This window comes from Lysobacter sp., from assembly GCA_013141175.1.
Classification (GTDB): Bacteria; Pseudomonadota; Gammaproteobacteria; order Xanthomonadales; family Xanthomonadaceae; genus Lysobacter_I.
In genome coordinates, this window is the sequence record JABFRN010000001.1 from 115,343 (window position 1) to 170,827 (window position 55,485).

Sequence of the window (55,485 nt, forward strand, 5' to 3'; positions counted from 1 at the left end):
ACGCCGTGTTGTTCGGATAGCTGAAGGTGATCTTGTAATGCACGCCGGCACGTTTCGCCTGTTCCAACGCCGTCCAATCGGTCGCGACGACCTTGAGCTCGAACAGATAGGAGTGGGTGGCGGTACGCACCATCATGTTGGTGTCGACGTCGACATTCTTCGGCTTCAGATAGAAGACATTCTCGCGCCGGTTCAACTCCCAGCCCGAATTGAAACCGGTGCTGTAGTCGAGAATCTCTTCGCTCTGACTGAGCTCGATCTGGGTGGTGATGCCCAGACCCGTCCGCACCTCGTAGATCCGGTCCGGTTCGTATTCGTATTCGACGATGACCTGTGCGAATGCCGGCGTCGCCAGCGTCATCGACGCCAGGACACAGAGCAATACCGCATAGCAAGAGCGATGCAAGCGACTCATCTGTTGCCTACTCCATTGACTTGATTGGGGGCCTGCACGGCCGGAGCCTGCGGCTGACCTGCCGGCGGATATGTGCCTGCAGGAACGGCTGGATTCTGCGGCTGCGGCTGCGCTGTGGGAACGCCGCCTTCGCCGAAATCAGGAGCGGCCGGATAGCCTTGGACCGGCTGACCTTGCACGGGTTGGCCCTGGGCCGGATAGGCCTGGGCGGGTTGGCCGGGATAGGGCTGTGCGCCGGGCTGCGCCGGGTAGGCGGCCACGGGCTGCTGCTGCGCCGTAACGGGGACCTCGGCGGGCGGAGATGGCGCGAAATCGTTGTCCACCGTGTATTCGGTGACCTGGAAACCCAGTGGATTGACGTAGCGCTGCTTCTCGTCCATCTCCAGGTTCGCTTTGTAAGTGAACTCGAGCCGGGCGATCTTGCTGTCGAGCGGCTCGGTCGCACCGTTCTTCTTGTTGTAGATCGAACGCTGGTAGCGGACGGTCGCGCTCTTGCGGGCATTCTCGCCCTGCCCTCTCTGATCCAACTGGATGCTGAGGATCTTCACCCGGATCGAGCGGTCCTTTCCGTAGACCTTGTATGGGCTTTCCAGATTGTCGGCCGCGTGGATGGCCGCGTAACCGGCACGCACGTTCGACGAAGACATGCTGTTGATCAGCGTCCAATCGCGCAATGCCATCATCGCGGAGTCGAACGATTCGCGTCCGATGATGTACTGCGCGACGTTGCTGCGATTCAGCGCTTCGCTCTGGGTGATGCTCTTCGGGCTGCTGAAGTCGCCGCGCAGGGTCGCCACCGTGGCTTGTCCGGTGAAGGCATCGGCCATGATCAGATAAGGCACTTCTTTTTTCAGCGGGAGGATGTAGATGAAACCTCCCAACATGATCAGGACCATGAAGATCGCGACCCACGCGATCATCCAGGCGCGCTTTTCGCTGCGCTTTGCGATATCGGCAATACTGACCTCGAAATTGATGCTTTTCGCGGTGGCGTTATCGATCTGTGGCGTGTTTTTTTGCTTGCCGAACATTCTGAAGCCTGTGACCGGATATGTGAGAGGGAACGAGCGCGCGTCGAGACCGTTCGGCAGTCGGCGGCCGGCATGAAGCCGGAACGCCGCGACCGGTCAGGGCGCGGGTGCCCCGCTGGCGTCGCCGGACGAAATACGTACGACGATTTCGCCACCGCTCACGGCGACGGAAACCTGTTGCGACGCGTAAGCGGCGTTGAGCTGCGAAACCGCTTCCTGCAGGCTCGGCGTGCGGATGTCGGCAACCGCGGCATACAGGGTGTAGTCCATCGGATGACGATAGGTGAGCACCATGTCGGAGTCGTGAGCCCAGCGCTCCAGCATCTTTTTCAGCGTGCCGTCCATCGGAGAGGCATAGAACAGATAGGCGTCCTGGAGCGGGATCGCCTGCGTTTCTTCGGAGAAGCGATTGACGGTCTTCCAACGGCCGCCGAAATCGGGCGCCGGGCGCGAGGCGCAACTGGACAGAACCATGGCGAGCGCCGCAGCGAGCAGGAACTTGGACAGCATCGAATTGGAGAGCTTCGAGATTGAATGTTTCACACGCCACCCGGAGAAAGATCGAGAAAATTGAGTGAATCGAACGCCGCCCCGCGACCGTGACCGGGCGGAACGAACACATGTTCTGGACGGATGCAGCCCAATAGACTGCCGGAACCGCCATGCGCCCCCGACATGGACTCTACAAGAAAAAGACACCAGACACGGCGCGGCCGTATGCGGTTGGACGGAATCCTTATTGTCACGACAGATCAGGCCCCCTCCTCGCACCGATCATCGTCGCAGCGGCTCGTTCAACAACGAATCTCTGCGACGTCCTTCCAGCTGTTCATCCTGTGTGCTTCCCGACACCGTTCCCGCCATTGACCGATTGGTTGGCGGGACCGACAGCCTGGAACGCATCCTTTATGGCTGCGTGTGGGGAACATATCCCGATCTTGTATGAATGGTCAAGAAATCCTCGACGGAAAATCCAGCAAAAACGCGATCGATGCACGATTCGGCCATTCTGTGACGGTTGCAAGCATTGCCGACGGGCAGGCTGAACAGGCGGCACCTCGCTTGCCCGGAGCACTGCGACGGCCCAGGAACAGGTCGAACGCTCATCGCAGCGGACGCAAGCGCCCGTCGTGAAGCTCCAGCACCCGATCGAGCCTGCGCGCCAGCGCGTGATCGTGGGTGACCAGCACCAGGCTGGTGCCATGGTCGCGATTGAGGGCCAACATCAGGTCGAAGACGGTCGCGGCGGTCTTTTCGTCGAGATTGCCCGTGGGTTCGTCGCCGAGCACGCAGGCCGGGCGGTTGACCAGTGCCCGCGCCACTGCGGCACGCTGGCGCTCGCCTCCCGACAGTTCGCCGGGCTTGTGCTCCAGGCGGTGCCCCAGTCCGACCGATACCAGCAGCGCGCGGGCACGATCGGAGGCCTCGGCCACCGGCGATCCGTTCAGCAGGACCGGCAGCATCACGTTTTCCAGGGCAGTGAATTCCGGCAGCAGGTGGTGGAACTGATAGACGAAGCCCAATGCGCGATTGCGCAACCGGCCACGGTCTGCGTCGGAAAGCGCGCTCATCTTCTGGCCGGCGACATACACCTCTCCGGCCGTCGGCATGTCCAATCCGCCGAGCAAATGCAGCAACGTGCTCTTCCCGGAGCCCGAGACGCCGACGATGGCGACCGTTTCACCGGGATGGACGAGCAGGTCCAGCGCCTCGAAGACATGCGTGCGCAGCGTGCCTTCGGCATAGGTCTTGGCCAGGCCTTCGCAGCGGATCACCGCATCTGCGGGCAAAGTACCCGCGACTGATTTCATCTCCTCGCGATCACTCATAGCGCAGCGCCTCCGCGGGTGCGGTCCGGGCCGCGCGCCATGCGGGGTAAAGCGTGGCAAGGAAGGCCATCGCCAGCGCCACCAGCGCGATCACGGTCACATCGAAGCCCTTCAGTTCGGTCGGCAGGCCCGTGATGTAGTAGACGTCCTCGGGCATCAGGACGACGTTGAAGACACGCTCGATCAGTTTCAGGAGATGTTCGAGGTTGAGGGTCAACAGGATCCCGCCAAGCACACCCGCGACAGTGCCGATGGTGCCGATCATGGAGCCCTGCACCATGAACACCTGCATGACCCCGCGCGGGGTCAGGCCGAGCGTGCGCAGTATCGCGATATCGGCTTGCTTGTCGGTCACCAGCATCACCTGCGAATTCACCAGCGTGAACGCGCCCATCAGGATGATGAGCGACAGCAGGATCGCCATCATGGTTTTTTCGAGCTTCAGCGCGCGGAACATGTTGGCGTTCTCGCTGGTCCAGTCGCTGACCCGATACGCGCCGCGCAAGCGCAGGGCGAGGTCGCGCGCGACCTGCCAGGCCAGATCCATGTCGTGCAGTTTCAAGCGCACGCCGGTCACGCCCTCGCCCATGCGCAGCAGGCGCTGGGCGTCGGAGATGTGGATCACCGCGAGATTGCGGTCGAATTCCTGATGACCCGCCTCGAACAGGCCGCTCACCGTGAATCGCTTCATCTGCGGCACCGCACCGAGCGGCGTGCTCTGGAATTCCGGGGTATAGACGATCACGGTGTCGCCGACGGCCACCCCCAGCCACAGCGCGAGCTCACGTCCGAGAACGATATTGAACTCACCCGGCACCAGGGACTTCAACGAAGTGCCCTCGACCATCTTGTCGGCGATCACCGAAACACTGCCCTCGCGCGCCGGGTCGATCCCGCGCAGCAAGGCGCCTTCCTCGCGCGGCCCCTGCAGCATCACCGGCCGCTCGATATAGGGTGCGGCCCCGGCGACACGGGGATCCTTGCGCGCCTCGTCGATGGCATGCGGCCAGTCGTACAACGGCTCGCCATCGGCGCTGACCGTGGCATGCGCCGCCATCTGCAGCATGCGGTCGCGGATTTCGCGCTGGAAGCCGCTCATCACCGCAAGCGTGGTGATCAGCGCAGCCACGCCCAGCGCGATGCCCAGCATCGACGCCAGCGAAATGAAGGAGATGAAGCCATTGCGGCGCTTGGCGCGCAGATAGCGCAGGCCGATGGCGACAGGTATGGGTTTGAACATGGCAGCCCAGGCAGCGAGTGTCGGCTATGGTGCCATCGATGGCGGCGACTGCCCATTGCCGCCCGGGCGGAGGGCCAGCCGCAGTTCACGGCGTTGCGCGGGACTGAGGGTGTCGGGCCACAGGCTGCGGCGCACGAATCGCCCCTCTGCACTGCGCCAGGTCACGAATGCGAGCGGGCCGCGCCAATCCACTTGCAGCATCTGGACGGCCTGCCCATCGATGGTGGCCGCACCTTCACTGTCGATCACGACCGGCAAGACCGGCTGTTTCGCTTCGCGCCAGGCGAGATACGCACCGCAAGCGGCGGCGCATGCCGCCAACGGCCATGCCGCCCAACGCGGCATCTCCGAGGCCAGAACCGCGAACGGCGCGAGAACGGCCATCGACAGCATCGCGCCGATCAGCCAGCGCGACGGCCTCAGTTCAAACCGGCAGGGCGCGGATGCGTTCGACGAGCGCATGCAGACCGGGATCCTCAGCGATTTCGTAACCGAGGAACCAGCGCCAGAGCCGGTCGTCCTCGCAGGCGAGCAGCCGCTCGAAGGTCGCACGATCGTCGGCCGACGCGGCGAGCCAGGCACGATCGAGATAACGGGTGAACAGTTGATCCAGCTCGCGCATGCCGCGCCGGCAGCGCCAGCGCAATCGCTGCAGCTCGGCGGAGGCCGCAGCGTCGCTCATCCGGCGATCAAGCCATAACCAAGCACGCACCACAGCGCCAGCAACACGAACACGCTGAGCGCATAGGCGCGGAAACGATGCATGACCTTGTTGTAGCCGCAGTGGATCGCGCTGTGCAGCACACGCGCGGCCACGTAAGCCCATGCGAGCCCGAGCACCAGCGAAGAGACCTGAGCGGTCAGCGCCGCGACCACCAGCGCCAGATAGAACAGCACCGGCATTTCGAACAGATTGCGGAAGTTGTCGGCGGGCGCGACGTCGGTGTAGAGCGCTGCCGCCTGCTGCGATGTCGCCACTTTCTGCGGGTGGATGCGGTCGCGCTTCATCTGCGCGACGCGGCGGCTGAACATCACCGCCAACACGATGAACGTCAGCGCCACCATGGCGAGCGCGGGGAGGAAGATCGCATGACTCGACACGGTTCACCTCTTGGGGCGGGCTCAAGCCCGCCATTGCGGCATTGACAGGACCAACATCGGAATCGAAGCGACGTTGCTTGGCGCTGCGACACATCACCAACGCAACGTCGGGCCAGGGCCCGACCTACACCTGCCGCGCCAGCATCATCTTCTTGATTTCGCCGATCGCCTGCGCCGGGTTCAATCCCTTCGGGCAGGTCCGCGCGCAATTCATGATGGTGTGGCAACGATAGAGCTTGAACGGGTCTTCGAGATCGTCCAGGCGCGCGCCGGTGTCTTCGTCACGGCTGTCGATCAGCCAGCGGTAGGCTTGCAACAGGATCGCCGGACCGAGGTAGCGGTCGCCGTTCCACCAGTAGCTGGGGCAGCTGGTGCTGCAGCACGCGCAGAGAATGCACTCGTACAGACCGTCGAGCTTGGCGCGATCTTCCTTCGACTGCAGCCGCTCCTTGTCCGGTGGCGGCGGGGTCTGGCTGCGGATCCACGGCTTGATCGACGCGTACTGCGCGTAGAAGTGGGTCAGGTCCGGCACCAGATCCTTGATCACCGACATGTGCGGCAACGGATAGATCGGCACTTCCTTGTTGTCGCAGTCGTCGATCGCCTTGGTGCAGGCCAGCGTGTTGGTGCCGTCGATGTTCATCGCGCACGATCCGCAGATGCCTTCACGACAGGAACGACGGAATGTCAGCGTCGGATCGACCTCGTTCTTGATCTTGATCAGCGCGTCCAGGACCATCGGGCCGCAGGTATCCAGATCGACTTCGTAGGTGTCCGTGCGCGGGTTCTCGCCGTCGTCCGGGTTCCAGCGGTAGATCTTGAATTCGCGCGTACGCTTGGCGCCGGCCGGCGCGGAAAAGCGCTTGCCCTTGTGGATCTTGGAATTCTTCGGAAGAGTGAACTCGGCCATCGTACGTTTCCTGCTACCTCACCGGCATTCCGGCGTTTGTAGGAGCGGCTTCCGCCGCGAATGTGTTGGATTGAACGGCAATCGCGACTGCAGTCGCTCCTACGGGGATCAATAGACGCGCGGCTTGGGCGGAACGACTTCGACATCGTCGCTCAGCGTGTACATGTGCACCGGGCGGTAGTCGATGCGGGTATTGCCGGCATCGTCCACCCAGCACAAGGTGTGCTTGTGCCACTGCTGGTCGTCGCGGTCCGGGAAGTCCTCGCGCGCGTGGGCGCCGCGGGATTCCTTGCGGTTTTCAGCGGAAACAATCGTGGTCAAGGCCTGGCCGAGCAGGTTCTGCAGCTCGAAGGTTTCGACCAGATCCGAGTTCCAGACCAGCGAACGGTCGCTGACCTTCACATCGGCGAACAGGGCATTGATCTCGCGGATCTTGCGCACGCCATCCGACAGCGTTTCGCCGGTACGGAACACAGCGGCGTCGTTCTGCATCGTGCGCTGCATCTTGTCGCGGATCACCGCCGTCGGCGTGCCGCCGCTGGCATTGCGCAACTTGTCGAGGTTCGCCAGCGACTTGTCGCAGGCATCGCCGGCAAGCGTCTTGTGCGTCGCGCCCGGCTTGATCGTTTCGGCGCAGCGATTGGCGACCGCGCGTCCGAACACGACCAGGTCGAGCAGCGAGTTCGAGCCCAGACGGTTCGCACCATGCACCGACACGCAGGCGGCTTCGCCGATGGCGTACAGGCCCGGCACCACCTCATCGGGATTGCCGTTCTTCAACTGCACGACTTCGCCGTGGTAGTTGGTCGGAATGCCGCCCATGTTGTAGTGCACGGTCGGAATGACCGGGATCGGCTGCTTTTCCACATCGACACCGGCGAAGATCCGCGCGCTTTCGGCGATGCCGGGCAGCTTTTCGTGGATGTCTTTCGGGTCGAGATGGGTGAGATCGAGGTGGATGTGATCGGCATCCGCGCCGACGCCGCGACCTTCGCGGATTTCGATGGTCATCGAGCGCGAAACCACGTCGCGCGACGCCAGATCCTTCGCATTCGGCGCGTAGCGCTCCATGAAACGCTCGCCCTTGCTGTTGCGCAGGATGCCGCCTTCGCCGCGCACGCCTTCGGTGATCAGGCAACCGGCACCGTAGATGCCGGTGGGGTGGAACTGCACGAACTCCATGTCCTGCAGGCCAAGGCCGGCGCGCAGGGCCATGCCGCCGCCATCGCCGGTGCAGGTGTGCGCGGAAGTCGCCGAGAAATATGCGCGACCATAACCGCCGGTCGCCAGTACCACGCCCTGCGAACGGAACAGGTGCAACGTGCCTTCGGCCATGTCGAGCGCGAGCACGCCGCGGCAGGCGCCCTCCTCGTCCATGATCAGATCGAGCGCGAAGTATTCGATCATGAAGCGCGCATCGTGGGCGAGCGACTGCTGGTAGAGGGTATGCAGGATCGCGTGACCGGTGCGGTCGGCGGCGGCGCAGGTGCGTTGCGCGGTGCCCTTGCCGTAGTGCGTGGTCATGCCGCCGAACGGACGCTGGTAGATCTTGCCGTCTTCGGTGCGCGAGAACGGCACGCCCTGGTGTTCGAGTTCGATGATCGCCGGAATGGCTTCACGACACATGTATTCGATGGCGTCCTGGTCGCCCAGCCAGTCCGAACCCTTGATGGTGTCGTAGAAATGGAAGCGCCAGTCGTCTTCGCCCATGTTGCCGAGCGCGGCGGAGATCCCGCCCTGCGCCGCGACCGTGTGCGAGCGGGTCGGGAATACCTTGGTGATGCACGCGGTCTGCAGGCCTTTCTGGGCGAGTCCGAAGGTGGCGCGCAACCCGGCGCCACCGGCGCCGACCACGATCATGTCGTATTTGTGTTCGGTGATCTTGTATGCAGAGGTCATGGCTGCCTTGTTGAGAGCCGTCAGGCCAGAAGGGCGATACGGCCGATCGCGTAGAGAGAAGCGAGCGCGCCCAGCGCGCAGGCGAACGTGATCAGCAACTGCAGGAAGATCTCGGTCGGACGATGGTGGAAATAATCCTCGATCACCACCTGCAGCCCGAGCCGCGCGTGCCAGAACAGGCTGATCGCGAACAGCGCCAGGGCGATGGCGTTCATCGGCTTCGCCAGCGCGGCCTGCACCTGGGTGTGGTCGGCGCCGACCAGCGCGACGATCATGCCGAGGATCCACGGCGCGAGCAGCGCCAGAAACACGGCGGTGACGCGCTGCCACCAGAAATGAGCGGTGCCGGACTTCGCCGAACCCAGGCCATGGGCACGGCCGACCGGCGTACGGAAATCGGGTGAAGGGGACTTGCTCATGCGCCACCCCGCATCGCGAAGAACCAGATCGCGGCGGTGGACACCACGGTCAGCGCCGCAACGGTGTAGCCGGATTTGTAGACCTGCGGAATCTGGAAACCCCAGCCCGCATCCCACAGCAGGTGACGGATCCCGTTGAGCAGGTGGTACATCAGCGCCAGCGAGAACCCGAACAGCGCCAGCTTGCCGAACGGCGAAGCGAGGCATGCTGCGGCGCGATCGTAGGCATCACCGCCCTGTGCCACCGCCAGCAACCACCACGCCAGCACGAACGCACCGAAGGAAAGGACGATGCCGCTGATGCGATGCAGGATCGACATCACGGTGGTGATCTGCTTCCGGTAAATCTGCAGATGCGGCGACAAAGGACGTGCGCGGTTGCTCATTCGTGTGGCACCCAGATCGGGGAAGGGGTTGCACTTCAAAACGGTTTTCAGAAATCGATGCAGCGGCCGTTCTTTTCCCAGTCGCCGAAACGCGTCGGGTCGGGGCCATCGCGGCCCCCGATCTCCTTGGCACCGATGCACTGCTCCGGCACGGATGGCTCGGTCGGCACCGCATCGGGACGGGGTTCGGGAATGGGAACGGTTTCGCCTATCATGCGCTGATTCCTGAACTCGGTAGTTTAAGTCCCGCCCCCATGCCGAACAACCCGCAAACGCTGTCGACGTCGTGGTTCGCCTTGCCCGACCATCGTCTAATGGCGCTGAACGGCCGTGATGCGGTCGCGTTCGCCCAAGCGCAAACCATGAACGATGTCGCTGCACTGCGCGACGGCGAGTGGCATTGGAACGGCTGGCTGACGCCAAAAGGGCGTGTGATCGCCCTGTTCGCGCTGATCCGGCTCGACGCCGATACGTTGTGGATGCTGCTGCCGGATGCGGACGCCGACGCAATGGCCACGCAACTGCGCCGTTTCGTGTTCCGCAGCAAGGTCGCGATCGCGGTTCGCGGAGATCTGCATGTCGCCGGCAGGCTCAGCGCGTCAGATCTGGCCTCAGGCAACCATTGGGCCGGTGATGCCACCGATCTGATCGAACTGGACTGCAGCGGCGATCTTGGCAACGGACACCCGGGCAGGAGCCTGCGGATCACGACCGCGGCGGCAGCGTCCGAGGATGCCGCAGGCATCGCGGCTTGGCACCGCGCCGACCTCGAACACGGTTGGCCGCGTCTGGAAGCCGGTCAATCCGGGCTGTGGACACCGCAGCAGCTCTCTCTGGAGCGGTTGCGCGCCTACAGCGTCAAGAAGGGCTGCTACCCCGGCCAGGAAATCGTCGCGCGTACCCACTTCCTGGGGCAGGCCAAGCGCGGACTGGCGCTGATCCGTACGGCGATGCCGCTGTCGCCCGGGGCCGAACTTTCTTCGGGCGGTGTCGTGGTGGGGACAGTGATCAGCACCCGCAACGACACGGCGCTGGCGGTATTGCCGTTCGACCTCCACCCGCAAGCCATTGATCTCCAAGCCCTTGATGCCCAGGCCATCGCTTCGCTCGCGCCGCAGAAAGGCGAAAGCCCCGCGCTTGGCGGGGCTTTCTGGAAGATCGAGCCGCTGCGCCCCGGTCTGGCGCGCTGAGCGGCCGGAACGCCATGCAACGTCAGATCAGCGAGCGTGTACCCATGCTCTGCCGGTCCTGTTCCTGCGTCATCTGATAGGACTGCTGGCGCTCCTGCGACTGCGTCTGCTGCTGGCGCTGCTCGTTCATGCGGTTGATTTCCTGCAGATTCTGCTCGGCCGACTGGGTCAATTCCTGGGTCGGCACCGCATGGGTGCGTACGGTCGGGCTGTTCGGATCGCCTTGATAGAGGATCGCGTACTTGCCGTCGACGTCGCTGTTGCGGTCGTTCGCGCGACTGAGGACAACGCCATCGATGCCGGACTTCGGGTCCAGCGACGAATTTTCGCGCGCCAGTTCTGCCTTGAAAGACCGCAGCGCCGCCGAAGTGGCATTGTGATTGAGGTTGGGGCCGTCGATGCCGTTCTCGCCGTGCATCTTCTCGAAGTTGCTCCTGAGCGACATGTACTGGTCGTAGTCGGGATGCCCGGGTTGGTGCGCGTATTGGGGTTCGTGGCTCATCGCTGTCTCCTTGGCTGGCAGCTTGGCGGCCCCGACGAACGGGGCGGCGCCCATGGAACGGTCCGATACTACACCGGGCCGGCGCCGGTGGTCACGACACCGGCATCCGGGTCGCTGCCGTTCAGCCGGCCAGGGCGTCAGCCGCCGCGACGATGTCCCCGTCCGACGGAATCACCAGGAAGGCCGCCCCCGCCAGCGGGGTGAAGGTATCGGCGCCGACCACCCGACGCAGCGGCGTCTCGCCATGCTCGCCGCATAGCAGCCCACCCTCGACCAGCGCGGTGATCACGCCCTCGCCCACGCCAGCGCTGCGGCGGCCCTCGTCCACCACGATGATCCGCTTCGCCCCCGTGGCCTGCGCCTGGATGAAGGCATCGTTGAGCGGCACCAGCCAACGCAGATCGACCACCCGGGTCTTCCAACCGTGCCTGGCCTCGATCGCGCGCGCGGCACGCAGGCTCATCGGCACGCCGTTGCCGAAACTGAAGATCACCAGATCGTCGCCATCGCCATATGTCCTGCCCTCGCCGAGGGTCATCGCCTGATCCGGCGATGGGTATTCGGTCAACCACAGGCCGTCGCCCGCGTCGTACAGGTCCTTGGCCATGTACAGCGCGATCGGTTCGAGGAACGCGCAGACGCGGCCATCGACCTTCGCCAGCGCCATCATCGTGCGCAGCATCGTCGCGGCATCGTCGCCGCGCGAGGGGCAGCCGACCACGAGACCGGGGATGTCGCGCAACGCAGTGATCGAATTGTCGTTGTGGAAGTGGCCACCGAAACCGCGCTGATAGCCGAGCGAGGCGATCCGCACCACCATCGGGTTGCGGTACTGGCCGTTGCTGAAGAACTGCAGGCTCGCCGCTTCGCCGCGGATCTGGTCGCAGGCGTTGTGGAAATACGCGAGGTACTGGATCTCGGGCATCGGCAGCATGCCCATGTTCGCGTAACCCTGGGCGAGGCCGAGAATGATGGTTTCGTCGAGCAGCGTATTGAACACGCGCTTGTTGCCGAAGGCTTTGTGCAAACCCTTGGTGACGGTGTAGACGCCGCCCTTCTGCGCCACATCCTCGCCGAACAGCAAGGTCTCGGGATACTTGCAGAACAGATCGTGCAAGGCCTGGTTGATCTGGACCGCGAGATGTTTCGCCGGCTGCTTTTCCGGCAGTTTCGACTCGCCACCGAATGCATCGATACGTTTTTCGGCATGGTCGAAGCGCGCCGCTTCGGCCTTGACCTTGTCCGGCGTGTACGGCGCCAGCGGACGCATCACATCCTCCAGCGTGGTGATGCGCGGGCGACGGTCGGCGTCTTCGGCGGCTGCGAAACATTTCTTCCGCGTCTCTTCGTAGAGCGCGAGAATGTCGTCCTTCGACATCAGGCCGGATTCGAGCGCGATGCCGGCACTGCGCAACAGCGGATCGCTCGCTTCGACCGCGCACAATTCTTCGATATTCCGCCATTCGATCTCGAAGTCGGTGCCCGCATGGCCCATGATCCGCGTGGTGCGCAGATGCAGGAAGGTGGGGCGGCGCGTGCCGCGGCAGTGTTCGACCGCCGCCTGCACCTGGCCGTAGCCGGCGGCGAGATCAAGGCCATCGGCGTAGAAATAGTCGAGGTCCGGCCGGCTGCGGAAATTGCGCGCCACCCAACCGTCCGGCGTCTTCACCGAGATACCGATACCGTTGTCCTCGCACACGTACAGCACCGGCGCCGGCAGCTTCTGGTACGCGGTCCACGCTGCGGCGTTGAATGCGGTCTGCGCGGTGGCGTGGTTGCTGGAAGCATCGCCGAACGAGCAGATCGCGATGCTGTCGCCGGGAATGGGCAGCGCATGACCGATGCGGCGGGCGTGGTCGATCGCGACCGCCGTGCCCAGCGCTTTCGGCAGATGCGAAGCGATGGTCGAGGTCTGCGGCAGCACCCACAGCGGTTTGCTGCCCCACACCTTGTGACGACCGCCGCTGGCCGGGTCTTCGGCGCTGGCCGCGAACGACAGGGCCGAATCCATGATCGGATCCATACCCGGAATCTTCCGGAAACGTTCGGCCATGAATCCGCCGGAACGATAGTGCAGGAACGCCGGATCAGTGTGCCGTGTCAGCCGCGCGACCATCGCATTGCCTTCGTGGCCGCTGCTGCCGATGGTGTAGAACACCTTGTTCTGCACGCGCAGCACGCGCGCCATCAGGTCGAGATGACGGCTGATCAGCTGCGATTCGAACAGTTCCCGGAAGCCCTGCGCATCGAGGGCGCTGCCATCGAGAACGCTTTCGTGCGGCGCCGGCTTGGCCTGCGCGTGGCCGGCCCATTCGCGCACGAAGGTCTGGAAATTGACGTCGCAGATCTCGGCGCGGTTCAAGCCCTTCATGCGGGCGGGGATCGGGTTGGGCACGGCAGCGAACATGGCGTCTCCCCTGCCCTCGCGCGCGAAGGCCGGTACTTGTGATGTGGAAATCAGTCGGTCTGCGCGTTGCGCATCGGCACGAAGCCGGGCTGCATCCGCACGTGCTTGATCCAACGCTCGACATGCGGATACGCGCCCAGATCGAAGCCGCCGTCTTCGGCGACATGGGTGTACGCGAACAGGGCGATATCGGCGATGGTGTAATGCTCGCCGCCGAACCACGGCAGGCGATGCAGATGCCGTTCCATCGCCGCCAGCGCCTCGTCTCCCGAGGTTTTCAGGGCGTCCAGCGATGCGCGGCGCGGATGGTCGGACGGCAGGAACATGCGGACGAACCGCGACACCGCGATGTAGGGCTCATGGCTGTACTGCTCGAAGAACATCCACTGCAGCGTCTTCGCACGATCCCACGGATCGTCCGGCAGCAAAGGCGATCCCTCTGCCAGGTAGTGCAGGATCGCATTCGACTCGGACATCGTGCGGCCATCGTCGAGTTTCAGCACCGGCACCTTGCCGCGATCGTTCATCGCCAGGAACTCCGGCGACAGGTTCTCGCCGCCGGTGATGTCGATCTCTTCCCATTCGTAGGCGCGGCCGAGCTGCGCCATCAGCAGTTGCAGTTTGTAGCAGTTGCCCGAACTGGACATGCCATAGAGCGTGATCATCGCGATGCCCCTGCGCTTCGCGCGCGCCATTCTTCGCGGGTCTGTCCCCAGAGATCGATCGCATGCACATCGAGCGGCGGCGGCAGCGCACCCGGGCCGAGATTGCGCGACCCCAGACGCTGCGCGACCTTCTGCGACGCGATGTTCTGCGGCGAAATGCAGTGGATCACTTCGTCCCAACCCAGCGTGTCGAAGGCCCAATCGATCGCCGCAACGCACGCTTCAGTGCAGTAACCCTTGCCGTGCGCATCCTGATGAAAGGCATAGCCGACTTCGGTGCCCGGCCAGCCGTCGGGACGCCAGGGGCCCGCTTGCCCGATCCATAGGCCGCTGGATTTCTCGATCACCGAAAACATCGCGAAGCCCTGCACCGTCCATGCACCGGGCATCTGCAGAAAGCGACGCCAGGCGTCGCCGCGCGCGTGCGGGCCGCCGATGATCCGAGACGATTCGTGGGCGAAGAATTCGGCGTAGCGCTCGAAGTCTTCGATCTGCGGCAGGCGCAGAATCAGACGTTCGGTTTCGAGTTGGATCTGCGCGATGGACATGGGTGCAAGCCCGTCAAGAGATAAGCGAGGATCGGCAAGTCCAGTGTCATCCAGAGCGAAGCGAGGGATGACAGCGATCCTGAGCGCCGAGCTTGTCTTTCAATCAGAACGCGTTGATGCCGGTCAGCTCGCGACCGACCACCAACTGGTGTACCGTTTCCGTGCCTTCGTAGGTGATCACCGATTCGAGATTCAGCGCATGGCGGATCGGGCAATGCTCGGTGGTGATGCCCGCGCCGCCGAGGATGTCGCGCGCTTCGCGGGCGATGTCGATCGCCATGCGCACGTTGTTCCACTTCGCCAGACTGACCTGGGTCGGCTGCATGTTGCCGGCGTCTTTCAAACGGCCGAGCTGCAGCGACAGCAACTGCGCCATGGTGATGCGGCGGGCCATGTCGGCGAGTTTGAGCTGCACCGCCTGATTGGCAGTGAGCGGGCGGTTGAACAGGATGCGATCTTTGCCATAGCGCAGCGCTTCGTCGAGGCAGGCGATGGCAGCGCCGATCGGGCCCCAGGTGATGCCGTAACGGGCCTGCGTGAGGCAGCCGAGTGGACCCTTCAGACCCTTCACGTTCGGCAGGCGGTTGCTGTCGGGCACGCGCACGTTGTCGAAGAACAGCGCGCTGGTGACCGAAGCGCGCAGGCTCATCTTGTGCTTGATCTCCTGCGCGGAGAAACCCGGCATGTCCTTTTCGATCAGGAAACCCTGGATGCCCTCGTCGGTCATCGCCCAGACGATCGCGACATCGGCGAGGTTGCCGTTGGTGATCCACATCTTCGAACCATTGATGACCCAGTCGCTCCCATCGCGCTTGGCGTGGGTCTTCATGTTCGCCGGATCGGAGCCGCCGTGGGGTTCGGTCAGACCGAAGCAGCCGATGGCCTTGCCTGCGGCCATGTCCGGCAGCCAGCGCTGGCGCTGTTCTTCCGAACCATAGGCGTAGATCGGATACATGCACAGCGAGGACTGCACGCTGACGAAGCTGCGGATGCCCGAATCGCCGCGCTCCAGTTCCTGGCAGATCAGGCCGTAGCTGACCGAGTTGAGGCCGGCGCAACCGTACTGTTCCGGCAGCGACGAACCGAGCAGACCCAGTTCGGCGATCTCGGCGACCAGTTCGCGCGGGAAGCGGCCCTCATCGAAGGCCTTGCCGATGATCGGCAGCACCCGCTCGTCGGTGAAGCGCGCCACCGTGTCCTGCACCGCCCGCTCTTCTTCGCTCAGCAGGGAACGGACGTCGTAGAGATCGTAGGGATGCAAGGCCATGTCGGAACCGGTGGTCAGGGGTTAGCCCGCTATTGTATCGGGGCGAACTCCGGCCCGGCACCCCGCCACGCAACCCGGAACGAAAGACGGGGCCGGATCGCTCCGGCCCCGTCCCGATCAAGACCCGCCGAGGGACGGGTCTCGAAACCTGCAGTCAGGGGTCAGCCGCGCCCGCTTTTGTCTGCCGCAGCGACTTGGGTCACGACCTGGCCATCGATCACCGGCAGGCGGGCGCCCGGCTTGTCGTCCATCCTCACATGCTGTTCCTCGCCCCGGTAGCGATAGGTCACGTCGTAGCCGATCACGGTTTTTCCGGTGCCCAGCGGGATCCGGCTGCCCGGTTTGCGATCGGTGCGCATCGTGTCGGTGGTGCCGTCCGGATTGCGGTAAGTCACGTTCCAGGCCACGGTGCGGCTGCTGCTGGTGGCTTCCGAAACCGTGCGGCACTGGCGCTCGGTACGGGTCACCACCTTGCCGCCCACGTGCTTGCGATCGACCCGGTTGCCGATGTAACCGCCGGCGGCAGCACCCGCGACGGTGGCGGCCTTGCGGCCATTGCCGTCGCCGACCTGGTTGCCGACCAGGCCGCCGATCAGCGCGCCGGCCACGGTTCCGCCGACATTGCCGTCGCGCTCCGGCAGGCGATCCTGCACCGCCACGTCCTCGCAAATCTCGCGCGGCGCGCTGCCGTTGATGGTCTCGCGCACGGGCTCGGTACCGATCACGGTGGCGTACAGCTTGTCGCTCCTGGTCAGCGGCTCGACGGCCGTCACCTCGGCGTATTCGAGCTTGCCTCCGGACGGAATATCCGCATCATCATGCAGTCGATCCTCGGCGACCATCGCGGAAGGCATCGGCTGCGCGAGATCCGCTTCAGCGGTTGCGGCGCCGGATGCCGCCGGACGCGTGTTGTTGATGTAGGCCGCGGTGGCGACACCGCCGACCAGCAATGAAGCGAGCGCAATGGCCAATGTGTTGTTGTTCATATCGAACCTCCGTCAGGGTAATCCCCGCTGTCGGCAGGGATTGCAGCACCGGCAAGCTGAACCCGGACCCAGCCCGGCCATGCGCGCATGACGAAACCCTGAATCGCAACCCGCAAATCCATCACTGCGTGCTAGCGTTCCCACAATCGCTAATCGTCGGAGCCTCGCCATGGCCAACCCTCTCGTCTCCCCGATCCTCGGCTTTCTGGGTCGGCTCAGCTTCCCGCGCCTGTTCATGCTGGCCGCCGCATTGTGGGCGCTGGACATGGTGGTCCCCGATTTCATCCCGTTCATCGATGAACTGCTGCTGGGCATGGGCACACTGCTGCTGGCGAGCTTCCGCAAGCGCAAAGACCCCGCAGTGCCGGCCGCCAAGCCGCCGATCGAAGGCGAACGCGTCGGCTGACCGCGCATCGCACCATGCTCGTCGACAGTCATTCGCACCTCGACGCGGACGAGTTCGATCCTGATCGAAGCCAGGTCATCGTCCGCGCACGCGCCGCTGGCGTGACCCGCCAGATCGTGCCGGCGGTGAGTGCCGCCGGTTGGGAGAAGCTGCGGGCCCTCTGCGCGACCGAACCCGGGTTGTTCCCGGCCTATGGCCTGCATCCGATGTATCTGGCCGAACATCGCCCGGAGCATCTGGTCGCGCTGCGCGAATGGATCGAACGCGAGCGCCCGGTGGCGGTCGGTGAATGCGGGCTGGATTTCTTCGTCGAAAACCTCGATGCAGTCCAGCAGTCGCTTTTTTTCGATGGCCAACTGCGGCTTGCCCGCGACTTCGATCTGCCGGTGATCGTGCATGCGCGCCGTGCGGTGGATGTGGTGATGGCCGCGATCCGCCGCTTCGGCCCGCTGAGCGGCGTGATCCACAGTTTTCCCGGCAGCGCCGATCAGGCCAAGCGACTGTACGAACTCGGCTTTCTGATCGGCCTCGGCGGCCCGGTGACCTACGAGCGCGCGAGTCGGCTGCGCACGCTCGCGGCAACGGTGCCGATCGAATGCCTGCTGCTGGAAACCGATGCACCCGACCAGCCCGACAGCGGGCATCGCGGGCTGCGCAACGAGCCCGCGCGATTGACGACTGTGCGCGATGCCATCGCCGCTTTGCGCGGCGTCGCGCCGGAAGTCGTGGCGCGTGCGACGACAGTGAATGCGGAGCGGTTGTTCGGCTTATCCGGCCGTTGATTCTTCCGACGAAGCGTCGGCCTTCGGCTTCAACAAGAGTTCCAGCGCCTTACCCGCTGCAGCGAACGCAAAAGCACCGGTGATGTGGGTTGCGGCGCCGAGGCCAGCGCCGCAATCGAGTTTGAGCGCGGCATCGGCACCGACCTTGGGCCGCAACCCGCAAACGGTGCCGTCGGCCTGCGGGTATTGCACGTTTTCCAGCGAATAGATCGCAGGCACGCTGAAATACCGCTTCGGCGTTTTCGGAAAATTGAATTCGCTGCGCAGCTTCTTGCGGATCAGCGCAAGCATCGCGTCGTGCTCGGTGCGCGAAAGATCGCGCACGCGCACCAGCGTCGGATCCAACCGCCCCCCGGCAGCGCCGACGGTGATGATCGGGATCTTGCGTCGGCGACACCAGGCGATGGCTTCGACCTTGGTGCGAAAACTGTCGCAGGCGTCGATCACCAGATCGTAGCCGCGCCCGAGCAGGTCTTCGAGGTTGGCAGGCGTGAGGAAACTCGCCACCGCCTCCACCGCGACCCCCGGATTGATCGCCCGGCAGCGTTCAGCCATGGCCTCGGCCTTGCCGCGACCGTACTGGCCGGCCAAGGCCGGCAATTGACGGTTGGTGTTGGAGACGCAGAGGTCATCGGCATCGATCAGCGTCAGCCGGCCCACGCCGCTGCGCGCCAGCGCCTCGACCAGCCAGGAGCCGACCCCGCCAAGCCCGACCACCGCGACGTGGCTGCGCGAAAAGCGCGCCAGCGCGCCGGCGCCGTAGAGGCGGTCGATCCCGCCGAATCGTTCTGTCCAGCGGTCGTCGAGGGCGCTGTCGTCGGGTGCGATCGGATGCATCCCTCCAGTCTAACGGACCACGCGCGCCCGGCGCTCCGGCGTCTGCCGGTCGCCCGGCATGTTATGTTTTCGCGAAACCGCATGGAGTTGCCGCATGTCCACCACGCCCGACCAAGCCCGCCCGAAGTCCTCCGCTTTCGGACGCTATTTCTTCGTCTTCCTGCTCGGCGCGGCGCTCGGCGCCATCGGCCTGGTGGCAGCGCTCAACTCATGGAACGCGAGAAAAGACCACTTCCCGGAAGGCGTGATGTACGTGCAGGAATGGCATCTCAAGCAACTGGGCGCGAAAGCGGCCGAGAACCACTGCAACGCCACCGACATCATTCCGCATCTGAAAGGTCTGCGCACCTTGTCCGACGACCTGGAACGCGCGTTTCCGGATCTCAGCGACGACGAGCGTTTCGTCAAACAGGCCAGCGGCATGCGCGCCACGCTCGATGGCGCACTGTCCGCCCCGCCGATCAACTGCGAAGGCGTGAATGCGGTCGCGGCCAAGATCGGCGAAAGCTGCAAAGGCTGCCATCAGGATTTCCGCTGACGGAACGCCCGCTGCGCACCACCGCCGCGAAACAACGCACAACCCTGTCGCAAGACGGGGTTGTGCGTTTGTGATTCCGGACACATTCGGTGCTGCAAGGCAACGTGCACACGGGCATGTGCACGACATATGATCGGAGTCGCCCGCATCCGCGGGCATTTACTTAGACTCTGGGGGCAACGGAATGAAGTTCAACGCAATCAGTACGCTCGGCGCCACGACAGTGCTCGCCGCAACCATCGCCAGCGTATTCGCAGGCGCGGAAGCCGCTCCGAAAATCGAAAACGCCAATCCGCTTCGCGTCGGCATGCTGGCGCTGGGCGATGGCAACGTCGAAGTCACGGTCACGAATACCAGCCGCAAGATCGCGCGCATCCCCAAATGGCAGCTGCCGTCCGCAGTGGCCGAGTCCAACCTGTTCGCCATCACCCACGACGGCGAAGAAGTCCGTTACGAAGGCCGCATGATCAAGCGGACCACGCCGACGGCCGCCGATTTCGCGATCCTGCGTCCGGGCCAGAGCCATCGGGTCACGCTGAACCTCGCCGAAGCCTACGATCTGTCGCGGACCGGCGACTACACCGTCACCTTCGCCGCACCGCTGCAGTTCGCATCGCTGTCGGGCGGCGCGCAGTTGAAGCAGAGCAGCGGTCTGCCGATGGTCGCCCAGAGCGCACCGATGCGGCTCTGGATGGAAGGCGGCGCGACAACGCCGACCGAACGCCTGGACCAGGCCGCCGCCGAAGCCAGAAAGGCCAAGGTGAGCCCGACCGCCGTCGTCAACGGCGTCAACTATGTCGGCTGCACCACAGCCCGCACCACGTCGGCAGGCACCGCCGTCAACTCCGCGCGCACCTACGCCACCAATGCGAAGGGCTACCTCAACGCGGGCACGACCGGTCCACGCTACACCTCGTGGTTCGGCGCCTACACCTCCAGCCGCTACAACACCGCCAAGCAGCACTTCACCAGCATCAGCACCGCGATCAACCAGAACGCCGGCCAGATCACCATCAATTGCGGCTGCACGCAGAACTACTACGCCTACGTCTACCCGACCCAGCCGTACCAGATCTATGTCTGCAACGCATTCTGGAGCGCTCCGAACACGGGCACCGACTCCAAGGCCGGTACGCTGATCCACGAAATGAGCCACTTCAACGTGGTGGCTGCCACCGACGATTGGGCCTATGGCCAGTCGGCCGCCAGGAGTCTGGCGACCAGCAACCCGGCCCGGGCGCTGGACAACGCGGACAACCACGAGTACTTCTCCGAGAACACGCCAGCGCAGAACTGAGCCACCGGATTCACATGCACTTCGGAACGGCCCGCTTCGGCGGGCCGTTTCTTTTCCGGGCACCGGGATGGGACGGTGTTTCCTGAACAAGCCGGGCCGTGTACGCCCCCCATCGGCATCGATATGATAGGGCTCTGATCAGCGAGCCTCCGTTCGCGCAGGGGAACCCTCACGATGACGTACAAACTTCCGCACACCCTCGGCACCGGCCTCGCCCTGACCGCGATCGCCGCTGGCGCGCTGGCCGTCGCCACCGCGGCCCCCCCGGTCAAGTCGTTCAATCCTCTGCGCGTCAGCGTGGTTTCGCTCGGCAACGACAAGGTCGAAGTCACGCTCACCAACACCAGCCGCAAGAACGTGCGTATTCCGAAATGGCAGCTGCCCTCGGAAGTACAGCGTTCGAACCTGTTCCGGATCACCCGGGACGGCCAGGAAGTCGGTTTCGAAGGTGCGATGGTCAAACGCGGCGTTCCCACCGCCGAGGATTTCGCGATCCTGCGTCCGGGCCGCAGCTATCGCAGCGTCGTTGCACTGGGCAGCGCCTACGACCTGTCGAAAGCAGGGCATTACACCGTCACCTATGCGGCGCCGCTGCAATACGCATCGCTGTCCGGCGGCACCCGCCTGCAACAGACCAACGGCTTCCCGATGGTTGCGCAGGGCGCGCCGATCCGGATGACGCTCGACCAGCCGGCCACGCTCCCCAGCGGCGGCCGGCTCCGCCCTGTCTTGCCGTCCAATCCGGAACTGTCCGACGTCCTCGGCGTGAGTTACGCCGCATGCACCGCCACCCAGCAGACCGCCCTCGACAAGGCCGTCCTCTCGGCGCGGACCTACACCGAACGCGCCAAAGGCTATCTCAACGCAGGCACCACCGGTGCGCGCTACACCACCTGGTTCGGCGCTTATCTCAATACGCGTTACGCCACCGCGCAGCAGCATTTCACGAAGATCGACGAGGCGATGGATTGGACCAACGGCCAAGTCACCATCAACTGCGGCTGCACGCAGAATTACTATGCTTACGTTTACAAGAACCAGCCGTACGAGATCTATGTCTGCAACTCGTTCTGGACCGCACCGCTGATCGGCACCGATTCCAGGGCCGGGACACTGATCCATGAGATGAGTCACTTCACCGTGGTGGCCGATACCGACGACTGGGTGTATGGCCAAAGCGCCGCAAGCAATCTTGCGGCCACCAACCCCACGAATGCGGTGGACAACGCCGACAATCACGAGTACTTCTCCGAGAACACGCCGGCGCAGAACTGAAACGCCTTCACCACCTCCTCGACGGCCCGCTACGGCGGGCCGTCGTCGTTCAGAAACCCGAATGCAGTCGCCGCGCCGGCATGCCATCATGCTGCGCACGCGCGCGTCGCGCGCCACCGGATCGTCCATGGAACAGCAAGTCCTGCTCTATATTCTCGCCGCCGTTCTGATCGTCGTCGGCATCCTCGGTGTCATTCTTCCCGCACTGCCCGGGCTGCCGCTGGTCTTCGGCGGCATGCTGCTCGCCGCCTGGGTCGACGGCTTCGAGCGGATCGGCGTGTGGACGCTGGTCATCCTCGGCGTGCTTACGCTGCTGTCGCTGGTGATCGATATCGTCGCCACCGCGATGGGTGCGAAACGCGTGGGCGCAAGCCGGCTGGCCATCGTCGGCGCCATGCTCGGCACCATCGTCGGTTTGTTCTTCGGCTTCGTCGGCGTGTTCATTGCGCCCTTCGTCGGCGCGGTGATCGGCGAGCTGCTGCATCGACGCAAGCTCGAGCGCAGCGACGTCGGTCACGCCACGAAGGTCGGCCTCGGCACCTGGTTCGGCATCGTATTGGGCGTGGTGTCGAAACTCGCGCTCGCCTTCGCCATGCTCGGCCTGTTCTTTTTCGCGTGGTATTTCTGATCGCATGATGGCCTCGGCTTTCTTACCGCAACGGTTTGTCGCAATCGCACTGTGCTGCCTGCTGTGGCTGGGCGTGGCCTTTCCGGCAACCGCGCAGTCCAACCAGGTCGACAAGGCGATCGCCGCGCTTCGTACCGACCCGGTCGAAGCCGGATCCCCCATCCGCAGCCGCTGCGATGCAGGCCATCTCGGCGAGTGCGTCGACAGGATCGTCGACAACGCCAACGATGCGCTGGTCCGCCTGCTGGAACGCGTGCCGCAATTGATCCTGGCGCTGCTGGTGCTGCTGTTCGCCAGCTGGATCTCGCGCTTCATCGCCAACCGCCTGCACTTGATCAAGGTCCGTTCGCAGAACCCGTACATGAGCGGACTGCTGCGGACGATCGTGCGCACCGCCATCATGCTGGTCGCCGTGCTGATCGCGCTCGATCTGATCGGCCTGACCTCGGTGGTCGGCGCGGTGCTCGGCTCCGCGGGTGTCGTCGGCCTGGTCCTGGGCTTCGCCTTCCGGGAAATCGCCGAGAACTACATCGCCGGCATCCTGCTCAGCGTGCGCCGGCCGTTCGAGCCCGGCGATCATGTGATGATCGAGAGCCGCGAAGGCAAAGTGATTTCCGTCAACTCGCGCGCCACCGTGCTGATGACGCTCGACGGCAATCACCTGCAACTGCCGAACAGTCTCGTATTCAAGTCGGTCGTGCTGAACTACAGCAAGAATCCGAAGCGTCGTTTCGATTTCGGCATGCTGATCGACAGCAGCCAGTCGATCCGCGAATCGCAGACCCTGGCGATGGCGGCGATCGCGCAGATCGAGGGTGTGCTGGACGAACCCGCGCCGGCCTGGACCGTGGTCGAATTCGGTGCCGCGGGGATCCAGTTGCGTTTCTACGGCTGGGTCGACCAACGCGAAACCGACCTGGGCAAAGTCCGCAGCGAAGCGATCCGCCGGGTGAAATCCGCGTTCGCGGATGCCGGTATCGAGGCGCCGCGGACGACTTACCACATCGTGACCTCCCGGCAACGCGATGCGCAGGAAATCGATGCGATGATCGAGCCCGAAAACGGCGCGGACATTTCGGTCAATCGCGACATCGATGTACAGGTCGCGGCGGCGCGCGAAGGCGACGCCGGGCAGAACCTGTTGCAGCCGGAGTCGGCCCCGCGCTGATCGCCGGCCGCTTTGCAGGAATCTCCGCACGGTCACCCGCTTCGATACCACGGAATGGATCGGACGCAGCAGCTGAACGCGACGGATCGACGGGCACATTCCGCCACAGGCAAATCAATGATCTCCGTCGCAAATCATGGTTTATCCATGATGATTCGATTGACAACGCGGTCGACGCATGTGACATATCGACCCGGCTCAATCGGGCAATGCGCGGCGTCTGATCGTGAGATCGATCCAGCCGCACGACATATCCAACGGTTGCACAATCCTGTTTGCCGATCATGAACGTGGCGCATTCCGGAAGAGAGGGCCATTCCCAAGTGCATCATGCACACCGATCATCACGCCGCAAGGAGAACCAACGGCGCGATGCTTCGGAATCACGTAGATCTTAATGGAGGAAGACATGCGTACTGTCACATCGATCGAATCAGGAAAATCCGTATCCGCCAACAGCAGCGCACGCAGGCAATCGCGGCGCTTCGCGCTTGCGCTCGTCGCGCTCGCGGCATGTTTCGCACAGGCGCCGGCCATGGCGCAGGAACCCGCCAAAAACTGGATGCGCGAATACGTGCAACTGCGCGTCATGGAGAGGAATCTCGAATCCATGCCGGCAGACTTCACCAGGAGCGATATCGATCAGATCCTCACCCCCAGCATCGTCGGCGGCACCGTCGCGGGCGCAGCGGACAATCCGTTCCAGGTCGCGCTGCTCACCAAGAACGTCGCCAACAACTTCAACGCCCAGTTCTGCGGCGGTACGCTTTACAAGGCCAACTACGTCATCACCGCCGCGCATTGCAGCGATTTCGTCACTGCCGCACAGGTCCAGGTGCTCACCGGCACCCGCAATCTCGATGGCACCGGCGTCCGTCGCAACGTCACCCGGATCGTGATCCATCCGAGCTGGAATTCCGGCACGTTCAACAACGATGTCGCCGTTTGGCAGCTCTCCACCTCGGCGACCGGGATCCCGCTCGCAAGCCTGGCGACGACCGACGGCACCGTAGGCACCAACATGCTCGCGACCGGCTGGGGCGCATTGACGGAAGGCGGCAGCTTCCCGATCAACCTCAGGAAGGTCTCGCTTCCGCTGGTCGACCGGACCAACTGCAACGACGCCAATTCCTACAACGGCCAGATCACCACGAGCATGCTCTGCGCCGGACGCGACAGCGGCGGCATCGATACCTGCCAAGGCGACTCCGGTGGCCCGCTCACGCGCGGCTCGGTGCTGACCGGCATCGTCAGCTGGGGCACAGGCTGCGCGCGTCCGAACAAGTTCGGCATCTACACCCGCGTCTCGCAGGCAACGATCCGCAACTTCATCACCGGCGTTGCCGGGCTTTGACGAGCGCACGGCCGGGATGATCGGCCCGAGACCGGGAGTTCCGGCGTTTGAAAACAAAAGCCCCGCGATTGCGGGGCTTTTGTCGACGGCTTGCCTTGCATGGTGCCGGAAATAGGAATCGAACCTACGACCTCATCATTACGAATGACGCGCTCTACCAACTGAGCTATTCCGGCGGTGCAGCGCAATTCTAGGTTTTCCGGGCGGTTGCGGTCAATCGATCAGTTGCACCCGCAGTTCCTTGGGCAGCGCGAACACCATGTCTTCCGGCTTCCCCGCCAGTTCGCGCAGGCCACCCGCCCCCAGTTCGCGCAGCTTGGCGATCACGCCCTGCACCAGCACATCGGGGGCGGAAGCGCCGGCAGTGACGCCGATATGCCTGCGACCGTCGATCCAGCGCGGGTCGATTTCGTCGGCCCCATCGATCAGATAGGCCTCCACCCCTTCCCGCTCCGCCAACTCGCGCAGCCGGTTGGAGTTGGAGCTGTTGGGCGAGCCGACCACCAGCACCAGATCGCAGCGCTCGGCCAGCTCGCGCACGGCGTCCTGACGGTTCTGGGTGGCATAGCAGATGTCGTCGTTGCGCGGCCCCTGCATGTCCGGGTACTTGGCGCGGAGCGCATCGATGATCCCGCGGGTATCGTCCACCGACAGCGTGGTCTGGGTGGTGTAGGCGAAATTCTGCGGCTGCGCGATCTGCAGGCGCTCGACATCGTCCAGGTCCTCGATCAGATAGATCCTGCCTGTGCCGGCTTCGGCCAACCATTGGCCCATGGTGCCCTCGACCTCGGGATGACCGGCGTGGCCGATCAGCACCACGTCGCGACCGGCGCGGCAGTGGCGGGCCACTTCCAGATGGACCTTGGTCACCAGCGGACAGGTGGCATCGAAGACTTTCAGGCCACGGCGCGTGGCTTCGGTGCGCACGGCCTGGGAAACGCCGTGGGCACTGAAGATCACGGTCGCGTTGTCCGGCACTTCGTCCAGCTCTTCGACGAAAACCGCGCCGCGCTGGCGCAGGTCTTCCACCACGAACCGGTTATGGACCACTTCGTGACGGACATAGATCGGCGCGCCGAGGGTTTCGATCGCCCGTTTGACGATCTCGATCGCGCGGTCGACGCCTGCGCAGAAGCCGCGGGGGTTGGCGAGGATGATGTCCATGCGGAAATTATGCGCTCCCAACGCCATCGACGGGCTTCTTGCGTCCGCCGAACACGCCGAACAGCATCAACGCGATGGCGCCACCGACGATGGCGGAATCGGCGATATTGAACGAGGGATAGTAATAAACCTCTTTCCAGTGCCATTGGATGAAGTCGATCACGTGGCCATGCATCAGCCGGTCGATCAGATTGCCCAATGCACCGCCGATCACCAGCGAGAACGGCAGCGCCTCGCGCCAGTGCCCGCGCGCGGTTCGCGACAGCCAGTATGCGAGCACCCCGCTGATGACCAGCGCGAGCGCCGCGAACACGTATTTCTGCCAGCCACCGGCATCGGCGAGGAAGCTGAACGCCGCGCCGGTGTTGTAGCTGCGGAACCAGTTCCAATAGCCCTCGATCACCGTCACCGCCTGGTACTCGGGCAGGCTGTTCAGCACCCACTGCTTCGACCATTGGTCGAGGCCGATCACCACTGCGGACAGCAGCAGCCAGATGAGGGCGTTGGGTTTGGGGGCGTGTGGTTTTGGTATTTGGGTCATCGTGCGACTGCCGAAATCCGATGGCGCATCAAAACACCGTCATTCCCGCGCAGGCGGGAATCCAGTGACTTCAAGGTGCGGAGAGCAAAGACGCTGGATCCCCGCCTGCGCGGGGATGACAATCAAAGTCAAAGAACCGAATCAAGAGCATCAGAACCACTTCCTTTCTTCTCCCGGACCTTCGACGTTGCTCACGCAGCGACCGCAGATCTCGGGGTGATCGGCGTGCGAGCCGACATCGTCGCGGTGGTGCCAGCAGCGAATGCATTTGGGCTTGGCACTGACGATCGCTGAAACCGCATCGACACCCTGCACCACCGTTACGTCGCCACTGATGAAGAAGAATCGCAATTCATCGGCAAGCGGCGACAGCCAAACGAAGTCTTCAGCACCGCAGTGGATCGTGATTTCGGCATCGAGCGCGGCACCGATCTCGCCGCTGGCGCGCATCGGCTCCAGCGTCTTCGCGACCTGTTCGCGCAGCGCGAGCAGACGGTCAAAACTTTCGGCCATCCCGATACGATTAGGATAATGAACTTTATCAATTGCTGGCTGCTCACTAACTCCTAAACGATCAGCAGATATCGTACGCATCACTTCGTCGAATATCTCAGCGATTGGTCGCTCATTAGCGTGCAAACGGTTGCTGTCTTTTATAGGCGCCAAACCGTCGTACCACGTCGCGAACAGCACGTTCTCTTCGTGTTCGCCCGGCAGGTGCTGCCACATTTCGTCGGCGGTGAAGCTGAGGATCGGCGCGACCCAGCGCACGAAGGCTTCGCTGATGCGGTACATCGCGCTCTGCGCGCTGCGACGGCCGCGCGAATCCTCGCGCATCGTGTACAGGCGGTCCTTGGTCACGTCGAGATACAGCGACCCGAGGTCGACGCTGCAGAAATTGATCAGCGCCTGCACGATCTCGGCGAAATTGTAGCGCCGATAGGCGTTCGCGATCTGGTGCTGCAGCGCATCGGCGCGATGCACGATCCAGCGATCGAGCGCCAGCATGTCCTCGTGCGCGACCAGATGCACCGCCGGGTCGAAGCCGTGCAGATTGCCGAGGAGAAAGCGCGCGGTGTTGCGCAGGCGACGGTAAACGTCGGCATTGCGCTTGAGGATTTCCTGCGACAGCGTCATCTCGTTGGTGTAGTCGGCCGAGGCGATCCACAGGCGCAGGATGTCGGCGCCCAGGGTCTTCATGATGTCCTGCGGATCGATACCGTTGCCGAGCGACTTCGACATCTTGCGGCCGTGTTGATCGACCGTGAATCCATGCGTGAGGCACTGCCGGTATGGCGCGGCCTTGTCGATCGCGACACCGGTCAGCAACGCGCTCTGGAACCAGCCGCGATGCTGGTCGGAGCCTTCCAGATACAGATCGGCCGGCTTGCGCAGGCCATCCTGTGGCCGCTGCGCAAGCACGCAGTCGTGGGTGACGCCCGAGTCGAACCACACGTCGAGAATATCGGTGACCTTGTCGTAATCGCCCGCCAATTCACCGAGCAGATCGGCGGCGTCCAGCGCGTACCACGCGTCGACGCCTTCTCGTTCGACGCGTTCGGCGACCTGGCGCATCAGCGCCGGAGAATTCGGATGCGGTTCGCCGGTTTCGCGATGCACGAACAGCGCGATCGGCACCCCCCAGGTGCGCTGACGCGAGATGGTCCAATCCGGACGACCATCGATCATGCCGGCGATGCGCGCCTCGCCCCATCCGGGGAACCACTCGACCTGCTTGATCGCGTCCAGCGCGTCATCGCGAAGATTCGCCTGGGTCATCGAGACGAACCACTGCGGCGTGGCGCGGAACGCCACCGGCTTGTGATGCCGCCAACAGTGCGGATAGCTGTGGCGGATATCGTGGTGCGCCAACAGCGCGCCGATGCCGCGCAGCGCTTCGACGATGACCTCGTTGGCCTTCCAGATGTGCATGCCCGCGAGCACGATCTCGCCCAGCGGCGGCGTCGACGGCAGATACACGCCGCGACCATCGACCGGGTTGAGCTGCGCAGCCGTGTATTGCTCGACCAGGCCGTATTTCAGGCCGACCGCGAAGTCTTCCTGACCGTGGCCGGGCGCGGTATGCACCGCACCGGTGCCGTCTTCGGCGGACACGTGGTCGCCCAGGATCAGCGGGATATCGCGTTCCGCGTAGAAGGGATGCGCCAACACGATGCTTTCGAGCGCCTCACCGTGCGCACGACCCAGCACAGTCATATCTTCGACGCCGTAGCGCTGCAGCGCTTTGGCAACCAGCCCTTCAGCGAGCACCAGCAGCTGACGTTTGCCTTCGCGCGCCGGGCCTTCGACCAGCGCATATTCCAGATCCGGGCCCAGCGATACCGCCAGCGATGCCGGCAGCGTCCACGGCGTCGTGGTCCAGATCGGCACGGCGACAGAGACATCATCGTCGATGCCGACGCCGAACTTCGCCGCCAGCGCACGCGGATCGCGCGCGGCATAGGCCACATCCACTGCGGGCGACTGTTTGTCTTCGTATTCGATCTCGGCTTCGGCCAGCGCCGATCCGCAGTCGAAGCACCAGTACACCGGTTTCACGCCGCGCAGCAGATGACCGTTCTCGATGACTTTCGCCAGCGCGCGCATTTCGTTGGCTTCGAACGCGAAGTCGAGCGTGCGGTACGGGTTTTCCCAGTCGCCAAGCACCCCAAGACGCTTGAAATCGCGACGCTGGATGTCGATCTGTTCGTTCGCGTACTCGCGACACTTCGCGCGGAATTCCGCTGCATCGAGCTTCACGCCGACCTTGCCGTGCTTTTTCTCGACCGCCAGTTCGATCGGCAGACCGTGACAGTCCCAACCCGGCACATACGGCGCATCGAAGCCGGCCATCGTCTTCGATTTGACGATGATGTCCTTGAGGATCTTGTTGACCGCGTGACCGAGATGGATCGAACCGTTGGCATACGGCGGGCCGTCGTGCAGCACGAATGTCGGCCGGCCTCTGGCTTTCTCGCGCAGTTGCATGTACAGCCGCTCGCGCTCCCAGCGCGCCAACGTGTCGGGCTCACGCTTCGGCAGATCGCCGCGCATCGGGAATTCCGTAGCCGGCAGGTGGATCGTGGCTTTGTATCGCTGGTTGTCTGCAATGCTGTCTTGATCGCTCACGCGGGCACTCGTTCGGTCGTGTTCATCAGGATATGCCGCGCCTGCGCTGCGTCGCGGTCCATCTGCACGACCAGGGTCGGCAGATCAGGGAATTTCTCCTCGTCGCGCAGGCGCGCGACGAATTCGATCTCGATCAGCTTGCCGTAGAGATCACCGTCGAAATCGAACAGATGCGCCTCCAGCAGCGGTTCCTTGCCGTCCACGGTGGGACGCGTGCCGAAACTCGAGACCGACGGCCACGGCTTGGCGCCCACACCATGCACCCGGGTCGCGTAGATGCCGCGCAACGCAGGCGTCTTGTTGGCGAAGCGGAGGTTTGCGGTCGGATAACCGAGCGTCCGGCCGAGTTGTTTACCGTGCACCACTCGACCGGCGATCGAATAGGGCTTGCCGAGCAATCGCGTCGCCGTGGCGAAATCGCCGCTCTGCAGCGCCGCGCGGATGCGGGTGCTGGACACCGGCATGCCGTCGATTTCGACCGGCGCGATGGTATCGGCGGAGAATCCAAGTTCGCCGCCCATCTTCCGGAGCAGATCGAGATTGCCGGCACGCGCGCGACCGAAACGGAAATCAGGGCCGACCCAGATTTCGCACGCCCGCAGCCGTGCGACCAGCAGTCGCTGGGCGAAATCCTCGGACGACATGCTGGCCAGCGCCGCGTTGAAACGCAGCAAGCCGACCCGATCGATCCCCAGCGAAGCCAATGCTGTCAGCTTCATGCGCGGCAACTGAAGGCGCGGCGGCGGCGTATCGCCGGCGAAGAATTCGCGCGGCAAGGGCTCGAAACTCAGCGCGACCGCAGGCACATCCAACGCACGGGCGCGCGCGACCGCATGGCCCACCAGTGCGCGATGGCCGATGTGCAGGCCGTCGAAGGCGCCGATACAGACCACGCTGCCGTCCGGGCACAGCGGCCTGCCGTCGAGGTCGCGGAACAATTCAGTCATCCGGGTCCGTACTGTCCGGCCGGAGGCGCGGACAGCCAAAGTTCAATGAATTCCAAAGTATAGCGAGACGCGACAGATTCTGGCCTCTAATGACGCAGGTCGCGCGGCCTCAATCCCATCGCGATCAAGGCGACACCGTAAGCCAGCGCCCCCGCAGCGACGACCGCCAGCAGCCAGCCAACCCGATGCCAAGGGCTGGCGATGGCGGTCCAGTCGCCGACCCTATACGAGATCGCAAGCACCGCCGCCGTCATCGCGACACAGCCGCTCGCGATCCTCAACAGATGTTTGCCCCAGCCCGGCTGCGGTCTCAGCAGACCGTCGCGACGCAGGTATCGCCACAGCAGCCAGGCGTTGAAGATCCCGGCCAGCCCTGTGGCCAGCGCGATCCCGCCGTGCGCGCCATCGATCTTGTTCAGCCACAGCGGCAAGGTGAACGCGATCGTCATCACCACGTTGGCGATGACGGTGTAGATCGCCGCGCGCATCGGGGTCCTGGTGTCCTGGCGGGCGTAGAACGCGGGCGAGAGCACCTTGCTGAGCATGAACGCAGGAATGCCGATGCTCATCGCGCTGAGGCTGATCGCCGCCATCCGCGTGTCGTGCGCGGTGAATTTGCCGCCCTGATAGACCACCGAAGTCAGCGGCTCCGCCAGCAGCAACAGCCCCAGCGCGGCCGGCACGCCGACCAGCAGCGCCAACCGCAGGCCCCAGTCGAGCGCGGCCGAATAACCCTCGGCATCGGTCGCCGCATGGCGACGGGAGAGATGCGGCAGGATCACCGTTCCGATCGCCACCCCGAACAGCCCCAGCGGGAATTCGACCAGTCGGTCGGACAGGTACAGCCAGGTCTGGCTGCCGGTCGCGAGTACCGAAGCGAAGATCGTCCCGACCAGCAGGTTCAACTGCGCCACCGAGGACGAGAACAGCGTCGGCACCATCAGTTTGGCAACCCGGCGTACATCCGGATGCTTGAATCCGGGCTTCAGCCTGGGCCGCAGCCCCAATCGGCCCAATGCAGGCCATAGCACCATCAGCTGCAGGATGCCGGCCGCCAGGACCCCCCAGGCCAGCGCTTTCGCGGGCACTTCGAAATGTGGCGCCAACCACAGCATCGCCGAGATCACGGTGAGGTTGTGCAGCACCGGGGTCACTGCCGGCAGCGCGAACTTGCCGAAGCTGTTCAGCACCGAAGCCACGAGCGCCATCATCGAGATGAACACGAGGTACGGGAACGTGATCCGCAGCATCTGCACGATCAGGGCGAATTTCTCGGGTTCGTCCATGGAGCCGGGCGCGAACATGGCGGCAATCAGGGAGGCGGCCAGCATGCCGATCCCGGAAACCACGAACACCACCGAAAACAGGGCCCCGGCCATCCGGTCGACGAATTCCTTCAGCGCCGCCTGGTCGCCGCGTTCGCGGATCTCGTTCAGCACCGGCACGAACGCCATCTGCATGGAACCTTCGGCGAAGATCCGGCGCAGATAATTCGGGATACGGTAGGCGATGACGAAGGCGTCCATCGCAGCCGAACTGCCGAAGATGCGGGACTGCAGGGCATCGCGGGCGAAGCCGGCGATGCGCGACAGCAGGGTCATGGCGCTGAAGATCGAAGTCGACCTCAGTAGCCCGCCTCGGGACACCTCCTTGGGGCCGGGAGCGCTCATGACCGCCCCTCTTGTCCAAGCCAGTTGACCCAACCCACTGAATCGCCCATAATTTTCTGTCTAGCTGTCCGCATAGCGGCGGCCTGCCCTCTCAATGCATGCTGCTTTCTCGATTCACGCGACTTGGCAGCGAAAGAACCGCTCGGTTCCACACCTCCCGACCCAACCGATAACCCCAGGATTCCATCGTGGCCAACATCAAGTCCGCCAAGAAGCGCGCCAAGCAGACCGTCGTGCGCAACGCGCGCAATACCGCTCAGCGCTCCATGCTCCGCACCGCCGTCAAGAAAGTGCTGAAAGCTCTCGAAGCCAACGACGCTGCCGGCGCCGAAGCCGCTTTCGCCGTCGCCCAGCCGATTCTCGACCGCTTCAGCGCGCGCGGGCTGATCCACAAGAACAAGGCTGCGCGTCACAAGAGCCGCCTGACGGCACGCATCAAGGCCATCAAGGCCGCCTGATCCAGGCACTGCGTCCGCATCAAAAAACCCGGCTGCGGCCGGGTTTTTTATTGCACACGCAGCGCGAGCCGGCGCCTGCGACGCAACTCCGGCTTCAATCCGCATCGGTCTTGCCCGCCGCCTCGGCTTCGGCATCCGCTTCGAGCTGTTCCTCTCTCATGCGATCGAAAAAGCTCTGGATTTCGAGCATGATCGGCCAAGTGCCTTCGCGCGACAGCGCCGACACCAGGAACCACGGCTGGGTCCAGCCGAGTTCCGCGACGACCTGTTGGGCCAACGCGCGCGCTTCGTCCTCGAACATCAGGTCGGCTTTGTTCAACACCAGCCAACGCGGTTTTTCGAGCATCGCGGGATCGTATTTCTGCAGTTCGTGTTCGATTGCACGCACCTGCTCGGCCGGCGTCGCTTCCACGCCACCTTCCATCGGCACCATATCGACCAGATGCAGCAACAAGCGCGTGCGCTGGACATGGCGCAGGAACAGGCTGCCCAGACCGGCACCGTCGGCAGCGCCTTCGATCAGGCCCGGGATATCGGCGATCACGAAGCTGCGGTACTGCTCGACGCTGACCACGCCCAGATTCGGATACAGCGTGGTGAACGGATAATCCGCGACCTTCGGCGTCGCCGCCGATACCGCTCGGATGAAAGTGCTCTTGCCGGCATTCGGGAAGCCCAGCAGGCCAACATCGGCCAACAGCTTCAATTCCAGCTTGAGCCTGCGCTCTTCGCCCGGCAGCCCCGGCAGCGCTTTGCGCGGCGAGCGGTTCACCGAGCTCTTGAAATGCATGTTGCCAAGGCCGCCCTTGCCGCCCTGCGCGACCAGCAGGCGCTGGCCGTGGCGGGTCAGGTCGCCGATGGTCTCATCGGTCTCGACGTTGATGATCACGGTACCGACCGGCACGGTGATGGCCAGGTCTTCGCCGCCTTTGCCGTACCGCTGGCTGCCCATGCCGTTCTCGCCGCGCTGGGCGCGGAACGCGCGCTGGTGGCGGAAATCGACCAGTGTGTTGAGGTTTTCGTCGGCTTCGATCCAGACGCTGCCGCCGGCACCACCATCGCCGCCGTCCGGACCACCGAGCGGAATGAATTTTTCGCGCCGGAAACCGACGCAGCCGTTGCCGCCGTTGCCGGCAGTGACGTTGATTTCGGCTTCGTCGACGAGTTTCATGGCGTTCCGCTGGTGGTTGACGCGATTCTGACAGTCAGATTCTGACAGCGATCGGTGAAGTCTGGGAGAAGCGACCGTACGGGCTCACAAACGAAAAGCCCCGCCGAAGCGGGGCCTCTCGCGAATAGGTACGGCGATCAGACAACGCTGACCGTGCGACGTTTCTTCAGACCCTTGACCGAGAACTCGACCTTGCCGTCGACCAGCGCGAACAGCGTGTGGTCGCGGCCGAGGCCGACGCCCGAACCCGGGTGGAACTGGGTACCGCGCTGACGGACGATGATGTTGCCGGCATCGACGGCCTGGCCGCCGAACAGCTTCACGCCGAGATATTTCGGGTTGGAGTCGCGGCCGTTGCGCGAGGAACCTACGCCCTTTTTATGTGCCATGGCGGCTTCTCCTTACTTGTTGCCACCGGCAATGCCGGTGATCTGGATTTCGGTGTAATGCTGGCGATGGCCCATCTGCTTGCGATGGTGCTTACGACGGCGGAATTTGACGATGCGGATCTTGTCGGCGCGGCCGTGGCCGATCACCGTCGCGGTCACGCTGGCGCCCTTGAGCGCGTCGCCGAGAGTCACGCCCTCGCCGTCGCCCAGCATCAAAACATTGTCGAATGTGATCTCGCTGCCGGCTTCGGCTTCGAGCAGCTCGACGCGGAGCGTCTCGCCTTGCATCACGCGGTATTGCTTACCGCCTGTGACCAGAACTGCGTACATGAACGGGATTCCTCTGTAGTTATTGGATGGAACATGTCTCACTTGCAACCGTCCAAGCGGACGGAAAGAGGCGGGATTTTAATGACTTGCGGGAGCCATCGCAAGCTTTGGCCCGGCACGGAAACGATTGGCCCGGCGCTTGAGGGCCGAAATGGCCGCTGCCGGCGGCGGAAGACGTACGAAAGCACGAGATCCCCCTCTCGTTTCCACTGTCTGCGGGCACTTGGTTCCTGCCCCGTGGAGGCACTTGTCACAGACGGTGCGTGAGGATAGCCTCAGTTCAGGTTTGCAAGAGGCTGTGCGGCAGCACAGGGGCGGCTGCTGGCGTATTCCCATATGCCGCAGTGATCGCAGCCGCTTTCACGGCCGTTTTCAATGCAATCGCGTACAGGGAGATTGAATTTCGATGCTTTCGAGTCATTCCGAAGCCTTCGGGGGGGCGTTCGCCTCCACAGGGTTCTCAAGCCGGGCCTGCAGCGCGCGGACGACAAATACGCCACACAGATCGTGGCAGCCCATTTCAACCGCTCGCAGGCGCCGCGCCGCGCTCGCAGCCATCCGATGAGTCCTCGGGTCGCCGGCGCTCGCCGACACCCCTCCATCCTGTCCCGCAGTCGGAAGTCATCACCACAGGGGGACGGTTCCAACGCCGTCGGTACATCGTCGGCTTATCCAGTAGGTCCGCTTCAACGACGTCTGCCCGATTTGTGCAGGCACCATGCATGAAGGAGCTGTGCAACATGATTCGACCCCAAAAACACAATGCCCTGAAACTCACCGCACTCGCCATTGCCGCAGCCGCTATCGTCGCCCCCGTGGCGTGGTCGGGTAGCCGGGTGCCGATCGTCGACAAGACGTCGGTAGCCACCCGCGCGGCCTCTCAGGAAGAGTTGTCCGACCGCTTCATCGTCACCTATGCCGGCAATACGCGTTCCACTGCAGCGACCCGTCAGGCGACGTTCGCCAATGCTTCGACGGCCCTCGGCTACAACGTGCGCGGTGCCCGCGTCCTGTCCACAGGCGCGCAGCTCATCCGTACCAGCACCAAGCTCGACCTCGCCGCCTCCAAGCAGCTGATGATCGAGATCATGAAAGACCCGAACGTGATTGCGGTCGAGGCGGACGTCCGGGTGAAGCGTCTGTTCGTGCCGAACGACACGCTGTACGCACAACAGTGGCACTACAAGAACGGCGCTGGCGGCATCAATGCCGAGCCGGCATGGGACATCACCAAGGGCGCCGGCACCGTGGTCGCCGTGCTCGACACCGGCATCACCCCGCACACCGAGTTCGCGGGCCAGCTGGTCCCGGGTTACGACTTCATCGCTGATATCCCGACCGCTGCCGACGGCGATGGTCGCGACGCCGACCCGAACGATCCGGGCGATTACGACTACTACTACGACAGCAGCTGGCACGGCACCCATGTCGCCGGCACCATCGGCGCCAAGACCGACAACGGCGCCGGTACGGCTGGCGTAGCACCCGATGCCAAGATCCTGCCCGTGCGCGTGCTCGGCGTGGGCGGCGGTTATACCTCCGACATCCTCGACGCGATCACCTGGTCTTCGGGCGGCACTGTCGCTGGCGTGCCCGCCAATGCCAATCCGGCCGAAGTGATCAATCTCAGCCTCGGCGGCGGCGGCGCTTGCAGCACGGCATGGCAGACGGCCATCGACGCAGCAGTCGCCCGCGGTACGACGATCGTCGTTGCTGCCGGCAACTCCGGTGGCGATGCCCAGAACCTGACGCCCGCGAGCTGCAACAACGTGATCGCGGTTTCGGCGGTCGGCCCGACCGGCACCAAGGCTTCGTATTCGAGCTACGGCCCCGTTGTCGATGTCGCCGCACCCGGTGGCAGCGGCTTCAACCCCGCGGCAGACAATATCCTGTCGACCTACAACCTCGGTCTCACCACCCAGGGCGCTGAAGGCTACGCTTGGAATGCCGGCACCTCGATGGCGGCTCCGCACGTTGCCGGTATCGTGGCGCTGATCCAGTCGGCCTCGGCAACGCCGAAGACCCCGGCGCAGGTGAAGAAGATCCTCGAGAACACCGCCTATGCCAATGGTGGATTCCCGGGTGGTTGCAGCTACGCCGTGCCCTGCGGTACCGGTATCGTCGATGCCCATGCCGCCGTGCTGGTCGCCAACGGCACCAACCCGCTGCCGGCCGATCCGCCGCCTGCACCGCCGCCGCCGCCGGCCATCGAGCTGCAGAATGGCGTCGCCGTTACCGGTATCAGCGTCGCTTCTGGCGCATGGGTCCGCTATCAGCTGGAAGTGCCGAACGGCGCCAGCCATCTGCTGCTGGCCACGTACGGCGGCACGGGCGATGGCGACATGTACGTCCGTCGCGCCTCCGAGCCGACCACCAGCCTGTACGACTGCCGTCCGTTCCGCTTCGGCAACGACGAAACCTGCTTCTTCCCGGCGCCGCAGAGCGGCACCTGGTACGTGTACATCCGTGGCTTCAGCGCTGCAGCGGGCATCTCGCTGTACCCCAGCTTTGTCGACGCGAACTACCCGTACAAGCAGGCCGCCACGGCCGAACAACTGGCCAATCACCGGACCAAAGTGACGCTCACCTGGCAGCACGGCAAGAAGCAGGTGGACATCTACCGCAATGGCCTGATCTACAACAGCCGTCGCAACGCCTACACCTTCACCGACAACTTCCGGATCGTCGGCACCGGCACCATGACGTACAAGATCTGCAACCAGGGCACCGCCGAGTGCTCGAACGACGTCTCGGTCACCTACACGTCGGCCAAGTAAGCGCTACAGGCAAGACCTGCGACACCGCAACACCCTCCCCCTGCCGCGCGCAGGGGGAGGTTTCCGGCAACCGGCCGGACAATCCCCTCATTCATTTTTCCTCGCGAGAATCCGATGGCAGATTCGTTCTTTTCCCGTTCCGGTCATATCCGCAGCTTGCTGCTGATCCTGCTCGCGACGGTTGCCATCGCTGCCTGCGACCGCGCACCAGCGCCGGCCCCCAAAGCGCCGACCATCGAACGCGAACCCTTCGATGCGATGCTGAGCGTGGTCGACAACAGCAGCCGGATCCGTTTCGACGGCACCGTCGACAACGCCGCGACGAAAACCAAGATCGAACAGGCGTTGCTCGCTGCCTACGGCCCCAACCGCGCGGGCGGCGACATCCTGATGGACAACGTGGCACGCCCGGCACCATGGCTGCCGGGGCTTGCGGAATTCATGAAAGCCTTCTCGACGGTCACCAGCGCCGCCGTGAGCTTCGAAGGCGATACCGTCGTGCTCAGCGGCAATCCCAGCCTCGACCAGCGTCGCGCGCTCCGCGCAGCGGCCGAACAGGCATTCCCCGGCGCGCGTCTGCAGGGACTGTTCGAACTGCCGGCGGACCCCGCCGCGATGCCGGCGAAGCTCTCGCCTGAAGCTCTGGCCAAGAGCCTGAACCAGATGCCCGTGCAATTCAAACCCGGCAGCGGGGAGGTCAGCAACGACAGTCTTGCCCTGGTCGTCCAGGCCGCCGATGCCATCCGCAGCGCGCCTGCGGGAACACGGCTACTGATCGTCGGCCCCGTGGTCGCAACGGCCGATACCGGCAACGACATGTTCCTGTCCAAGCAGCGCGCAGAAGCATTGAAGGTGCAGCTGATCCTGAACGGCATCAGCCCGGCGGTCATCGACACCCGAGGCTGGGGGCAAAACACCGACGGCACGCCGGTGGAGGGCGCCGTTCTGCCACCGGAAGGCGCAGCGATGAGATTCGAACTGGTGAGATGATCGGATCTTGAACGGTTCGGCCATGCAGGCGGAACCGCATCTTCCGTGGATTTGCTCTGGCCGGGGCGGCTGGTTACGCTTGCGGATTGCCCACGCGTCGCCCGTTACCACTTCCGGGAGCGCATCGGCATCCCCTTAAGCCAGGACCTCTCCCCGCACCATGGCCATGGACACCATCCGCATCCGCGGAGCGCGTACCCACAATCTGAAGAACATCGATCTCGATCTGCCGCGCGACAAGTTGATCGTGATCACCGGCTTGTCCGGTTCGGGCAAATCGTCGCTGGCGTTCGACACCATCTACGCCGAAGGCCAACGCCGCTACGTCGAGTCGCTGTCGGCGTACGCGCGCCAGTTCCTGAGCGTGATGGAGAAGCCCGATGTCGATCACATCGAAGGGCTCAGTCCTGCGATTTCGATCGAACAGAAATCGACCTCGCACAATCCGCGTTCGACCGTCGGCACCATCACCGAAATCTACGACTACCTGCGCCTGCTGTACGCGCGCGTGGGCTCGCCGCGCTGCCCGGACCATCATTTCCCGCTCGAAGCGCAGACCGTCAGCCAGATGGTCGACCAGGTACTTGCCCTCGGCAACGACGGCAAGACCCGCGAGCAGCGCTACATGCTGCTGGCGCCGGTGATCCGCGAACGCAAGGGCGAGCACGCGCAGGTGTTCGAGCAGTTGCGTGCGCAGGGCTACGTCCGTGTCCGCGTGGACGGCGTGCTGCATGAAATCGACGCGGTACCGCCGCTGACGTTGCGCCAGAAACACACCATCGAAGCGGTGATCGATCGCTTCAAGCCACGCGACGATCTGAAGCAACGCCTCGCCGAATCCTTCGAGACCGCGCTGAAGCTTGGCGACGGCATGGCGATGGTGCAGTCGCTCGACGACGCCAACGCCGCACCGCTGCTGTTCTCGTCGAAATACAGTTGTCCGGTCTGCGACTACTCGCTGCCGGAACTGGAACCGCGGCTGTTCTCGTTCAACTCGCCGGTCGGCGCCTGCCCGAGTTGCGATGGCCTGGGCGTGAGCCAGTTCTTCGACCCGACGCGCGTCGTCGTGCATCCGGAACTGTCGCTGGCCGCAGGCGCGGTGCGCGGTTGGGACCGCCGCAACGTCTACTACTTCCAACTGTTGCAATCGCTGGCCAAGCACTACGGCTTCAGCGTCGATACGCACTGGAACGAACTCGAAGCCACCACCCAGCACGCGGTCCTGCACGGCAGCGGCAACGAAGTCATCGCCTTCAGCTACCTCACCGACACCGGCGGTCGCACCCAGCGCAAACACAAGTTCGAAGGCATCATTCCGAACCTGGAGCGCCGCTACCGCGAAACCGAATCGGCGGCGGTCCGCGAAGAACTGTCGAAGTACATCAGCGAACGCCCCTGCCCCGACTGCAGCGGCGCGCGCCTGAATCGCGCCGCGCGCAATGTCTTCATCGCCGACCGCGCATTGCCGTCGATCGTGATCCTGCCGATCGATGAAACGCTGGATTTCTTCAGCGCACTCGCCCTGCCCGGCTGGCGCGGCGAGATCGCGACCAAGATCGTCAAGGAAATCCGCGAACGCCTGAACTTCCTGGTCGATGTCGGCCTCGATTACCTGACCCTCGAACGAAAAGCCGACACGCTGTCCGGCGGCGAAGCGCAGCGTATCCGCCTGGCCTCGCAGATCGGCGCGGGTCTGGTCGGCGTGATGTACGTGCTCGACGAACCATCCATCGGCCTGCACCAGCGCGACAACGAGCGCCTGCTCGGCACACTCACGCGCCTGCGCGATCTGGGCAACACCGTGATCGTGGTCGAACACGACGAAGACGCGATCCGACTCGCCGACCATGTCGTCGATATCGGCCCGGGCGCAGGCGTGCACGGCGGCGAAGTCGTCGCTCAGGGCAGCTTCGACGATCTGCTGAAGGCGCCGCGCTCGATCACCGGCCAGTACCTCAGCGGCAAGCGGCGCATCGAGATTCCCGCGCATCGCCACAAACCCAATCCCAAGATGAAGCTCACGCTGCGCGGCGCGTCGGGCAACAATCTCAAGAACGTCGATCTGACTCTGCACGCGGGACTGTTCACTGCGGTCACAGGGGTGTCCGGCTCGGGCAAATCGACGCTGATCAACGACACGCTGTATTCACTGGCCGCAAACGAGATCAACGGCGCCTCGCACAAGCCGGCGCCGTACCGCGAAGTGAAAGGACTGGATCTGTTCGACAAGGTCGTCGACATCGACCAGTCGCCGATCGGACGCACCCCGCGCAGCAATCCGGCGACCTACACCGGCCTGTTCACGCCGCTGCGCGAACTGTTCGCGCAGGTACCCGAAGCGCGCGCACGCGGCTATTCGCCCGGGCGTTTCAGCTTCAACGTGCGTGGCGGACGTTGCGAAGCCTGCCAGGGCGACGGTCTGATCAAAGTGGAGATGCACTTCCTGCCCGACGTCTACGTGCCCTGCGATGTCTGCCACGGCAAACGCTACAACCGCGAGACGCTGGAAATCCTCTACAAGGGCTGCAGCATCCGCGATGTGCTGGAAATGACGGTCGAGGATGCGCTGAAACTGTTCGAGCCCGTGCCGTCGATCGCGCGCAAACTCGAGACGCTGGTGGATGTGGGCCTGAGTTACATCCGTCTTGGCCAACCGGCGACCACGTTGTCCGGCGGCGAGGCGCAGCGCGTGAAACTGTCGAAGGAACTGTCGCGCCGCGACACCGGGCGCACGCTGTACATCCTCGACGAGCCGACCACCGGCCTGCATTTCCACGACATCGAGCATCTGCTGACGGTGTTGCACAAGCTGCGCGACGAAGGCAACACCATCGTCGTGATCGAGCACAACCTGGATGTAATCAAGACCGCCGACTGGGTGATCGATCTCGGTCCCGAAGGCGGTCATCGCGGCGGCGAGATCATCGCCGAAGGCACGCCCGAGGAACTGGTCGCCGTCGAGGCATCGCACACCGGACGCTTCCTTGCGCACGTGCTCGATCCGACGCAGGCTGCGCGCAAGACCACCGCGTCGAAAGCGTCGATGATCTCGAAGGACGAGCGCGCGCTGCCGCCCAGGAAAACGAAAACACCAGCCAAGGCCCCCGTCAAGACGACTGCCAAGGCCGCTGGCAAACCCATCGGCAACACCCGCGCCAAAGCCGGTACCACCACCAAAACCAAACCCCGGAAAAAGCAGGCATGAGCCAGCGTTCCCAAACCGACGCCGATCGGAACGGGGAGTCGCCCACGATCCTGTTCCGCATGCCGCTCGATCTGCGCTGGCGCGATCTCGACGCGTTCAATCACGTCAACAACGCCAATTTCATGACCTATGTGGAAGAGGCGCGGATCCGCTGGTTCGAAAGCACGGGCAGCGACTGGCTGTCCAACGGTCGCATCCCGCTGCTGGCTTCGGTACAGATGAACTACCGGCTGCCGATCCCCTATCCGGCGCGCGTGTTCGTCGAACTGTTGACCGAACGCATCGGCAACTCCAGCCTCACGCTCGGCCACCGCATCATCGGCGAAGACGATCGCCTGTACGCCGATGGCCACTCCGTGCTGGTCTGGATCGAGCTGGCCAACGGTCGCCCGGTGCCATTGCCGGATGCGGTACGCGCGGCGGCATGCGTCAAGGAAAAACGAACGCCGCGTGAAACACCCTGACGCGGTGCGCTTGTACGATGGAACGGCGAGGGCTCAGTCTCCCGGATCGAATCCGTCCAGCGCCACCTTGATGGTCGCAACCCGACCACGATCGAGATCCACTTCGCATGCGTAGCGTCGATCGCTGACGTCATCGCTGCCGACGGCGCTGGAAACCTGCAATGCGCAATGCGCCTGTCGATAGGCGCGATAAGCGACGCGATCCTGCTCGAACAATGCCAGGGACCGGCGAACAACCGCGGGACCCTGCTCCCAGAGCGTGATCCGCGAGCGGAGCTGCCCCTCGATGCGTTCGACTTCGCCTCTGCTCTTGATCGCGTGCGTTTCCAGGCATGCGCGCTGTCCGGGATCCGTTTCATCGCCTGCGCAATCGCCTGCCGCAAAGGAAACCTGTGCCTGCGCGCACGAGAACAACGCAGCAAAGACCACGAACGCACGCATCTCAAAGTTCCGGCTTGCGCACCTCGAACTCGCCAAGCAGCGTGCCGCCGCCGGCCAATTCGAACTCGACCACGATCCTGCTGCCCGCCTTGAGCGCCGCACCCGGACGCATCAGCATCAGGTGCATGCCACCCGGCCGGAGGATTGCGGCCCCATCCGGTGCGACGCGCAGGGATGGCACCGGGCGCATTTTGCTGACGCCGTCGACGACCCGGGTTTCGTGCAGCTCGACGCTTGCGAATGAAGGGCTGCGCGCGGACAGGATCGTCGCCGGCGTCGAGCAGTGATTCACGATCCGGCCGAAGCCGGCCATCGTCGGCATCGATTTCATCGACATGCCGCTGGGCGGCATCCGGACCCATCCCTCGCGCACCTGCGGACGACAGTCGCGCGCGGCGACCGGCGCCGACAGGACCATGGCGAAAACGACAGCAGCAGCGAGGCGGTAGGCAAATGCGTTCATGCGCCTATGATAAAGCCTCCCGACCGAATCTCTGGACGCGATGACCGCAATGACCGACACAACCGCAACCCGGCCCGCCCTGGTACAGATCGAGGACTTCGGTGCGATCCGCTGTCTGCGCCTGGCGCGGCCACCGGTCAACGCCCTCGACCCGGACTTGTGCCGCGCACTGATCGCCGCGCTGGAGAGCGCCTACCACGACGGTGTACGGGGCGTGGTCCTGGCCGGCAGTCCGAAGATCTTCTCCGCCGGACTCGATGTGCCTTACCTGCTGTCGCTGGGCGACGACCGCCGTGCGGTGCTGGAATGCTGGCAGGCTTTTTTCGGCGTCGCGCGCCTGCTCGCGGAATCCCGCATACCGGTGGTCGCCGCGCTCACCGGACACTCGCCGGCCGGCGGCTGCGTGCTGGCGTTGTGCTGCGATTACCGGGTCATGGCGCGCAGCGCCGATCCGGCGCGTCCGTTCGCGCTGGGACTGAACGAAACCCAGGTCGGCCTGGTGGTGCCGGAAGGCATCCAGCGCCTGATGCGTCGCGTGGTCGGCGAGTATCGTGCGGAGCGCCTGCTGATCGCAGGCGAGATGGTGCCGGCCGAACGCGCACTGGAGATCGGTCTGGTCGACGAACTGGTCGATGTCGATCACGTCGTACCGCGTGCGTTGGCGTGGCTGGAAGCGCTGCTCAAGCTGCCGCATCAGCCCATGCTGCAGACGCGCGCCATCGCCCGAGCGGCGGTGGTGGAAGCGCTGTCGCCGGAGACCATCGATCTGGAGCGCTTCGTGCAGCAGTGGTGGGAGCCGGAAACGCAGGCGGCGCTCAATGCGCTCGTGGCGAGGCTGAAGAAGTGAGTCCGCAAAAGTAGCGCGTTGAAACAGCGCGGTGCGGGTGCGCGAGTTCAGCGCACCCGCACACCGTTCGCGTCGATCACCACTTCGCCATCCTCTTTGGCGAACGGCTTGTCGCAGGATGGCAGGATGTCCAGAACGACTTCCGAAGGCCTGCACAGGCGAACGCCGACCGGTGTGATCACGAACGGACGGTTGATCAGGATCGGGTGGGCAAGCATCGCATCGAGCAACTCGTCGTCCGCCAACGTCGGAACGTCGAGGCCGAGTTCGAGGTAAGGCGTGCCTTTCTCGCGGATCGCCTCCCTCACGGTCAAACCGGCGGCAGCGATGGTTTCGGCCAACACCTGTTTCGATGGCGGCGTGTCCACATAATCGACCACCTTCGGTTCGATGCCGACATGCCGGATCAATGCGAGCGCATTCCGCGACGTACCGCAGGCAGGGTTGTGCCAGATGTCGACCGGCATCAGTGCGTTGGGCATGCTGTCGAGCAAACGATCATCGATGCGGCTGTCGTCGACTTGCATTTCGATCTCCCTGCTTCTTTGGATTCAATCGCTGGTCGCGACGGGCCGCGACGGATCTTCGATCCAGCCGCTCCACGAACCGGTGAACAGGCGCGCGCCGGGCAAGCCGGCATGCGTCATCGCCAGGAGATGATGGCAAGCGGTCACGCCGGAACCGCACATCGCGATGAGCCGCTGCGGATCGCGTCCGTCGAGGAGTTCGACGAATTCCTGCGCGAGCTGCGCGGCCGATTTGAAGCGGCCTTCGCTGAGGTTGGACGCATACGGGCGATTGTTCGCGCCCGGCACATGACCAGCGACGGGATCGATGGGCTCGACTTCGCCGCGAAATCGTTCCGGAGCCCGCGCATCGAGCAGCAGATCGCCGGCCGCAAGGCGCTGCGCAATCACTTCCGCACCGAGCAGGCGATCCTGATCGAACGCGCTGCGGTAGTGCGTCGGGGAGATCGCGGGCGTTGCCCGATCGGCGGGTAAACCCAGCGCGGACCAGCGTGCCCATCCGCCGTCGAGCACCGCGACATCGCGATGCCCCAGCACTTGCAGCAACCACCACAACCGCGCCGCGAACGCGCCGTCGCCGGCATCGTAGGCAACGACCTGCGTCGCGGGCGTCACGCCACAGCGACCCAGCCAATCGCAGAACGCATCGACATCGGGCCACGGGTGTCGACCGGCACCGGCACGATGCGGGCCGGACAGATCGCGATCGAGATGCGCGTACTGCGCCCCGGGCAGATGCGACTCGCGCCAGGCGGCTTCGCCTGCCGCAGTGTCGATCAGCGCGAACCGGCAGTCGAAGATCCTCAGATCGTCGGAACCGGGACGCCCAGCCAGCGACTCGGCATCGACCAGCGTCGTCCAGCGGTTCCGGCTCGTATCGTTCATGGGTTCCCTGCCTGCGCCAGCCGTTCGCGGAGATTGAACAATATGGAGGCGGTCACGCCCCAGATCCGCTGATGCGGGGCCTGCGGTGGCCGGCGGAATTGCAACACGTGACGCGCGCGACCGCGGTATTCGATCGCGACCTGCTCCAGATTGTCCGGATGCATCAGAAAATCGAGGTCGACTTCGAATACTTCCGCCACTTCGCCCGGATCGGGCGTGGCCACGAAATCCGGATCGATCCGTGCGACCACCGGCAACACCCGGAAACCGGTGATGGTGATCAGCGGATCGAGAAAACCCAGCGGCGTCGCGAGCGCGTAATCCAGACCGATTTCCTCGTGCGCTTCGCGCAGCGCGGCGGTGATGACATCGCGGTCTTCGGCTTCGATCCTGCCGCCCGGGAAACTCACCTGGCCGGCATGATGACGCAGACTGTCGGTGCGTCGGGTCAACAACACCCGCAATCCGTTGTCGCGCGGAACCAGACCGACCAGCACCGCAGCCTCGACGGCAGGCGCATCGCCGAGCAGATCGGCCAATTCCTCGAAATTCCAAGGGGCGGCGCACGGCATCGCAGCGAGCGGATGCAGTGCATGGGAGAGCGCGGGGAGTCTCTCCATCATGCGGATGCGTCCTGCAGCGGCAGGCCGGCAGCCAAGCGCGCCTCGCGGGCGGGCAGCACGACATCCATCATGTACAACCGCTCTGTTTTCGACATGGACAGCCAGTCCGCGATTTCGTCGCCGGTTCGGAAACAGCCGTCGCAAAAACCGGCGGGATCGAGCGTGCAGACGCCGATACAGGGAGTGAGAACGGGCTGGACAGTGGTCATGCGTGTAGGGCTGAAAACATCACGCCGGCAGTAGGCCGGCGTGAGGATGGATCGTCCGTACGAAAGTGCCCTGCATGAGGATCCGATAGCGGATCCCCGCAGAATCAATTGCGCGGCTGAGCCGGCGCCGGTGCGGCGACGACCGGACCGACCGTGACCAGCTTGATGTTGAAGAGCACGACCTGGTTGGCCATTTCGCCGGCGCGATCGACCGTGGTGCCGTGCGCGGCGCTGCCCGGCAGGACCACTTCCCAACGTGCGCCGGTGGGCATCATCTGCAGCGCTTCACGCAGGCCCGGCAGCGGAATCTCGCTCAGGCGCACGGTCACCGGACCGGCCGGCTGACCTTCGCTCGGAACGCTGGTATCGGCGACAACGGTGCCGTCCGGCAGCGTGCTCTTGAACTCGACGGTGACCTGATTGGCCTGGGTCGGCTTGGCGCCGTTGCCGGGCTCGATCACGCGGTACTGCACGCCGCTGGCCAGCACCTTGACGCCCGACTTGCCCTTGTTCTGGGCCATGAACGCGTCGCCCTTGGTCTTGTTTTCGGCGGCGCGCTTCTCCAGCTCGGCCTTGGCCTTGGCGACCATGCGGCCCTGAAGGCCCTGCATCGCGGCGCCGAGCTGCTCCGGCGCGACGGCCGGATCTTTGCGACTGGTGGCGTCCTGGAACGCCTTCATCACGGTGGCCATGTCGACCGGTTCGCCGCTGCCGATCACTCGGGCGATGTCGAGGCCAGCGCGATAACCGAGGGCGTAGCTGATTTTGCCCTTCTCGGACGTGGTGTCCTGGGCCGAGGCCGCACCCGCGGTCAAAGCCAGTGCCGCAAGGGTGGCGGCGGCGAGCAGACGCAACTTCATTCAGTAACTCTCCAAGAGTGGATTTGCCGGGAGACTCCGGCATGGAATGGGGCGGCAGGGCCGCCCCGGGGTGGACTCTTCAAACGACAGGCTAGGATACTGTCCGTAGCACTTAACCGCCACTGAGGACGGGCCTCTGACCGGCCCGGATGCGCGCAAGTTCCCGCGTCGCTCCAGGGCGGCACCCTTCCCACGACCGATACCCTCATGACCCCAGACCCCGCAAGCGCACCCGCTCCGACCACCCCGCTTCTGCTGATCGAAGACCGCCCTGTCGAGGGCCACGGCGTGATCCGCCGCATCGCCATCGATCGCCCTGAACGCTTGAACGCACTGAACGCCGCCACCCTGGATGCCCTCCACATCGCCTTCGACGCTGCGGCAGAAGACCCAGCGGTGCGCGTGGTGGTACTGACGGGGAGCGGGCCGAAAGCGTTCGTGGCCGGGGCGGACATCGCCGAAATGAGTGGCCTGAGCCCGGCCGAGGGCCGGGATTTCTCCCTGCGCGGCACCCGGATGATGCGGCGGATGGAGAAAATGCCGAAGCCGGTCATCGCGATGATCAACGGTTTCGCCTTGGGCGGCGGCCTGGAACTGGCGATGGCCTGTCACCTGCGCATCGCTGCCGACACCGCCAAGGTCGGCCAGCCCGAGATCAACCTGGGCCTGATTCCGGGCTTCGGCGGCACCCAGCGGCTGCTGCGTCTTGCCGGCCGCGCCGCGACGCTGGAACTCTGTCTGCTCGGCGCGCCGATCGACGCCACCCGCGCCCTGGCGCTGGGCATCGTGAACCGCGTGGTCCCGGCCGCGGACCTCGAAGCCGACACCATGAAACTTGCGGAACAGCTGGCGACGTCGGCGCCGCTCGCCCTGCGCGGCATGCTCGACTGCGTGAACGTCGGCGGCGAATGCGGCATCGAGGAAGGTCTCGAATACGAAAGCGCGCAGTTCGGCCTGATCTTTTCGACCGACGACATGCGCGAAGGCACGAAGGCGTTCCTCGAACGGCGCAAGCCGGGTTTCAGCGGGCGATGACTTCCTGCCGCGCATGCGTGGACGACACGTTGCATGCGCTCGCCGAAGCGCTTGCGGTGGATGACATCGACCGCGCGCTGACGCTCGGGCTGCTGGATGCGCGGCCGGAAGCGGTCGAAGCGCCATGCGCCGATTGCCGGAAGCGCGCGCAGATCGTGATCGCCGCGCGCGACGAACGTCTGCGCGCGCTGGGCGCGCGGGAGCGCTATCGTGCGCGGCAGGCGCGGCTCTCGGAGCGTGCGGACGCGCGTGCGCGCAAGCGGGCCGGTGCAGCGGTGCGGACCTCGGCGGTCGCGGCGACGTCGGCACTGCCGCCCGCGGTAGCCGCTGCATTGGCGCGCGCGAAAGCGAAAGTCGCCGCGAAGCGACCACCGGAATAGCGACGATGGCGACGAAGAAAACCGCGCGCGCGCCGCGCGGCGGCATGCCGGCCGCCGACATCCGCACGATGTTCGAACGGTTCCGCGAGCTGAATCCGCATCCCACCACCGAGCTCGAGTATTCGTCGCCGTTCGAGCTGCTGGTCGCGGTGATCCTGTCGGCGCAGGCGACCGACGTGAGCGTGAACAAGGCGATGCGACGGCTGTTTCCGGTCGCGAATACGCCGCAGGCGGTCGCCGCGCTCGGCGTCGAAGGCCTGAAGCCTTACATCGCCACCATCGGCCTGTTCAACACGAAAGCCGCGAACGTGATCGCGATGTGCCGGCAATTGCTGGAGATGCACGACGGCGAAGTCCCGCGCATGCGCGCCGCACTCGAAGCGCTGCCAGGCGTCGGCCGCAAGACCGCGAACGTGATCATGAACACCGCCTTCGGCGAACCCACGATGGCGGTCGATACGCACATCTTCCGGGTCGCCAACCGCACCGGACTGGCGCCGGGAAAAACCGTGCTGGCCGTGGAACTCGCACTTCTCGAGCGTATCCCGCCGGTATTCCTCCAGGATGCGCATCACTGGCTCATCCTGCACGGCCGCTACACGTGCAAAGCGCGCAAACCCGAATGCTGGCGATGCCCGGTGCGCGATGTCTGTCGCTTCAAGGAAAAAACCGGCGACACCGGCGGACACTGACTCGCCCGCAGAAAAAAAAGCCCCGGCGAGCCGGGGCTGAAGATGGTCCAGTGGGAGGTTTCGGTTGGGTCAGAACGCGAACTGGGTACGCAGCGCGTACTGGCCGGTTTCGTCGCCGTTGACCTGATTGTCGCCCTGCGTGTAGTTGAACATGAAGCGCAGGTTCGGATTGACGTAGTAATTCACGCCGAACAGCCAGCTGCTGGCTTCGCGGTTGGCGATGTCCTTGTTCTCGATCGTGTCGTAGCGCGCGGTGAGTTCCCACAGGCCGTTGTCGCCGACCTTCGGCGAACCGAACACGCCGGTGGCCGGCTTGTAGGCCTTGTGACCGCCGTTGAGGATCCAGCTGCCCTGTACGTACCACGTGTTCACGTCCTGGTCGCCGCCGGACGGCTGCTCGAAGGTCGACTGCACGTATTCGCTCTGGAAGAACGCCGGGCCGAACGAACCTGCGGCTTCCACGCCGTAGGCGGTGATCTTGTCGCCTGCGGCACCGTTGACGGTGGCGATGGTCTGCGACGGGCCGCGACGGCCGGCGTAGGACACGGCCGCCGATGTCGTGGCCGAACCCGCGTTGAGGTCTTCAACGCTGAACCAGCCGCCGAGGTGCAGCGTGCTGCTCTCGTTGTTGATCGGCGCATAGGTGAAGCGGCCGGCAGCACCGACGCCCTCGTTGCGGACGCCGGCGGCACCACGCAGATTGAACACCGACAGACCTGCGGTGTAATTCGTGCCGGCACGCTGGTAGGCGACACCCTGCTGGAACTGTCGCGCGGTGAACAGGCCGGTGGCCGAGGAGAACGGGCGCTCCATCATCAGGATTTCGTTGGAGCTGGTCAGCTCTTCCATCGAACGATAGGGCTTGAAGTGACCGATGGTGACTTTGCCACCGAACGCATTCTTGGCGATGTACAGGTCGCGCAGGCCATCGAGGTTGGTACCGGCGGCGAAGTCCTGCTCCATCTTGTAATCCCAGCCAAGCGCCTTGCCCGAAAGCGTCAGCCGCGCGCGACGGAACTCGGTGGTACCGGTGGTGCTGGCGATATCGCGATCGAATGCGTATGCATCGAACTGGACGCGGCCACCGACGTTGGCCTCGAACTTGCCATCGGCCGACGTCACCTTGATGCCGCCCTTGGTGTCCACCTTGACCGACTTGTTGGTGATGGTGTCGAGCTGAGTCGCAGTGTCGACGTTGACGTCGGACTGCGCATCGGTACGCTCTTCGAGCGATTCGACCTTCTGCATCAGCTCCGCGATCTGGGCCTTGAGTGTCTCGATCTCACTGTCTCTGGACTGTGCCGATGCGGAAAGGCTGGTGCCGGCAAGGGCTGCGCCGACGGCGATGGCAAGGATGGCATGACGCATGGTGGTGTTCCCGATGGTTGGAGGGTGCAAGCGATGGCTGGAATCGGGCTTTCGCGCCGACGCAAGCGGCGGCGAATTGCGACTGAACCCGTTAAGACGGTGTAAACGGCCGTTAGAGTGCGACCCGAATCTGACACCGGGATGTTCCAGCCATGACGATATTGTGACAGCGCCGCTGATCGCTCTGCAGCATGACTGACTTAATCGGGCATTCCGGCCCTGCCGGGGAACACCGGAAATCAGCATGATGGCGATCCGGATGCGCGCAAGGATTTCCGGAAAATCATGGGGCAAACCGCATCTTCGCCGGGGCTCGCGCCTGCGGACGCGGGATTGTCATATTTTCGTCATCTGTGACACACATCGCTGTCATCCGCCTCCGCTCCAATGTGACGCATTCGGGACACCCCGAACCGCACCCCTCATGAGGAGCACCTCCGTGTTCAAATCGATCAAATCGCAGGCCGTTGCGCTGGTCATCGCCAGCGGCGCCATCTTCAACGCGCAGGCCGCCGACATCACCGGCGCGGGCGCCACCTTCATCTACCCGCTGCTGTCGAAGTGGTCGGCCGACTACTCGCAGGCGACCGGCAACAAGATCAACTACCAGTCGATCGGCTCCGGCGGCGGTATCGCCCAGATCAAGGCCAAGACGGTCGACTTCGGTTCCTCGGACAAGCCGCTGCCCCCGGAAGAGCTGAAAGCGGCGGGTCTGGTCCAGTTCCCGTCCGCGATCGGCGGCGTGGTGCCGGTGGTCAACATCGTGGGCCTCAAGGCCGGCGCGATGAAGTTCGACGGTGCGCTGCTGGCCGATATCTTTCTCGGCAAGATCACGATGTGGAACGATCCGCGCATCGTCGCGCTGAACGGCGGCGTGACCCTGCCGGCGCAGAAGATCACGGTCGTGCATCGTTCGGACGGCTCGGGCACCACCTTCAACTGGGTCAATTATCTGTCCAAGGTCAGCCCGGAGTGGAAGACCGCGGTCGGCGAAGGCACCTCGGTCAAGTGGCCGACCGGCGTGGGCGGCAAGGGCAACGAAGGCGTCGCCGCGTACGTCAAGCAGATCAAGGGCGGCATCGGCTACGTCGAACTGTCCTACGCGCTGCAGAACAAGATGGCCTATGCCCGCGTCAAGAACGCCGCCGGCAACTTCGTGCTGCCCAGCGACGAAACCTTCCAGGCCGCCGCCGCCAGCGCCGACTGGGCGAAGTCGAAGGATTTCTTCCTGGTGATGACCAATGCACCGGGCGCGAACTCGTGGCCGATCGCCGCCACCAACTTCATCCTGATGCAGCGCAAGCCGAAGGATGCGGCGCGCTCGAAGGAAGCCCTCGCGTTCTTCCGCTGGGCCTACGCCAACGGCGACGCGCAGGCCAAAGCGCTCGATTACGTGCCGCTGCCGGAAGCGCTGGTGCAGCAGGTGCAGGCCTATTGGGCCAAAGAACTGAAGTTCTGATCGCGATCCGGGCTGCGGCCCGCAAACCGATGGTTCGATTTCGACACCGACCACGCGCCTCGTGCGCGTGGTCGGCGTTCAGGGCTCCGGCGACCGCAATGTCCATGTCGCAACGCCGATGACATCCACATGACACGCATCCACAACGGTCACGCTTCTGCATGAGCACTCACTCGATTTCCCTGCCCGCCTCCCGACGCGACGTCCTCGATACGCGCGCGGACCGCGGTTTCCGCTGGCTGGTGACCAGCGCAGGCATCGTAGTGCTGATCTCGCTGGCTGCCGCCGCATTCTCGATGTTGTGGGGCGGGCTTGAAGCCTTCGAAAAATTCGGTCTCGCCTTTCTCTGGCGCGACGCCTGGGACCCGGTGCTGCAGGACTTCGGCGCGCGCGTGCCGATCTTCGGTACGCTCGTCACCGCCTTCATCGCCCTGCTGATCGCGGTACCGGTCAGTTTCGGCATCGCGATGTTCCTGACCGAGATCGCGCCGCGCTGGCTGCGCACGCCGGTCGGCACTGCGATCGAACTGCTCGCAGGTATCCCCTCGATCATCTACGGCATGTGGGGCCTGTTCGTGCTGGTGCCGTTCCTGTCGCTGCACGTCTATCCGTGGGTCGATGAAAACCTCGGACAACTTCCGGTCGTCGGCACATTGTTTTCCGGCCCGCCGCTCGGTCTCGGCATGGGCACCGCCGGTCTGGTGCTGGCGATCATGGTCATCCCGTTCATCAGCTCGGTCATGCGCGAAGTCTTCCTGACCGTACCCGGCCGATTGAAGGAATCCGCCTATGCGTTGGGTTCCACGCGCTGGGAGGTGATCTGGGACATCGTGCTGCCCTACACCCGCTCCGCGGTGATCGGCGGCATCTTCCTCGGCCTGGGCCGCGCGCTCGGCGAAACCATGGCGGTGACCTTCGTGCTCGGCAACGCGCACCGCTTGAGTCTCTCCCTGCTGGAACCGGGCAATTCCATCGCCGCCAGCATCGCCAACGAATTCTCCGAAGCCGATTCGCCGATGTATCTGTCGTCGCTGATCGCCTTGGGCTTCGTGCTGTTTCTCGTCACTTTCGTGGTGCTGACCATCGCGCGGCTGATGCTGCGCCAACTCAAAAAGCGCGAGGGCAACTGATGGCTGTCGCTTCCAACCCGCCTGCGTCGCCTGCCCGCAAGGTTTCCGCATCGCAGAATTCGCTTTACCTGCAGCGCAGGATCAAGAACATCGTGGCCCAGTCGCTTGCGGTTCTGGCCACCCTTTTCGGGCTGTTCTGGCTCGGCTGGATCCTGTGGACCACGCTGAGCAAAGGCATCAGCTCGCTCAATCTTGCGCTGTTCACCGAAATGACGCCGCCGCCCGGCGATACCGGCGGCATGGCGAACGCGTTCATGGGCAGCGTCATCATGAGCCTGCTCGGGATCGTCATCGGTACGCCGGTGGGCGTGTTGGCCGGCACCTTCCTCGCCGAATACTCGCGCAGCACGTGGGCGTCGCGGCTCGGCGAAACCGTCCGCTTCGTCAACGACATCCTGCTCTCGGCGCCGTCGATCGTGCTCGGTCTGTTCGTCTACACCCTCGTGGTCGCCCGGATGGGCCACTTCTCGGCGTTGGCCGGCGGGATCGCCCTCGCCTTCATCGTCCTGCCGGTCGTGGTCCGCACCACCGACGAAATGCTGCGCCTGGTACCGGCGCAGATGCGCGAAGCCGCGCTGTCGCTGGGCGTGCCGCAGTGGAAGGTCACGGTACAGGTGCTCTACCGCAGCGCATCCGCGGGCATCGTCACCGGCATCCTGCTCGCGCTGGCCCGGATCAGCGGCGAAACCGCGCCGCTGCTGTTCACCGCGCTCAACAACCAGTACTGGACCACCGATCTGATGTCGCCGATGGCGAACGTGCCGGTGGTGATCTTCCAGTTCGCGATGAGTCCGTTCGAGAACTGGCACACGCTGGCGTGGGCGGGCGCATTCATCCTGACCATGTTCGTGCTCGCCATCAGCCTCCTCGCGCGCGCCATCCTGCTTCGCAACAAGATTTCCCATGACTGACTTCGCCCGGAACACGCTCATGACCACTGCGACCAATGCGGACAGCCAGACGTCTTCCGCCCAGCACCAGCACGGCAGCACGCATCGGATCGTCGCCGCACAGCGCGACGCCATGACCGCCGCGCCCGTGAAACTCAGCGCCAAAAGCCTGGATTTCTACTACGACAAGTTTCTTGCGCTGAAGAAAATCGACCTGGATATCCCTGAAAAACGGGTGACCGCGCTGATCGGCCCGTCCGGCTGCGGCAAGTCCACGCTGCTGCGCATCTTCAATCGCATCTACGCCCTGTATCCGAAGATGACGGCGGTCGGCGAAGTGCTGCTGGACGGCGAGAACATCCTAGATCCGAAGTATCCGATGAACCGGCTGCGCAGCAAGGTCGGCATGGTATTCCAGAAGCCGGTGCCGTTCCCGATGACGATCTTCGAGAACGTCGCCTACGGCATCCGTCACCACGAGCGCCTGTCGAAAGCGGACATGGCGGTGCGCGTCGAAGAAGCGCTCAAACAGGCGGCGCTGTGGGACGAAGTGAAGGACAAGCTCGGCCAGAGCGCGCTGGGTCTGTCCGGCGGCCAGCAGCAGCGGTTGTGCATCGCGCGCGCGGTCGCGCTGCGACCGGACGTGCTGCTGCTCGACGAGCCGACCTCGGCGCTGGATCCGATCTCGACCAGCCGCATCGAACAACTCATCGAAGAGTTGAAGCGGAACTACACCATCGCGATCGTCACCCACAACATGCAGCAGGCCGCGCGCGTCTCCGACTACACCGCGTTCATGTACCTCGGCGATCTGATCGAACACGACGTCACCGAAAAGATTTTCTCGAAACCATCGAAACAGCAGACCGAGGATTACATCACCGGAAGATTCGGGTGACACTCGAAGCCCGCGCTGCCGGAACCGATCCGACCTCCGCCCGTTCCCATTGTCCATTCACGAGTTGCCGATGAACACGCAATCCCACGACCATATCGTCAAAAGCCACGACGACGAACGCCGCGTCATGCTGGACGAAATCCTGCGCATGGGCGAAATGGCCGCAGCACAGCTGGAAGCCGCGCTCGATGTGGTCGATCGCCGCGACGGCAAGGCCGCCGAACGGATCATCGCCAACGACGAGGCCATCGACGCGCTGGAATTGCAGGTCAGCCACGACGCGATGAAGCTCGCGCTGCGCGGCCCACTGGCCCGCGATCTGCGCGAGATTCTCGCCGCGCTGCGGATCGCTTCCGACATCGAACGCATCGGCGACTACGCCTCGAACGTCGCCAAGCGTTCGATGGCGCTGAACCTCTCGCCGCCGTTGCCGCACACGCGCGGCCTGGGCAGCCTCGGCCGT

Annotated in this window: 59 protein-coding genes and 1 tRNA gene (2 of these 60 only partly in view); 23 read left to right on the forward strand and 37 right to left on the reverse strand. The window is 64.3% G+C overall.

Translation table 11 applies throughout. The features are described 5' to 3' along the window. The 13 genes from HOP03_00510 to HOP03_00570 form a co-directional block, all read right to left on the reverse strand. A protein-coding gene (locus HOP03_00510) for a TrbG/VirB9 family P-type conjugative transfer protein (GenBank protein ID NOT86645.1) crosses the window boundary here: on the reverse strand, positions 1 to 415 show its 5' portion. It extends 377 nt beyond the left edge of the window; the window shows 415 of its 792 coding nt (coding positions 1-415); its start codon is at positions 413 to 415; the stop codon falls past the left edge of the window. Continuing rightward, positions 412 to 1,446, reverse strand: a complete 1,035-nt coding sequence (locus tag HOP03_00515) for a conjugative transfer protein (GenBank protein NOT86646.1) — start codon at positions 1,444 to 1,446, stop codon at positions 412 to 414. Before HOP03_00515 ends, HOP03_00510 begins: the two co-directional genes overlap by 4 nt. A gap of 96 nt (positions 1,447 to 1,542) precedes the next feature. Then, on the reverse strand, positions 1,543 to 1,956 hold the full coding sequence (locus HOP03_00520; GenBank protein ID NOT86647.1) for a hypothetical protein: 414 nt from the start codon (positions 1,954 to 1,956) through the stop codon (positions 1,543 to 1,545). A 593-nt stretch (positions 1,957 to 2,549) separates the two neighbouring features. Further along, a complete protein-coding gene (lolD, locus tag HOP03_00525; protein ID NOT86648.1) occupies positions 2,550 to 3,257 on the reverse strand; it encodes a lipoprotein-releasing ABC transporter ATP-binding protein LolD in 708 nt (235 codons plus the stop codon). Between the two features lie 10 nt (positions 3,258 to 3,267). Beyond that, positions 3,268 to 4,515, reverse strand: a complete 1,248-nt coding sequence (locus tag HOP03_00530) for a lipoprotein-releasing ABC transporter permease subunit (protein NOT86649.1) — start codon at positions 4,513 to 4,515, stop codon at positions 3,268 to 3,270. A gap of 24 nt (positions 4,516 to 4,539) precedes the next feature. After that, positions 4,540 to 4,977, reverse strand: a complete 438-nt coding sequence (locus tag HOP03_00535; protein NOT86650.1) for a hypothetical protein — start codon at positions 4,975 to 4,977, stop codon at positions 4,540 to 4,542. Beyond that, a complete protein-coding gene (locus HOP03_00540) occupies positions 4,940 to 5,197 on the reverse strand; it encodes a succinate dehydrogenase assembly factor 2 (GenBank protein ID NOT86651.1) in 258 nt (85 codons plus the stop codon). Before HOP03_00540 ends, HOP03_00535 begins: the two co-directional genes overlap by 38 nt. Further along, positions 5,194 to 5,580, reverse strand: a complete 387-nt coding sequence (locus HOP03_00545; GenBank protein NOT86652.1) for a hypothetical protein — start codon at positions 5,578 to 5,580, stop codon at positions 5,194 to 5,196. Before HOP03_00545 ends, HOP03_00540 begins: the two co-directional genes overlap by 4 nt. A gap of 160 nt (positions 5,581 to 5,740) precedes the next feature. After that, positions 5,741 to 6,526 carry a succinate dehydrogenase iron-sulfur subunit gene (locus tag HOP03_00550; protein NOT86653.1) on the reverse strand — a complete coding sequence of 262 codons (786 nt, stop codon included), beginning with the start codon at positions 6,524 to 6,526 and terminating at the stop codon, positions 5,741 to 5,743. A 108-nt stretch (positions 6,527 to 6,634) separates the two neighbouring features. After that, positions 6,635 to 8,425, reverse strand: coding sequence for a succinate dehydrogenase flavoprotein subunit (locus tag HOP03_00555; protein ID NOT86654.1), 1,791 nt, complete (start codon positions 8,423 to 8,425; stop codon positions 6,635 to 6,637). 20 nt (positions 8,426 to 8,445) lie between these two features. Then, on the reverse strand, positions 8,446 to 8,844 hold the full coding sequence (gene sdhD, locus HOP03_00560; GenBank protein NOT86655.1) for a succinate dehydrogenase, hydrophobic membrane anchor protein: 399 nt from the start codon (positions 8,842 to 8,844) through the stop codon (positions 8,446 to 8,448). Then, positions 8,841 to 9,230: a succinate dehydrogenase, cytochrome b556 subunit gene (gene sdhC / locus HOP03_00565; protein ID NOT86656.1), complete on the reverse strand. Its 390-nt coding sequence runs from the start codon at positions 9,228 to 9,230 to the stop codon at positions 8,841 to 8,843. Before sdhC ends, sdhD begins: the two co-directional genes overlap by 4 nt. Before the next feature lie 47 nt (positions 9,231 to 9,277). Beyond that, the gene (locus tag HOP03_00570; protein ID NOT86657.1) at positions 9,278 to 9,445 is read right to left on the reverse strand and encodes a DUF1674 domain-containing protein; all 168 of its coding nucleotides are present in this window, start codon (positions 9,443 to 9,445) and stop codon (positions 9,278 to 9,280) included. A 39-nt stretch (positions 9,446 to 9,484) separates the two neighbouring features. On the opposite strand from HOP03_00570, the gene HOP03_00575 reads away from it, so the two are divergent. After that, positions 9,485 to 10,420, forward strand: a complete 936-nt coding sequence (locus HOP03_00575) for a folate-binding protein YgfZ (protein NOT86658.1) — start codon at positions 9,485 to 9,487, stop codon at positions 10,418 to 10,420. A 22-nt stretch (positions 10,421 to 10,442) separates the two neighbouring features. On the opposite strand, the gene HOP03_00580 is transcribed toward HOP03_00575, so the two are convergent. The 6 genes from HOP03_00580 to HOP03_00605 all read right to left on the reverse strand — a co-directional run bounded on the left by HOP03_00580 (position 10,443) and on the right by HOP03_00605 (position 16,795). Further along, positions 10,443 to 10,922 carry a hypothetical protein gene (locus HOP03_00580; protein ID NOT86659.1) on the reverse strand — a complete coding sequence of 160 codons (480 nt, stop codon included), beginning with the start codon at positions 10,920 to 10,922 and terminating at the stop codon, positions 10,443 to 10,445. A 121-nt stretch (positions 10,923 to 11,043) separates the two neighbouring features. Next, complete coding sequence (locus HOP03_00585; GenBank protein NOT86660.1) at positions 11,044 to 13,329, reverse strand: MFS transporter; 2,286 nt, start codon at positions 13,327 to 13,329, stop codon at positions 11,044 to 11,046. Positions 13,330 to 13,379: 50 nt separating this feature from the next. Next, on the reverse strand, positions 13,380 to 13,994 hold the full coding sequence (locus HOP03_00590) for a glutathione S-transferase family protein (GenBank protein NOT86661.1): 615 nt from the start codon (positions 13,992 to 13,994) through the stop codon (positions 13,380 to 13,382). Then, positions 13,991 to 14,542 (reverse strand): GNAT family N-acetyltransferase, encoded by a 552-nt coding sequence (locus HOP03_00595; protein ID NOT86662.1) that lies wholly within the window; start codon positions 14,540 to 14,542, stop codon positions 13,991 to 13,993. The genes HOP03_00590 and HOP03_00595 overlap by 4 nt, the downstream gene beginning before the upstream one ends. Positions 14,543 to 14,645: 103 nt before the next feature. Next, a complete protein-coding gene (locus tag HOP03_00600) occupies positions 14,646 to 15,809 on the reverse strand; it encodes an acyl-CoA dehydrogenase (protein ID NOT86663.1) in 1,164 nt (387 codons plus the stop codon). Between the two features lie 161 nt (positions 15,810 to 15,970). Beyond that, positions 15,971 to 16,795, reverse strand: coding sequence for a glycine zipper 2TM domain-containing protein (locus HOP03_00605; GenBank protein ID NOT86664.1), 825 nt, complete (start codon positions 16,793 to 16,795; stop codon positions 15,971 to 15,973). Between the two features lie 169 nt (positions 16,796 to 16,964). Between HOP03_00605 and HOP03_00610 the strand changes: the two genes are divergently transcribed. After that, positions 16,965 to 17,201 (forward strand): hypothetical protein, encoded by a 237-nt coding sequence (locus HOP03_00610; protein ID NOT86665.1) that lies wholly within the window; start codon positions 16,965 to 16,967, stop codon positions 17,199 to 17,201. A gap of 14 nt (positions 17,202 to 17,215) precedes the next feature. Next, the gene (locus tag HOP03_00615) at positions 17,216 to 17,983 is read left to right on the forward strand and encodes a TatD family hydrolase (protein NOT86666.1); all 768 of its coding nucleotides are present in this window, start codon (positions 17,216 to 17,218) and stop codon (positions 17,981 to 17,983) included. Here the strand turns inward: HOP03_00615 and HOP03_00620 are convergent. Next, the gene (locus tag HOP03_00620; GenBank protein NOT86667.1) at positions 17,969 to 18,820 is read right to left on the reverse strand and encodes a tRNA threonylcarbamoyladenosine dehydratase; all 852 of its coding nucleotides are present in this window, start codon (positions 18,818 to 18,820) and stop codon (positions 17,969 to 17,971) included. The two genes, HOP03_00615 and HOP03_00620, sit on opposite strands and share 15 nt — an antisense overlap. Before the next feature lie 94 nt (positions 18,821 to 18,914). On the opposite strand from HOP03_00620, the gene HOP03_00625 reads away from it, so the two are divergent. The 6 genes from HOP03_00625 (at position 18,915) to HOP03_00650 (ending at position 25,080) form a co-directional block, all read left to right on the forward strand. Then, positions 18,915 to 19,358, forward strand: a complete 444-nt coding sequence (locus tag HOP03_00625) for a hypothetical protein (protein ID NOT86668.1) — start codon at positions 18,915 to 18,917, stop codon at positions 19,356 to 19,358. Positions 19,359 to 19,542: 184 nt separating this feature from the next. Beyond that, on the forward strand, positions 19,543 to 20,655 hold the full coding sequence (locus tag HOP03_00630; protein NOT86669.1) for a protease: 1,113 nt from the start codon (positions 19,543 to 19,545) through the stop codon (positions 20,653 to 20,655). Between the two features lie 174 nt (positions 20,656 to 20,829). Then, positions 20,830 to 21,930, forward strand: coding sequence for a protease (locus HOP03_00635; protein NOT86670.1), 1,101 nt, complete (start codon positions 20,830 to 20,832; stop codon positions 21,928 to 21,930). 127 nt (positions 21,931 to 22,057) lie between these two features. Beyond that, the gene (locus HOP03_00640) at positions 22,058 to 22,558 is read left to right on the forward strand and encodes a DUF456 domain-containing protein (protein NOT86671.1); all 501 of its coding nucleotides are present in this window, start codon (positions 22,058 to 22,060) and stop codon (positions 22,556 to 22,558) included. A gap of 7 nt (positions 22,559 to 22,565) precedes the next feature. Beyond that, complete coding sequence (locus HOP03_00645; GenBank protein ID NOT86672.1) at positions 22,566 to 23,726, forward strand: mechanosensitive ion channel family protein; 1,161 nt, start codon at positions 22,566 to 22,568, stop codon at positions 23,724 to 23,726. Between the two features lie 409 nt (positions 23,727 to 24,135). After that, a complete protein-coding gene (locus tag HOP03_00650; GenBank protein ID NOT86673.1) occupies positions 24,136 to 25,080 on the forward strand; it encodes a serine protease in 945 nt (314 codons plus the stop codon). 100 nt (positions 25,081 to 25,180) lie between these two features. Here HOP03_00650 and HOP03_00655 read toward each other — a convergent pair. From HOP03_00655 to murJ, 6 genes are all read right to left on the reverse strand, one after another. Then, positions 25,181 to 25,256: transfer RNA gene (locus HOP03_00655), tRNA-Thr, on the reverse strand. 37 nt (positions 25,257 to 25,293) lie between these two features. After that, positions 25,294 to 26,244 carry a 4-hydroxy-3-methylbut-2-enyl diphosphate reductase gene (gene ispH / locus HOP03_00660; GenBank protein ID NOT86674.1) on the reverse strand — a complete coding sequence of 317 codons (951 nt, stop codon included), beginning with the start codon at positions 26,242 to 26,244 and terminating at the stop codon, positions 25,294 to 25,296. A gap of 7 nt (positions 26,245 to 26,251) precedes the next feature. After that, positions 26,252 to 26,785: a signal peptidase II gene (gene lspA, locus HOP03_00665; protein ID NOT86675.1), complete on the reverse strand. Its 534-nt coding sequence runs from the start codon at positions 26,783 to 26,785 to the stop codon at positions 26,252 to 26,254. 150 nt (positions 26,786 to 26,935) lie between these two features. Continuing rightward, on the reverse strand, positions 26,936 to 29,914 hold the full coding sequence (gene ileS, locus HOP03_00670) for an isoleucine--tRNA ligase (GenBank protein NOT86676.1): 2,979 nt from the start codon (positions 29,912 to 29,914) through the stop codon (positions 26,936 to 26,938). Then, positions 29,911 to 30,861 (reverse strand): bifunctional riboflavin kinase/FAD synthetase, encoded by a 951-nt coding sequence (locus tag HOP03_00675; GenBank protein NOT86677.1) that lies wholly within the window; start codon positions 30,859 to 30,861, stop codon positions 29,911 to 29,913. The genes ileS and HOP03_00675 overlap by 4 nt, the downstream gene beginning before the upstream one ends. Before the next feature lie 86 nt (positions 30,862 to 30,947). Beyond that, positions 30,948 to 32,507, reverse strand: a complete 1,560-nt coding sequence (gene murJ / locus HOP03_00680; GenBank protein ID NOT86678.1) for a murein biosynthesis integral membrane protein MurJ — start codon at positions 32,505 to 32,507, stop codon at positions 30,948 to 30,950. Between the two features lie 212 nt (positions 32,508 to 32,719). Here murJ and rpsT point away from each other — a divergent pair, with 212 nt between their 5' ends. Next, on the forward strand, positions 32,720 to 32,989 hold the full coding sequence (rpsT, locus tag HOP03_00685; GenBank protein ID NOT86679.1) for a 30S ribosomal protein S20: 270 nt from the start codon (positions 32,720 to 32,722) through the stop codon (positions 32,987 to 32,989). A gap of 94 nt (positions 32,990 to 33,083) precedes the next feature. Here the strand turns inward: rpsT and obgE are convergent, their stop codons facing one another. From obgE to rplU, 3 genes are all read right to left on the reverse strand, one after another. Beyond that, positions 33,084 to 34,160: a GTPase ObgE gene (gene obgE, locus HOP03_00690; GenBank protein NOT86680.1), complete on the reverse strand. Its 1,077-nt coding sequence runs from the start codon at positions 34,158 to 34,160 to the stop codon at positions 33,084 to 33,086. 137 nt (positions 34,161 to 34,297) lie between these two features. Continuing rightward, positions 34,298 to 34,549, reverse strand: a complete 252-nt coding sequence (gene rpmA / locus HOP03_00695; protein NOT86681.1) for a 50S ribosomal protein L27 — start codon at positions 34,547 to 34,549, stop codon at positions 34,298 to 34,300. 12 nt (positions 34,550 to 34,561) lie between these two features. Further along, the gene (rplU, locus tag HOP03_00700; protein NOT86682.1) at positions 34,562 to 34,879 is read right to left on the reverse strand and encodes a 50S ribosomal protein L21; all 318 of its coding nucleotides are present in this window, start codon (positions 34,877 to 34,879) and stop codon (positions 34,562 to 34,564) included. Between the two features lie 740 nt (positions 34,880 to 35,619). Here rplU and HOP03_00705 point away from each other — a divergent pair. The 4 genes from HOP03_00705 (at position 35,620) to HOP03_00720 (ending at position 42,315) form a co-directional block, all read left to right on the forward strand. Beyond that, on the forward strand, positions 35,620 to 37,656 hold the full coding sequence (locus HOP03_00705) for a S8 family serine peptidase (protein NOT86683.1): 2,037 nt from the start codon (positions 35,620 to 35,622) through the stop codon (positions 37,654 to 37,656). A 114-nt stretch (positions 37,657 to 37,770) separates the two neighbouring features. Next, the gene (locus HOP03_00710) at positions 37,771 to 38,646 is read left to right on the forward strand and encodes an OmpA family protein (protein ID NOT86684.1); all 876 of its coding nucleotides are present in this window, start codon (positions 37,771 to 37,773) and stop codon (positions 38,644 to 38,646) included. A 160-nt stretch (positions 38,647 to 38,806) separates the two neighbouring features. Then, complete coding sequence (gene uvrA / locus HOP03_00715) at positions 38,807 to 41,851, forward strand: excinuclease ABC subunit UvrA (GenBank protein ID NOT86685.1); 3,045 nt, start codon at positions 38,807 to 38,809, stop codon at positions 41,849 to 41,851. Further along, complete coding sequence (locus tag HOP03_00720) at positions 41,848 to 42,315, forward strand: acyl-CoA thioesterase (protein NOT86686.1); 468 nt, start codon at positions 41,848 to 41,850, stop codon at positions 42,313 to 42,315. Before uvrA ends, HOP03_00720 begins: the two co-directional genes overlap by 4 nt. A gap of 33 nt (positions 42,316 to 42,348) precedes the next feature. On the opposite strand, the gene HOP03_00725 is transcribed toward HOP03_00720, so the two are convergent. Further along, positions 42,349 to 42,756 (reverse strand): DUF1311 domain-containing protein, encoded by a 408-nt coding sequence (locus tag HOP03_00725; protein ID NOT86687.1) that lies wholly within the window; start codon positions 42,754 to 42,756, stop codon positions 42,349 to 42,351. Position 42,757: 1 nt separating this feature from the next. Continuing rightward, a complete protein-coding gene (locus tag HOP03_00730) occupies positions 42,758 to 43,219 on the reverse strand; it encodes a copper chaperone PCu(A)C (protein ID NOT86688.1) in 462 nt (153 codons plus the stop codon). A 49-nt stretch (positions 43,220 to 43,268) separates the two neighbouring features. Between HOP03_00730 and HOP03_00735 the strand changes: the two genes are divergently transcribed. Next, positions 43,269 to 44,066 carry an enoyl-CoA hydratase/isomerase family protein gene (locus tag HOP03_00735; GenBank protein NOT86689.1) on the forward strand — a complete coding sequence of 266 codons (798 nt, stop codon included), beginning with the start codon at positions 43,269 to 43,271 and terminating at the stop codon, positions 44,064 to 44,066. 47 nt (positions 44,067 to 44,113) lie between these two features. Here the strand turns inward: HOP03_00735 and arsC are convergent, their stop codons facing one another. The 5 genes from arsC to HOP03_00760 form a co-directional block, all read right to left on the reverse strand. Continuing rightward, the gene (arsC, locus tag HOP03_00740; protein ID NOT86690.1) at positions 44,114 to 44,533 is read right to left on the reverse strand and encodes an arsenate reductase (glutaredoxin); all 420 of its coding nucleotides are present in this window, start codon (positions 44,531 to 44,533) and stop codon (positions 44,114 to 44,116) included. Positions 44,534 to 44,617: 84 nt separating this feature from the next. Then, positions 44,618 to 45,478: a sulfurtransferase gene (locus HOP03_00745; GenBank protein NOT86691.1), complete on the reverse strand. Its 861-nt coding sequence runs from the start codon at positions 45,476 to 45,478 to the stop codon at positions 44,618 to 44,620. Continuing rightward, positions 45,475 to 46,101 (reverse strand): CoA pyrophosphatase, encoded by a 627-nt coding sequence (locus HOP03_00750; GenBank protein ID NOT86692.1) that lies wholly within the window; start codon positions 46,099 to 46,101, stop codon positions 45,475 to 45,477. Before HOP03_00750 ends, HOP03_00745 begins: the two co-directional genes overlap by 4 nt. Further along, on the reverse strand, positions 46,098 to 46,310 hold the full coding sequence (locus HOP03_00755) for a DUF1289 domain-containing protein (protein ID NOT86693.1): 213 nt from the start codon (positions 46,308 to 46,310) through the stop codon (positions 46,098 to 46,100). Before HOP03_00755 ends, HOP03_00750 begins: the two co-directional genes overlap by 4 nt. A 104-nt stretch (positions 46,311 to 46,414) precedes the next feature. Beyond that, a complete protein-coding gene (locus tag HOP03_00760) occupies positions 46,415 to 47,170 on the reverse strand; it encodes an FKBP-type peptidyl-prolyl cis-trans isomerase (protein NOT86694.1) in 756 nt (251 codons plus the stop codon). A gap of 207 nt (positions 47,171 to 47,377) precedes the next feature. Between HOP03_00760 and HOP03_00765 the strand changes: the two genes are divergently transcribed. The 3 genes from HOP03_00765 to nth are packed head-to-tail and all read left to right on the forward strand — an operon-like array spanning position 47,378 to position 49,277. Further along, positions 47,378 to 48,205 carry an enoyl-CoA hydratase gene (locus tag HOP03_00765; GenBank protein NOT86695.1) on the forward strand — a complete coding sequence of 276 codons (828 nt, stop codon included), beginning with the start codon at positions 47,378 to 47,380 and terminating at the stop codon, positions 48,203 to 48,205. 17 nt (positions 48,206 to 48,222) lie between these two features. Next, positions 48,223 to 48,585 (forward strand): hypothetical protein, encoded by a 363-nt coding sequence (locus HOP03_00770; protein NOT86696.1) that lies wholly within the window; start codon positions 48,223 to 48,225, stop codon positions 48,583 to 48,585. Positions 48,586 to 48,590: 5 nt separating this feature from the next. Further along, positions 48,591 to 49,277 (forward strand): endonuclease III, encoded by a 687-nt coding sequence (gene nth / locus HOP03_00775; protein NOT86697.1) that lies wholly within the window; start codon positions 48,591 to 48,593, stop codon positions 49,275 to 49,277. A 69-nt stretch (positions 49,278 to 49,346) separates the two neighbouring features. Here the strand turns inward: nth and HOP03_00780 are convergent, their stop codons facing one another. Continuing rightward, positions 49,347 to 50,645 (reverse strand): porin, encoded by a 1,299-nt coding sequence (locus HOP03_00780; GenBank protein ID NOT86698.1) that lies wholly within the window; start codon positions 50,643 to 50,645, stop codon positions 49,347 to 49,349. Positions 50,646 to 51,084: 439 nt separating this feature from the next. Between HOP03_00780 and pstS the strand changes: the two genes are divergently transcribed. The 5 genes from pstS to phoU form a co-directional block, all read left to right on the forward strand. Further along, positions 51,085 to 52,104 (forward strand): phosphate ABC transporter substrate-binding protein PstS, encoded by a 1,020-nt coding sequence (pstS, locus tag HOP03_00785; GenBank protein NOT86699.1) that lies wholly within the window; start codon positions 51,085 to 51,087, stop codon positions 52,102 to 52,104. 161 nt (positions 52,105 to 52,265) lie between these two features. Next, positions 52,266 to 53,234 carry a phosphate ABC transporter permease subunit PstC gene (pstC, locus tag HOP03_00790; protein NOT86700.1) on the forward strand — a complete coding sequence of 323 codons (969 nt, stop codon included), beginning with the start codon at positions 52,266 to 52,268 and terminating at the stop codon, positions 53,232 to 53,234. Then, positions 53,234 to 54,145 carry a phosphate ABC transporter permease PstA gene (gene pstA, locus HOP03_00795; protein NOT86701.1) on the forward strand — a complete coding sequence of 304 codons (912 nt, stop codon included), beginning with the start codon at positions 53,234 to 53,236 and terminating at the stop codon, positions 54,143 to 54,145. Before pstC ends, pstA begins: the two co-directional genes overlap by 1 nt. A gap of 19 nt (positions 54,146 to 54,164) precedes the next feature. After that, positions 54,165 to 55,022 (forward strand): phosphate ABC transporter ATP-binding protein PstB, encoded by an 858-nt coding sequence (pstB, locus tag HOP03_00800; GenBank protein NOT86702.1) that lies wholly within the window; start codon positions 54,165 to 54,167, stop codon positions 55,020 to 55,022. A 70-nt stretch (positions 55,023 to 55,092) separates the two neighbouring features. Then, positions 55,093 to 55,485 carry the 5' portion of a phosphate signaling complex protein PhoU gene (phoU, locus tag HOP03_00805; protein ID NOT86703.1) on the forward strand. It continues 312 nt past the right edge of the window, so the window shows 393 of its 705 coding nt (coding positions 1-393); the start codon lies at positions 55,093 to 55,095; its stop codon lies beyond the right edge, outside the window.

Excerpts from the sequence above, each read along its gene's own strand:
- HOP03_00515 (NOT86646.1), bottom strand. The coding sequence starts at position 1,446 with ATGTTCGGCAAGCAAAAAAACACGCCACAGATCGATAACGCCACCGCG.
- HOP03_00520 (NOT86647.1), bottom strand. The coding sequence starts at position 1,956 with ATGCTGTCCAAGTTCCTGCTCGCTGCGGCGCTCGCCATGGTTCTGTCC.
- lolD (NOT86648.1), bottom strand. The coding sequence starts at position 3,257 with ATGAAATCAGTCGCGGGTACTTTGCCCGCAGATGCGGTGATCCGCTGC.
- HOP03_00530 (NOT86649.1), bottom strand. The coding sequence starts at position 4,515 with ATGTTCAAACCCATACCTGTCGCCATCGGCCTGCGCTATCTGCGCGCC.
- HOP03_00535 (NOT86650.1), bottom strand. The coding sequence starts at position 4,977 with ATGCGCTCGTCGAACGCATCCGCGCCCTGCCGGTTTGAACTGAGGCCG.
- HOP03_00540 (NOT86651.1), bottom strand. The coding sequence starts at position 5,197 with ATGAGCGACGCTGCGGCCTCCGCCGAGCTGCAGCGATTGCGCTGGCGC.
- HOP03_00545 (NOT86652.1), bottom strand. The coding sequence starts at position 5,580 with ATGGTGGCGCTGACGTTCATCGTGTTGGCGGTGATGTTCAGCCGCCGC.
- HOP03_00550 (NOT86653.1), bottom strand. The coding sequence starts at position 6,526 with ATGGCCGAGTTCACTCTTCCGAAGAATTCCAAGATCCACAAGGGCAAG.
- HOP03_00555 (NOT86654.1), bottom strand. The coding sequence starts at position 8,425 with ATGACCTCTGCATACAAGATCACCGAACACAAATACGACATGATCGTG.
- sdhD (NOT86655.1), bottom strand. The coding sequence starts at position 8,844 with ATGAGCAAGTCCCCTTCACCCGATTTCCGTACGCCGGTCGGCCGTGCC.
- sdhC (NOT86656.1), bottom strand. The coding sequence starts at position 9,230 with ATGAGCAACCGCGCACGTCCTTTGTCGCCGCATCTGCAGATTTACCGG.
- HOP03_00570 (NOT86657.1), bottom strand. The coding sequence starts at position 9,445 with ATGATAGGCGAAACCGTTCCCATTCCCGAACCCCGTCCCGATGCGGTG.
- HOP03_00575 (NOT86658.1), top strand. The coding sequence starts at position 9,485 with ATGCCGAACAACCCGCAAACGCTGTCGACGTCGTGGTTCGCCTTGCCC.
- HOP03_00580 (NOT86659.1), bottom strand. The coding sequence starts at position 10,922 with ATGAGCCACGAACCCCAATACGCGCACCAACCCGGGCATCCCGACTAC.
- HOP03_00585 (NOT86660.1), bottom strand. The coding sequence starts at position 13,329 with ATGTTCGCTGCCGTGCCCAACCCGATCCCCGCCCGCATGAAGGGCTTG.
- HOP03_00590 (NOT86661.1), bottom strand. The coding sequence starts at position 13,994 with ATGATCACGCTCTATGGCATGTCCAGTTCGGGCAACTGCTACAAACTG.
- HOP03_00595 (NOT86662.1), bottom strand. The coding sequence starts at position 14,542 with ATGTCCATCGCGCAGATCCAACTCGAAACCGAACGTCTGATTCTGCGC.
- HOP03_00600 (NOT86663.1), bottom strand. The coding sequence starts at position 15,809 with ATGGCCTTGCATCCCTACGATCTCTACGACGTCCGTTCCCTGCTGAGC.
- HOP03_00605 (NOT86664.1), bottom strand. The coding sequence starts at position 16,795 with ATGAACAACAACACATTGGCCATTGCGCTCGCTTCATTGCTGGTCGGC.
- HOP03_00610 (NOT86665.1), top strand. The coding sequence starts at position 16,965 with ATGGCCAACCCTCTCGTCTCCCCGATCCTCGGCTTTCTGGGTCGGCTC.
- HOP03_00615 (NOT86666.1), top strand. The coding sequence starts at position 17,216 with ATGCTCGTCGACAGTCATTCGCACCTCGACGCGGACGAGTTCGATCCT.
- HOP03_00620 (NOT86667.1), bottom strand. The coding sequence starts at position 18,820 with ATGCATCCGATCGCACCCGACGACAGCGCCCTCGACGACCGCTGGACA.
- HOP03_00625 (NOT86668.1), top strand. The coding sequence starts at position 18,915 with ATGTCCACCACGCCCGACCAAGCCCGCCCGAAGTCCTCCGCTTTCGGA.
- HOP03_00630 (NOT86669.1), top strand. The coding sequence starts at position 19,543 with ATGAAGTTCAACGCAATCAGTACGCTCGGCGCCACGACAGTGCTCGCC.
- HOP03_00635 (NOT86670.1), top strand. The coding sequence starts at position 20,830 with ATGACGTACAAACTTCCGCACACCCTCGGCACCGGCCTCGCCCTGACC.
- HOP03_00640 (NOT86671.1), top strand. The coding sequence starts at position 22,058 with ATGGAACAGCAAGTCCTGCTCTATATTCTCGCCGCCGTTCTGATCGTC.
- HOP03_00645 (NOT86672.1), top strand. The coding sequence starts at position 22,566 with ATGGCCTCGGCTTTCTTACCGCAACGGTTTGTCGCAATCGCACTGTGC.
- HOP03_00650 (NOT86673.1), top strand. The coding sequence starts at position 24,136 with ATGCGTACTGTCACATCGATCGAATCAGGAAAATCCGTATCCGCCAAC.
- ispH (NOT86674.1), bottom strand. The coding sequence starts at position 26,244 with ATGGACATCATCCTCGCCAACCCCCGCGGCTTCTGCGCAGGCGTCGAC.
- lspA (NOT86675.1), bottom strand. The coding sequence starts at position 26,785 with ATGACCCAAATACCAAAACCACACGCCCCCAAACCCAACGCCCTCATC.
- HOP03_00675 (NOT86677.1), bottom strand. The coding sequence starts at position 30,861 with ATGACTGAATTGTTCCGCGACCTCGACGGCAGGCCGCTGTGCCCGGAC.
- obgE (NOT86680.1), bottom strand. The coding sequence starts at position 34,160 with ATGAAACTCGTCGACGAAGCCGAAATCAACGTCACTGCCGGCAACGGC.
- rpmA (NOT86681.1), bottom strand. The coding sequence starts at position 34,549 with ATGGCACATAAAAAGGGCGTAGGTTCCTCGCGCAACGGCCGCGACTCC.
- rplU (NOT86682.1), bottom strand. The coding sequence starts at position 34,879 with ATGTACGCAGTTCTGGTCACAGGCGGTAAGCAATACCGCGTGATGCAA.
- HOP03_00705 (NOT86683.1), top strand. The coding sequence starts at position 35,620 with ATGATTCGACCCCAAAAACACAATGCCCTGAAACTCACCGCACTCGCC.
- HOP03_00710 (NOT86684.1), top strand. The coding sequence starts at position 37,771 with ATGGCAGATTCGTTCTTTTCCCGTTCCGGTCATATCCGCAGCTTGCTG.
- uvrA (NOT86685.1), top strand. The coding sequence starts at position 38,807 with ATGGCCATGGACACCATCCGCATCCGCGGAGCGCGTACCCACAATCTG.
- HOP03_00720 (NOT86686.1), top strand. The coding sequence starts at position 41,848 with ATGAGCCAGCGTTCCCAAACCGACGCCGATCGGAACGGGGAGTCGCCC.
- HOP03_00725 (NOT86687.1), bottom strand. The coding sequence starts at position 42,756 with ATGCGTGCGTTCGTGGTCTTTGCTGCGTTGTTCTCGTGCGCGCAGGCA.
- HOP03_00730 (NOT86688.1), bottom strand. The coding sequence starts at position 43,219 with ATGAACGCATTTGCCTACCGCCTCGCTGCTGCTGTCGTTTTCGCCATG.
- HOP03_00735 (NOT86689.1), top strand. The coding sequence starts at position 43,269 with ATGACCGACACAACCGCAACCCGGCCCGCCCTGGTACAGATCGAGGAC.
- arsC (NOT86690.1), bottom strand. The coding sequence starts at position 44,533 with ATGCCGGTCGACATCTGGCACAACCCTGCCTGCGGTACGTCGCGGAAT.
- HOP03_00745 (NOT86691.1), bottom strand. The coding sequence starts at position 45,478 with ATGAACGATACGAGCCGGAACCGCTGGACGACGCTGGTCGATGCCGAG.
- HOP03_00750 (NOT86692.1), bottom strand. The coding sequence starts at position 46,101 with ATGATGGAGAGACTCCCCGCGCTCTCCCATGCACTGCATCCGCTCGCT.
- HOP03_00755 (NOT86693.1), bottom strand. The coding sequence starts at position 46,310 with ATGACCACTGTCCAGCCCGTTCTCACTCCCTGTATCGGCGTCTGCACG.
- HOP03_00760 (NOT86694.1), bottom strand. The coding sequence starts at position 47,170 with ATGAAGTTGCGTCTGCTCGCCGCCGCCACCCTTGCGGCACTGGCTTTG.
- HOP03_00765 (NOT86695.1), top strand. The coding sequence starts at position 47,378 with ATGACCCCAGACCCCGCAAGCGCACCCGCTCCGACCACCCCGCTTCTG.
- nth (NOT86697.1), top strand. The coding sequence starts at position 48,591 with ATGGCGACGAAGAAAACCGCGCGCGCGCCGCGCGGCGGCATGCCGGCC.
- HOP03_00780 (NOT86698.1), bottom strand. The coding sequence starts at position 50,645 with ATGCGTCATGCCATCCTTGCCATCGCCGTCGGCGCAGCCCTTGCCGGC.
- pstC (NOT86700.1), top strand. The coding sequence starts at position 52,266 with ATGAGCACTCACTCGATTTCCCTGCCCGCCTCCCGACGCGACGTCCTC.
- pstA (NOT86701.1), top strand. The coding sequence starts at position 53,234 with ATGGCTGTCGCTTCCAACCCGCCTGCGTCGCCTGCCCGCAAGGTTTCC.
- pstB (NOT86702.1), top strand. The coding sequence starts at position 54,165 with ATGACCACTGCGACCAATGCGGACAGCCAGACGTCTTCCGCCCAGCAC.